The organism is Paraburkholderia bryophila (assembly GCF_003269035.1).
GTDB lineage: Bacteria > Pseudomonadota > Gammaproteobacteria > Burkholderiales > Burkholderiaceae > Paraburkholderia > Paraburkholderia bryophila.
In genome coordinates this window covers 1-57,671 of sequence record NZ_QLTK01000002.1, presented here as the reverse complement: position 1 = coordinate 57,671, position 57,671 = coordinate 1, and the positions used below count along the sequence as shown (strand labels likewise).

Below are 57,671 nucleotides of genomic sequence, written 5' to 3'. Positions count from 1 at the left end.
GCGGTGTCGCGCGCGAACACGATCCTGCTGGATCTGGATCGCGACGTGTGGGGCTACATTTCGGTCGGTTACTTCAAGCAACGCACGAAGGCCGGCGAAATCGGTTCGTCGACGATGCCGCATAAGGTCAACCCGATCGATTTCGAAAACTCGGAAGGCAACCTGGGCCTGGCAAACGCCACGCTGCGCCACCTCGCCGACAAGCTGCCGGTGTCGCGCTGGCAGCGCGACCTGACCGACTCGACGGTGCTGCGCAATATCGGCGTCGCGTTCGGTTACTCGCTGCTCGCCTACGACTCGCTGATCCGCGGTCTCGACAAGCTCGAAGTCAATGCGCAACGTCTGAACGAAGACCTCGACAATTGCTGGGAAGTGCTGGCGGAGCCGGTGCAAACGGTGATGCGCCGTTACGGCATCGAAAATCCGTACGAGCAGTTGAAGGAACTGACGCGCGGCAAGGGCATTACGCGCGAGGCGCTGCAAACCTTTGTCAGCGGTCTGGCGATTCCGCAAGACGCGAAAGATCGGTTGCTGGCAATGACGCCGGGTTCGTATATCGGTATGGCGGTGGAACTGGCGAAGCGGATTGCGTAAGGCAATCCAGCGGATCGATGACGCTTGCCGGGCTGACCGGTTAGCGCGCTAGATAGGAAAAGGGCTCGCTTGCGCGAGCCCTTTTCCATTACCGCCGTGGTGTCGCTGTCTGCTTCAGCAACATCGGCTGAAGCTCACGTCACCGTGGCCGATACGGTTCAATACACGTAGCGCACCCGCACCGTCGCCGGTTCCGCTTGAGGCGCGTAGCTCGCCTGTTGAGTCAACACGGTCGCGTCATAGGCGGCCTTTGCAGCCGCCTGACGCTGGGCATCCGCCTCGGCCTGTGCCTGACGAGCAGCCTGTGCCTCGTCTGCGGCCTTGCGTTCACGGGCGATCTGCGCGTCGAGTGCCGCACGCTCGGCCGCGCGACGCTGTGCATCCGCCTGCTGCTGCGCCAGTTGTTGCGCTTCCCATGCCTGGCGAGCGATTTCCATCTGCGCCTCACGCGCGGCCAAGCCGTCGGCCTGCGCTCGTTGTTCGGCCTCGCGAGCGGCCGTTTCCGCAGCCCTTTCCGGGACGAAGACCGGCATCTCGCTGCGCATCTTGTCCGCACGTGAAGCAACGTCGTTCACCAGTGCGATCTTGCGACTGTCATCCCAGCGCTCCGCGTCGGCGGGCGAGTAATGGCTGTAAGCGTTCGCTTTCTCCGCGGCGGCAAGCGCCTCCTGCTTTTTCAGCGCGAAGATCCGCGCTTCGTCGAGACCGCGGTATTGCACCGGCCGCAACTCGTCCGGTGTCGCAAACATTTCGGCACTGCGCACGACCGTTGAGACGCCGTCGGATCCGAACATGCCAGCGCCAGTCATCGCGAGGTCGGCGCCATACATCTGCACGGCGAGCCCGCCTCTACCCGACGCGATCACCCCCGCATTGTTCACGCCGAGACCATGCTCCGAACCCTCGAGCACGATCTTGTTCGCATACATGCCGCCCAGCTCCGATACGTCGAGCGCTACCGCCGGTTTCGCGCCCGCCGCGTTCGAGGTCAGCTTGCCCGTGAAGTTGCCGTCCGCGTCGCCGTCGAACTGCGTGCCGTTCTGCGAGTTGATGCTCCAGCCCTTGACCCCGGCGTTCACGATCGTCGCGCGCGACAGCAGGTTCAGCTGACCCGCGCCGACGTCGAGGCCCGCCCCGTTGATCTCGATCGTGGCCGGGGTCGCGCGGTTGGTATCGACCATCACGCCGAGCGGGCTCGCGGCCGTCGGGTTGAAGTTCGCGGCCGCCAGCGTCAGGACCGGCGCATTGATCGTCGTGGCGCCGTTTACCGAGATGCCGGCCGCGTTCGCGATCATCAGATGCGCGGGCGCACCGGCCACTTCCAATGCGCCGTTCAGCTGCGAAGCCTGCGCCGAGTTGACGTCGGCGACGATTACTTTCGCAGCGGTGCCGTTCAGGTTCGCGTTGGCGGCGAGTTGGCCGGCCAGTTGGCTCACGCCTGCCGCGGTCAGGTTGTTGAAGACGACGCCATTCCTGTCCACGTCGAAGTTGCTGAACGTGTTGCGCGAAATGCCCGCCGCGTTCGCGCCGGCGATATTGACGATCGGCGTGTTGCCCGGCGTGCTGACCTGAGTCGTTCCGCCTGTGGTGACGATGCCGCCGGCCAACGCGCTGCCGGCCGTACCAAGTGCTGCGAGCGCGGCGACGCTCATCATGTGGAGACGATGTTGCTTCATGGAAAATAACCTATGGTCAGAAAGAAGAACTCAACCGAAGGTTGAGGACAATCGGATCGGCATTCAGTCGTTTAGGAGCAGACAACGGACTGCCGACCGAAATTGAGGCGGCAACGCTTTTCCACGACGTCGACGCGCCGATCGCCGCGCCCACCACGTTGCCCCCAGAATTGGGTTCGCCCGCGACGGGCACGACCCGCCCCGCGTCGAGGCCGGCCATCATCGTCACGCGCGTGCCGAGTGCCGGCAGCGGCACGGTCCAGTTCACTTCATTGCGCAGATAAGCGCCGGTGTTGCCGTACAGGTATTGATCGCGAAACCCGCGCACCGACGTATCGCCGCCGACCAGCACGCGTTCGCTGCTATAGAGCGCTTTGGGCGCCAGCTGCGCGTAGGCCGACGACAACAGCGCCACGTTCTGCGAGGCTTGCAGATAGAAACTCGCGCTGGCCGACAGCTTCGTGAAACCGGACGACGGTCCACCGCCCTGGCTCATATCGCGAGTCGCGAACGGCAGCCCCTGGCTGATCGCCGGGCCTAACGTGAAGTAGCCCGAGCGTCCGACACGCGTCGCGAAGTTCAGGCCGGCCTGCGCGGTGCTAGTGCGCTCAGAACTGTTTTGAAGCTGGAATTCTTCGAGGTAGGTGTTGCCGGTGTAATTCGACAGCGACACGAACGCGTCCACTTTGCGCGACGCATTGCGCGCGAGCGTGCGAGTGATGGTGAAGCGGTTTTGCAGACTGCTGCCGTGGTAGCGCAGGGTCGCGCCGTACGCGTTCAACGGCACCGCATAACTGCCTGCCGCGGCCGCATAGCTGAAGGTCCAGGCGTTGAGCGGCAACGTCGCAAAGGCGTTGTACGTGCGGCGAAAGCGATTGCCGTGCAATGCCGGCGTGCTGGATAGCGACGCGCCGACCTGCTCCGCGAGGCCCAGCGCATTGTCGATCGTGACGCCGGCGCCGAGCATGTCACGGCCGGTGGACTTCTGGCCGCTGTTGTCCGCGCTCACGGCAAAATTCAGCAGACGCACCGGCCGGCCCGAGAGCACCACGTCCGAGTACCCAGGTTGCGGCGCGGCGCGTACCGCCGCCTTAACGCCGCCGGGCACCAGCCGGTCGATCTGATCGACGCCCTGCTCGATGTCGCGCAAATTCAGCGGCTCGCCCGGCATGCCGGCGAACGCCATCCGCGCTGCGCTGTCGGCGCGAGTCGTGCCATTGCCGTCGGCGAAATAGACGCGCGACAAGCGGCCTTCTACCGCTTCGATCAGCAGCACCCGGCTGTCGGTTTCACGCTTCGGCAACCACGCATGGCTCGTCACGTAACCCTGCTCGACGTACCAATCGTTGGCTTTGTCGAGGATGCGGGCGAGCGCGGCCTTGTCGAGGCAATGACCGGTCGCACCGGATGCAATCACCTGCTTCAGCGCCTCCGGTAGCAGCGCGGCGCCCGCGAACCCAACGCTGTCGACCTGCACGCACGTCTGCCCGGCGAGGGCGTCCTGAGTTTGTGCGGTGGAGGCGCGCGGCGCCACGGTGAATGCGTCCGGCTCGCGCGTGCTAAGACCATCGCGCTGTTCACGCGCCTGATCGAGCAGACGTTGCTGCTGCTGATCCAGGATCGCGTGGTTGGCGGGGTCGACCGGATCGAATGCCCACGCGGAGCTCGTTGCGCCGGCGAGCAACGCGCCGGCGCACGTCATCGACGCCAGCGTCGCACTACCACGCGTCGGGGCGCATGCCGGGACGCGCACGCGAAATTCTCTGCCGGAAAAGGCGAATGGTTCGGGGGAATTCTCTGCAGCCTGCACTTTTCATCCACAGATCAATACACCGCGCCGGAGGGCGCAAAATCAGCGGTGAAATGTAAGACTATTGAAGGCCAGCAGGATTGGGAAAAATCAGAAGCGCGCGCGCGTTTGTGGCCTGCGCGCTGTATCGGTCTGGACTGATACGAAGGGATGGCGGCACGCCTGGGGCGATCCGCCTCGCCTGTCGAGGCGAGGCGGTTGAACTACGAAACATCTAATCACGACACTACACGACACGACACGCTAGGCTCGTGTTAGCGCGTCTCCACCTGCTTCAACACTTCGTCGACGATCGCCTCCGGCGTCAACTCGATGCTCACCGTGATCGCCTCGTCCGCACCCGGCTCTTCGAGCGTGTCGAGTTGGCTTTGCAGCAGCGACGGATCGAAGAAGTGACCGGTGCGCGTGGTGAGCCGCTCTTCCAGCACTTCGCGCGACCCCTTCAGATACACGAAACACACGTCTTTATCGCCGTTGCGCAGCACGTCCCGATACGAACGCTTCAGCGACGAGCATGTGAACACCGCCGTCTCGCCCGCCGTCTGCTTTGCCACGATCGCAGCGCGAATCGTGTCCAGCCACGGCCAGCGATCTTCGTCGGTGAGCGGAATACCGTGGTGCATTTTTTCCTTGTTAGCGGCGCTGTGAAACGCGTCACCGTCGGTGAACGTGCACTGCAGGCGTTCCGCCAGCATTTCGCCAATTCTCGTCTTGCCGGCGCCCGACACGCCCATTGCGATCAGAATCATCAACAACTCCTTACACGACCGCCGCGAGTGCGAAGGTCAAACCCAACCCCATCAGCGAGATGATGGTCTCAAGGAGCGACCATGTCTTGAAGGTCTGCCCCACCGTCATACCGAAGTATTCCTTGATCAGCCAGAAGCCGCCGTCGTTCACGTGCGAGAAGATCAGCGAACCCGAACCGGTGGCCAGCACCAGCAATTCCGGCTGAACCTGCACGCCGCCCGCCGCCGCGATCGGCGCGACGATGCCGCACGCGGTGGTCATGGCGACCGTGGCCGAACCCGTTGCGAGACGGATCAGCGCGGCGACCAGCCAGCCGAACAGCAGCGGCGACATATGCACCGAGGTGGCCACGTTGACGATCTCTTTGGAAATGCCGCTGTCCATCAGCACGCGGCCGAAACCACCACCCGCGCCGACGATCAGCGTAATGCCCGCGATCGGCGCAAGACAGTCGCCGCAAAACTTCTGGATCTGCTCGCGCGTGAAGCCGCGGCTCGCACCGAAAGTCCAGAAGCTGACCAGCACGGCGATCAACAGCGCGACATCCGAATTGCCGACGAATCGCAGCAGATCGTTCGGCAGCGTTTTCGGCTCGCTGATCAGGTCGGCCCAACTGCCGATCAGCATCAGGATCACCGGCAACAGGACCGTGAACAGCGTGATGCCGAAGCTCGGCAGTTCGCGTTTCGGCGCCGCCGACTGCGCGCCCGCTTTCGCTTTGTCGCCCGAGCCGGCATCCGCCCCCGCCGCGCCGCCGAGGAACTGCGCGGCAAGCGCGTTATCTTTCGGCAGCTTGATATAGCGGCTGATCAGCAACGCGAACAGCGGACCTGCGACGATCGCCGTCGGAATGCCGACGATCAGCCCATAAGCGATCGTCTTGCCGATATCCGCGTGATACGCCTGCACCGCGAGCATGGCGGCCGGATGCGGCGGAATCAGACCGTGCACGACCGAAAGACCCGCGACCATCGGCAGGCCAACCAGCAGCAGCGATTTATTGGTGCGCCTCGCGACGTTGAACGCAATCGGAATCAGCAGCACGAAACCGACTTCGAAGAACACCGGCAAGCCGACGATGATCGCCACGACCATCATCGCCCAGTGAATATGCTTCTCGCCGAACCAGTCGATCAGCGTGGTGGCAATGCGCTCCGCGCCGCCGGATTCGGCCATCATCTTGCCGAGCATGGTGCCGAGCCCCACCACGATCGCGATGTGCCCGAGCGTGTTGCCGTTACCGGTTTCGAACGATTTGACGATGGTCGCCATCGGCATGCCGGAGGCGAGCCCCAGCAGCAGCGACACGATAATGAGGACGAGGAACGGATAAACCTTGTAGCGCGTGATCAGCAGGATCAGCAAGGCGATGGCGATCACGCCGAAGACCAGCAGCAGGCTGCCGTGGGTAGCTCCCATGAAGCTCCTCCTTTACGTTATTGATTCTGAGTGCAGGACAAGCGGCCGGCACCTCGTCTCACGGCGACCTGCGCGACGCCTGAAAACCGGGCTGACCGCGCGGACGCTGAATTTTACTGTCTGTTGCGGCAAAACGCCCGCCAATCGGGCGCGCATATCGAAAAGGAGCCTCGCCGCGACAGCCTGAGTGGCTGCATCGACGAGGCTCCTTTATATCGGCCTGAAGAGCGGATTAAAGCGCGAGCGCTCCGCTGCGCTTAATGCGCCGGCGCGGCCAACTGGCTGGCCGCGCGCGCGAGACGCGTGACTTCATCCCAGTTCTGCGCGGCCAGCGCGGCTTTCGGCGTGAGCCACGAACCGCCCACGCAGACCACGTTCGGCAGCGACAGGAAATGCGTCGCGGTTTCAGCCGTGATGCCGCCAGTCGGGCAGAACTTCAGCGTCGGGAACGGACCGTGAAAAGCCTGCAGCATCGGCACGCCGCCGGCTTGCTGCGCCGGGAAGAACTTGACGATCTCGTAACCCAATTCCAACGCCTGGATGATGTCGCTCGGCGTCATCACACCCGGCAGCAGCGGCAGACCGGCGTCCTGCGCGGCCTTGTGCATGTCTTTCGTCAGGCCCGGCGAGACACCGAACTGCGCGCCCGCTTTCTTCGCCTGCGCGCAATGCTCGGGCTTCGTGATCGTACCGACACCGACCACGATGTCGTCCGCGAGCTGGCTCGCGCGTTCGATCGCTTCGAGGCCAGCTGCGGTGCGCAGCGTGATCTCCAGCACTTTCACGCCGCCCGCATGCAGCGCGCGCGATACGTGTTCGCCCTGCTCGGCCGAGTCGAATGCGAGCACCGGAATCACCGGGCCGAGGCGCACGATATCGCTTACTGTTTTCGACGTCATAGTCAGACTCCTTGTTTCTGCAGCGGTTAGCTGGCTTGCGTGGTGCTTGTGTGGGTTTCGGCGTGCGCTTTCGCGTGGGCGGCTTGATGGGCCGGACGTTCGCCCACCATCGCGCCGAACACCGACGCGCCCTGCTCCGCCGGCGCGGCCGCCGCACGGAACACGCCGAACAGTTCACGGCCGAAGCCGACTTCGTTTTCCGCCTGATGCTGCGGCACGGCATTCGGACGCGCGGCCCATTCGGCTGCGTCGATCTCGATGTCGAGCACGCCGGCATCGGCGTCGATCACCAGCATATCGCCCGTGCGCACCTTGCCGATCGGCCCTTGCAGCAGCGCTTCCGGCGACAGATGAATCACCGCCGGCACCTTGCCCGACGCGCCCGACATGCGGCCGTCGGTGACCAGCGCGACATGGAAACCTTGATCCTGCAACACACCCAGCAGCGGCGTCAAACGATGCAGCTCGGGCATGCCGTTTGCGCGCGCGCCCTGGAAGCGCACCACGGCCACGAAGTCGCGCTTCAGTTCGCCCTTATCGAAGGCCTCCTGCACCGCTTCCTGCGAATCGAACACGATCGCCGGCGCCTTCACCTTGCGATGCTGCGCCGCCACCGCCGAAATCTTGATCACGCCGCGGCCGAGCTTGCCTTGCATCAGACGCAAGCCGCCGTCCGGCTGGAACGGCTCCTTGATGCCGCGCAGCACGGCCGTGTCTTCGCTCACCTGCGCGCCCGGCACCCATTCGAGCTTGCCGTCGAGCAGTTTCGGCTCTTCGGTGTAGTGCTTCAGGCCCTTGCCTGCGACGGTATTCACGTCTTCGTGCAGCAAGCCGCCTTCCAGCAGATTGCGCACGAGGAACGCCACGCCGCCTGCGGCGTGGAAGTGATTCACGTCCGCCTTGCCGTTCGGATAGATCTTGGCGAGCAACGGCACCGCTTGCGACAGCGTGTCGAAGTCGTCCCAGTCGATCACGATGCCCGCCGCGCGAGCAATCGCGACGAGGTGCAGCGTGTGATTGGTCGAACCGCCCGTGGCCAGCAACGCGACGATGCCGTTGACTATCGCCTTCTCGTCGACCACATGACCGATCGGCGTGTAATTGCCGCGCTCAACCGTCAGATCGAGCACGCGGCGCGCGGCTTGCGCGGTCAGCGCGTCGCGCAGTGGCGTATGCGGATGCACGAAGGCGGAACTCGGCAGATGCAGGCCCATCACTTCCATCAGCATCTGATTGCTGTTCGCGGTGCCGTAGAACGTGCAGGTGCCGTGGCTGTGATACGCGGCGGCCTCCGCTTCGAGCAGCGCGTCGCGGCCGCACTGGCCGGTGGCGAAGAGCTGGCGCGTCTTGGCTTTGTCGTCGTTCGAGAGGCCGCTGCCCATTGGGCCGGCCGGCACGAAAATGGTCGGCAGATGGCCGAATTGCAGTGCGCCGATCAGCAGACCCGGCACGATCTTGTCGCAGATGCCGAGGCACAACGCCGCGTCGAACATGTTGTGGGTGAGCGCGACCGCCGTGCTCATGGCGATCACTTCGCGCGAGAACAAGGACAGTTCCATACCCGCATTGCCTTGCGTGACGCCGTCGCACATCGCCGGCACGCCGCCCGCGAATTGCGCGACGCCGCCGTTTTCACGCGCGGCCTGCTTGATGATGTCCGGGTAGTTTTTGTACGGCGCGTGGGCCGACAGCATCTCGTTGTACGAGGACACGATGCCGATGTTCGGCTCGCGAATCTGCTTGATGACGAGCTTGTCGTTGCCTTCCAGACCCGCGAAGCCGTGAGCCAGATTGGCGCATGAGAGCGCGCCGCGCGCCGGGAACTTGCCCTGCGCCTGATGGATACGAGCCAGGTAGGCCTCGCGCGTGGGCTTGCTGCGCTCGATCACGCGTTGCGTGACCTTCAACAATTGTGAATGCGGGGAAACCATCGGAGCTCCTTCGTCGCTGGCTTTGAAGGGCGCGTACGCACCGTGCCAGGTAGGTATCGCAGGGGAAGTCGGATCAGTCGACCCACGTCATCTTAGTAGAAAAACTACACGATCGCAATGCGGCGTCGTGCTGCGTTGTCGCATCTTGCCGATATGCGGTGACCCATACTGGTGGCCGATATGCAGAGAATTGACCAAACATAGGGATTACACCTACGAGCCATTTTGTAGTTTTTGTACCTTTCCGGGCGATCAGCTATAGTCCACGCATTCTTCAGCATAGTGCGAGTTTCCCGATGATGCTGTCCCAGGTGGAAGAGATGCGCGACCAGTTGCGGCCGTCCGAGCGCAAGCTGGCCGATTACATCATCGAGGCGCCGCGCGAGGTACTCGATCTGTCGATGACCGAGGTGGCCGCGCGCGCGGGCGTGAGTCAGCCGACTATCGCGCGGTTTTGTCACGCGCTCGGTTTTTCGGGGTTTCGCGAGTTCAAGATCCGCCTGGCGCAGGGGATCGCCGCGGGTGTCCCCACGGTCTATCGCGATGTGCGGCCGGATGAAGGCGCACCCGGGCTGATTGCGAAAGTGTTCGACCGGACCATCGGGACACTGATCGAAGTGCGCAACAACCTGTCGCCGGATAGCGTTCACGCGGCGGTTGAACTGCTGGCCAACGCGGCGCGCATCGAGTTCTATGGTGCGGGCGGTTCAGGGATAGCGGCGCAGGATATTCAGCACAAGTTCTTCCGGCTCGGCATGCCGAGTGTCGCGTACTCCGATCCGCATACCTATTCGATGTCGGCGGCGCTGCTCGAACCCGGCGATGTCGTGGTGGCGGTGTCCAATACCGGCCGCACACGCGACATCATCGAGGCCGCGCGCTCGGCGCTGGCTCGTGGCGCGAAGGTGATCGCGATTACGCACGGGAATTCGCCGCTCGCGCGTGTGGCGACGATTTCGTTGTTCTCGAACGTGGTGGAAGAAACCGATGTGTTTTCGCCGATGACGTCACGCATGTCGCATCTGGCGATCGGCGACATTCTGGCGGTGGGCGTGGCGCTGAGTCGCGGTCCCGAGCTCGTGGAGCGACTGGGACAGGCGAAGGGCGTAATCGGGCGGCTGAGGATCGACGGCGAGGCTTAACGAACTTGACATGAAAAAGGCCTGCTCGATGACAGGCCTTTGAGGTCAAAACGATGTGTGCTGCGGTTTATTCGACGCGTACGCTGGCTTCGACACGGCGGTTCTGTGCGCGGCCTTCAGCCGTGGCATTCGATGCCACCGGATCAGCGCTACCCTTACCTTGCGTGTAGAACTGCTCGGCTTGCAGGCCGCCATCGCGCAGGTATTGTGCGACGGTGGTCGCGCGCGCTCGGGACAGCTCCAGGTTATGCGCTTCCGACGCAGTGCTGTCCGTATAACCCGTCACGATCACACGACGAAGTTGGATGCCCTGGTTCGCGCTAAGAAACCGGTCGAGGCTCGCCTTCGCGGTCGGGCTGAGCGTCGAGCTGTCGGTTGCGAAGTTGGCGTCGCCTTGCAGAACCATCTGGCGCTGCGGCGCGACCGGCTGGACGTCCTGTTTTACGACCGGCTGCGCGGCCGGCTGCGGGGCTGGCTGTTGCACGGCCGGCTTGCCGCACAGGAACGTCAATTCGCGCGGATCCGCCTTCGGCACGGTAGCGTCGACGCGGTCGATCGATTCAAGCAGCGTCACGCCATTTTCTTTACAGGTTTCTTCAGCAACACGGACACAGCTATTCGAGCTTTCCAGAAGTCCGTCGCAGCTAACACGATAAACGGGTACTTTCTGGTTCGGAACCGTAACCGCATGAAGCGTGTAGGTCGGGCCGGACTGCGTGGTACACGCAGCAAGAAGGGCCACAAATGCGCCCAACAACGGTGCGCGGAGATATTTAACAAGAGTCGTATTCATTTTCAGATATTCAGTTGAGGGAAGCCTCGCCCTGCGGCATGAATCGCCGGCAAAAAGCGCGCTCCCCGTTGAGTCAGATGAGGTTGGCAGGCGGACGGAACCGAAGTCCCGTCCCAGCCATTACCACTGGTACGATGCGCCCACGCCGACGGTGGTGCCCGCGGCGCTGATACCCGCGCCGAGCTTGGCCTTCAGGTTCTGCGTGATACGAACCGACGCACCGATTGCCGTAGCCTGGTAGCCCTTGTAGTTCGCGGTGCCGACACCGACTGCAATGGTCTTGCCCAGGTCGACATCCGGAATCATCGACAATGCGGTCGCTGCTGCCACACCGCTGTACGCACCTCGCGCCACCTGATTCACACTTGACTGCACGCCTTTGACCTGCTGGTCCGCGTAGTCTTTCGCCGTCATGCCGGCCGGCAGGTTGCCGATAGCCGCACCAATCGACTCGTTCATCTGGCCGACGTTGACCGCATCGGTCGTCGCCGTACCGGCTGCGACGTTGGTGATCTGGCGTTCGTTACCGGCAGAACCCACCGACACGGTGCTCGCACGATCCGCCACCGAGTTCGCACCCAAGGCCACCGAGTTAGCCGCGCTGGCGTTGGCGTTTGCACCCATCGCCGTAGCGTGCGTACCCGATGCGATCGCGCCTTCCGTGTCACGGTTGCCGTCGGCGGAGAACATCGGATTGTTCGCCGCTTGAGCAATGTTCGTGACGCTCGAGATCGCCTGGTTCATCTGGTTCACGTTGACCGCGTCGTTGCCGGCCGTGCCTTCCGCCAAGTTGTGGATCGTCGTGCCGCCAGCAACGCCATCACCCATCGTGATGCTGCTGTAGTTGGTCGTGCCGTCCGCATTCTTGTCGTACGTCACTGCGGTGTTCGTCGTACCGTCCGGATTGATGATGCCCGACGCCTTCAACTGCGCAACGTTCACCGCATCCGTGTCAGCCGTACCTGCCGCGACGTTGGTGATCTGGCGTTCGTTACCTGCCGAGCCCACCGACACCGAGTTCGCACGATCAGCCACCGAGTTGGAACCCAATGCAACCGAGTTCACTGCCCGCGACTGTGCGTTACCACCGATCGCCACCGACTCCATACCCAGCGCTTGCGAATCCGCCAGCGTCGAGTTGGCGTGGAAGTACGTGATACCGCCACCGTTGGTGATGTTGTTCAACGTGTTGTTGATCGTGTTGATGTCACCGGCATTCTGCGTGACACGGCCATCAATGTTGGTGATCGCGTCACCGACGTTGTTGACGGTCGTGCCGCCCACCGTGTACGACGGCGCCGAAATCGTGCCGTCCGGGTTGACCGTCGACCCACCACCCATTGCATCCGCTACGCTTTGCGACACACCGAACAGTTGCGCACCGTTGATCGCGTCGACGCTGGTCGCATTGACCGCACCCGCCGCGACGCCCGTCAGTTGACGCTCGCCTGCCGTACCGGTGAAATCGACCACCTTGCCGTCCGTGTCCTTGCCCACCGTCAGCTTTTCGCCGGCGGCGGCCTGCTGCACCATCCCGGACGTGCCGTTCATGATGTTGGTGATATCGCCTTCCACGTTCGTCACGCGACCGTCGATGTTGGTCACCCGGCCGTCGATCGTCGAGATCGCATCGCCTGCGTTGTGCACCTCGGTGGTCGTACCGTCGATGTTGGTGACGTTGTACGTCGGGCCCGTCACCGCACCGGTGGTAGGGTCAACCGATGCACCGCCGCCCAGACCGTCGATCGCGCCCTTGAGTTGAGCGAGATTGACCGCTGCAGTGTCGACCGTACCGGCAGCTACACCCGTCAGCATGCGGTCGCCCGCCGTGCCGGTGAAGTTCACTTCGGTGCCGTCGGTGTCCTTGCCAACCGTCAGCTTTTCGCCAGCGGCGGCTTGCTGCACCATACCGATCGAGCCATTGTTGATCTGGTTGGTGATGTTCGTGACATCGCCTTGAACGTTCGTTACACGATCATCGATGTTGGTGATCGCGTCACCCACGTTGGTGACCGTCGTACCACCGCTGCCGTCGGTGTGCTTGTTGATGATCCAGGTCGGGTTGATAACCTTGCCCGTGGTCGGATCAACGCTCGCACCGCCGCCAATCGTGTCGATCGCGCCCTTGAGTTGCGAGACGTTCACTGCTGCGTTGTCAACCGTGCCAGCCGACAAACCCGTCAGCATGCGGTCGCCCGCCTTGCCGGTGAAGTTCACTTCGGTGCCGTCGGTCTCCTTGCCCACAGTCAGCTTCTCGCCGGCGGCAGCCTGTTGCACCAGACCGATCGTGCCGTTGTTGATGTTGTTGGTGATGTTGGTAATCGCCGAGCTGTTGTCGGTGGTACGGCCGTCGAGGTTGGTGATTGCGTCACCCACGTTGTCCGCCGTCGTGTTGCCGCCATCCAGCTTGTACTCCGGCAGGGTGATCGTGCCGTCGGCGTTGGCCGTCGAGCCGCCGCCCAGTGCTGCAGCTTCGCTCGCCGCCGCAGCCGTCAGTTGGCCGAAGTTCACGGCATCGGTTGCTGCCGTGCCAGCTGCGACGTTCACAATCTTCTTGCCGGCAACGTTGGCTTCGCCGTTCGGACCGTCGAACAGCACAGCCTTCACCGAGTTGCCATTGCCGTCAATGATGCCGGCGTCCTTCAGCTGTTTGACGTTGACGGCGTCCATGTCGGCCTTGCCGGCGGCCACATTGGACAGCGTCGTGCCGCCATCGCCTGCCAGCGTGATTGCCGTCTTGGCTGCTGTGTCGTACTTGACTGCCATTGCATCCGTGCCAGCGGCAGTCGTCTGCACGGCGCTCAGCGCGTCGCCCACGTTGTTGTAGTCCGCGCCGCCGATGTTGTACTTCGGCTTCGTGATCTTGCCATTGGCATCCACGGTCGAACCGCCGCCGAATGCATCGGCCGCGCTCTGTGCCGTGCCAAAAAGCTGCGAGCCGTTGATGGCGTCAACGCTCGTGGCGTTCACTGCGCCCTTCGCGACGTTCGTCAGTTGACGTGCGCCAGCCGTGCCGAGGAAATCCACCACCGAGCCATCGGTGTCCTTGCCGACCGTCAGCTTCGCGCCCTTCGATGCCTGCTGCACCAGACCGACCGTGCCGTTGTTGATGTTGTTGCTGATGTTGGTCACGTCGCCGGCCACGCCGTCGATGCGGCCGTCGAGTGCGGCAACCGCGCCGTCCACACCCACTGCGTCCTTGCCGCCAACCTTATACTTCGGCTTGGTGATCGTGCCGTCGGCGTTCACCGTCGAGCCGCCGCCCAGTGCTGCAGCTTCGCTTGTCGAAGCTGCCGTCAACTGACCGAAGTTCACCGCGTCGGTTGCGGCCGTACCGGCTGCCACGTTGGCGATCTTGTTAGTCGCCGACGTGCCGTGCTTGGCTGTGAACGAGCCTGCCGCCGTATCCCACTGCAGCGAATCCTTCTGCAGGTTGTTGATGTTGTTGTTGATCGTGGTGATGTCACCGGTGTTCTTCGTGGTTGCACCGTCGATCTTCGACAACGCCGTGCCTAAGTCATTCGCCGTCTGGCCCTGCACCGTGTAGGTCGGCGCCTTGATCGTGCCGTCGGTGTTGACTGCCGAGCCGCCGCCCAGTGCGCTCGTCACGCCCTTGAGCTGGGATACGTTCACTGCGTCGGTATCTGCCGTGCCCTTGGCCATGTTCACGACCTGACGCTGGTACGTAGCTGAACCCAACGACACCGTGTTGTCCCGATCGGCCGTCGACGACGAACCCAACGCCACCGAATACTTGCCGCTGACGTTAGCAGCTTTGCCCATCGCCACGCCTTCGGTACCCGCGCTCTGCGCACTCTCACCAACCGCAATCGCATTGACGCCCGTCGCAGACGAATCTACTCCCGTCGAGTTGGCGTGGAAGTACTTTGTGCCCTTGTTCGTGATGTTGGTGATCTGGTCACCCAGGTTCGTCACGTCGCCGGCCACGCCGTCGATACGACCGTCCAGCGCGGTGACTGCGCCGTCGACGCCCACTGCGTCCTTGCCGCCGACCTTGTACTTCGGCTTCGTGATCGTGCCGTCGGCGTTCACCGTCGAGCCGCCGCCCAGTGCTGCCGCTTCGCTTGTCGACACAGACTTCAACTGCCCGAAGTTCACCGCCTGATCGTTGGCCGTCGCGGCCTTGACGTTACCGATCGTCACAGCCGCACCGCCCTTGTTCAGCGTCACTGCACCCTTGCTGCTGTGGTCATATTTCACGGCGAGCGGATCGGCACCGCTGGCCGCAGCCGCGCTCAGCGCGTCGCCGACATTGTTATAGGTGGTGCCGCCGATCGTGTAGGCCGGTGCTTTCACCGTACCATCGGCATTGACCGCGGAACCGCCGCCCAGTGCGCCCGTCACGCCCTTGAGTTGCGACACGTTCACTGCATCAGTGTCTGCCGTTCCCTTGGCCACTTGAATAATCTGGCGCTGCAATGAACTGCTGCCCATCGACACAGCATTGGCACGGTCGGACACGGAATTGGCGCCCAGTGCCACAGACTGGGAACCCGAAGCGACCGCGCCGCCACCCAGCGCCACGCCGTACTGGCCCGTGGACTTGGCATTGGTGCCAATCGCCGTGCTCCACGCCTGGGTGGACGTGTCCGCACCATTACCGATGGTTACCGATTTATCGCTGGACTTGGAGTCGCCACCGATGGCGATAGAGTTGTTGGAAGCCGCCACGTTCTGCGCGTTGTTGCCCAGCGCGATGCTGGCTGCGCCTACAGCCTTGGCTCCGCCGCCCACCGCAATCGATTCTCCGCCAGTGGCCTGCGAATCCGCTCCCGTCGAGTTGGTGTGGAAATACTTGACTCCACCACCGTTGGTGATGTTGTTCACCGTGTTGGTGACGTTGCTGACGTTCTGATTCGTCGCGTAAAGCTGCGACCCGTTCACGGCGTCCGTGCTGGTGGCGTTCAACGTGCCTGCTGCTACGTCGATGATCTTGTTCGTGGCCGACGTACCGTGCTTGGCGTCAAATGCACCTGCCGTGCCGTTCCACTGCAGCGAATCCTTCTGCAGGTTGTTGATGTTGTTGTTGATCGTGGTGATGTCACCGGTGTTCTTCGTGGTTGCACCGTCGATCTTCGACAATGCCGAACCTACGTCAGTCGCAGTCTGACCCTGCACCGTGTAGGTCGGCGCCTTGATCGTACCGTCGGCATTGACTGCCGAGCCGCCGCCCAGTGCGCCCGTCACGCCCTTGAGTTGCGACACGTTCACTGCATCAGTGTCTGCCGTTCCCTTGGCCACTTGAATAATCTGGCGCTGCAATGAACTGCTGCCCATCGACACAGCATTGGCACGGTCGGACACGGAATTGGCGCCCAATGCTACAGACTGGGAACCCGAAGCGACCGCGCCGCCACCCAGCGCCACGCCGTACTGGCCGGTGGACTTGGCATTGGTGCCAATCGCCGTGCTCCACGCCTGTGTGGACGTGTCCGCACCATTACCGATGGTTACCGATTTATCGCTGGACTTGGAGTCGCCACCGATGGCGATGGAGTTGCTGGAAGCCGCCACGTTCTGCGCGTTGTTGCCCAGCGCGATGCTGGCTGCGCCTACGGCCTTGGCTCCGCCGCCCACCGCAATCGATTCTCCGCCAGTGGCCTGCGAATCCGCTGCCGTCGAGTTGGTGTGGAAATACTTGCTGTTGCCGCTGGCTGCGGCCGCACTCAGCGCGTCGCCGACGTTGTTATAGGTGGTGCCGCCAATCGTGTAGGCCGGTGCTTTCACCGTGCCATCGGAATTGACCGTCGTACCACCGCCCAGTGCGCTCGTCACGCCCTTGAGCTGCGATACGTTCACTGCGTCGGTGTCCGCCGTGCCCTTGGCAAGATTAGTGATCTTGTTGCCGTTCATCTGCAATTGGTTGAGCGCGCTGATGCCGTTGGTGCCCTTGAGTTCCAAGGTTCCGTTGTCATAGCCGGTGATACGAGCGGTAGATGTATCGAGACCGTAACCTCCACCTCCATCCCCTTGATTGTGAAGGCTGAAAGCGTAGCCTTGAAAGGCAGTACCATTAACGGCGGGGCAACCGATCGTCGAACCGCCAGCATATCCGTAGCCCGCACCACCAGAAGCGTCGCCCGTTGGGCACAACTGTAGCGAGCCATTCGCGCTTGCATCGATTGCCGTGAGGCTCGCCATTGCCGCCAGACCACCAATCGTCAGCAAACGTTTCGTGGTTGATTTTTTCCCCCGTGCATTCGCCACTTCCGGCGCAGCCACATAAGTCCCGGTAGCTTCATTCCAAACGGTTTTGTACGACTTGTTCACGATTTCATCCTAGAAAGTGTGATAACTGGTTCTGTTTTGCGGGCGGCCACATGGGCGCTTCACGCATATCAGTTGGTCACCGAGGGAATGAAAAAGCGGTCATACAAACTCAAACTTCTGGACCACGTCACTCACCCTTCGGCTGGTGACTCAAATGTAGATTTAAGGGATACACGATTTAATGGGACAATTCTTAAAAACCAAAAAAATCCAAGAAGATTCTTCAAAAACAAAATAATCACCCTAATTAAATTAAGAAATTTCCCAAAAAACTTGCCGACAAACTTCGAAACACGGAAGAATCGATCGACCTTTGGGTTCGGAAAATCAAGAATTAAGAAAATGCTGATTGCTCGACACAAAACGGTACGGGGCAATCACTTTTGCTGGGCCGGGCGTGCTCAACGGCTTCATCCAGCAGGAACCGGCCAGACCTCAGCCTCGACTTAAAGTCCAATGCGCACCCTGAATTGGTAAATACCAATATCAAAAATAGGACTAGTCCCATTAAAAAAATAACCTCCCCGACCTTCACCGCCACAGCCCCCCCGAAAAGCCAACTAATTCTCACAACCTTCCTACGCAAAATTGAGGGATTAGGAATATTCCCGTTTATTAAAACATCGATTTTCAACAAAATTCATCACAGGCCTTCCAAAAAAATCTGCCTTACCGAAATATCAACCCAGCCGCCCCACCATTAATCAACGCAGTTCGGTGCACCAAGCTTCATAGACGATTAAATAGCGCCCTCCGCCAATCCGCGCGAAACCATTTTCGATGGCGCGCTTAGTCGACAACCGAATTCGAACACCGCATTACCTCCCACGGAGCCGTTATGAAACGCTTAGCCTTCCTGGCCATCCTCGGCCTATCAACCTGCGTGTTGGCCACCGGCCTTCACACTGAAGTTCAGGTCGAGTCAACGCTCACGTCGCTTGAACAGACATGGGTCAACGCCGCCATCCAGGGCGATCGCGCCACGCTCGACGAACTGCTCGACAACTCGTTCATCGAAACGATGCCGAACGGCGCACGGCGCAGCAAAGCCGACGTGCTGTTCGCACCCGCGCTGCCGCCCGGCGCAGCACAGTCGCTCGGCGATCTGAAAGTACGTGTATTGGGAAATGTCGCGATGGTGTCCGGCGTCAGTCACTACACGCCGGCATCGGGTTTGAAAACGATCGATTACGCGTTCACCGACCTGTACGTGCGACGTGGCGGCACCTGGCGTGTCGCGTCGTCACATACGACCCTTGGGTCGGTGCATAACGTCTAACAGTGTGAAGCGTTGCGCTCCCACTAATAGTTTAAAACGGCTTGATCACCACCAGCGCCACCGCTGCCAGCATGCCCAGCACGGGCAACTCGTTAAACATCCGATACCACTTATCCGAACGCTTATTCTCGCCGCGCTCAAAAGTCCGCAGCAAGACACCGCAGTAAGCGTGATAAATGATCAGCAGCACCACCACGCCGACCTTCGCGTGAATCCAGCCTTGGCCGCGGCCAATGCCGATCACCAGCCACAGCCAGATACCGCATGCCAAAGCCGGCACCGCGATGAACGTCATGAAGCGGAACAGTTTGCGCGCCATGATCAGCAGACGCGCCGTTGCGGCGGGCTCCGTTTCCATCGCCAGATTGACGAAGATGCGCGGCAAATAGAACAGGCCGGCAAACCATGAAGCAATCAGGACGATGTGAAACGTTTTGACCCAGAGCATCGGCGGTACCTGTGGCTGTGCGATTGTCGACTGCGTTGATTGGGGAACAGGCGCTGCTGCGTCGCACAGCCGCGCTTGTGTCATGCGGCCGCCGGAGCGGCGCAGCGCTTATTGACGGCCTTCGCCGTGCCCAAGCACGACATACTTCAGCGACGTCAGCCCTTCCAGGCCCACCGGTCCGCGCGCATGCAGCTTGTCGTTCGAGATACCGATTTCCGCGCCCAGTCCGAACTCGAAACCATCGGCGAAACGGGTCGATGCATTCACCATCACGCTCGCCGAATCGACTTCGCGCAGAAAACGCATCGCACGGTCGTGGTCTTCGGTGACGATTGCGTCGGTATGGTGCGAGCCGTATTCGTTGATGTGCTCGATCGCGGCATCCAGACCGTCGACCACCTTGATCGCCAGCACCGGCGCGAGATACTCGGTGCGCCAGTCTTCTTCGGTAGCGTCGACGAGCGGCGTCACGCCCGCGTCGGACAACACGGCGCGCGCCGCCGCGTCCACACGCAACTCGACTTCCTTCGCGCGATACAGCTTGCCCAGCGCCGGCAGCACCTCAGCCACGATACCGCGCGCGACCAGCAGCGTTTCCATCGTGTTGCACGTGCCGTAGCGATGCGTCTTCGCGTTATCGCAAACGGTCAGCGTTTTCGTCAGATCCGCGCGATCGTCCACGTACACGTGGCAGATGCCGTCGAGGTGCTTGATCATCGGCACGCGGCCTTCTTCGATCAAACGCGCGATCAGACTTTTGCCGCCGCGCGGCACGATCACGTCGACGTATTCGGTCATCGTGATCAACTTGCCGACGGCCGCGCGATCGGCCGTGGCCACCACCTGCACCGCGTCCTGCGGCAAGCCGGCCGCTTCCAGCCCTTCGCCGATCAACTTCGCGAGCGCCGTATTGCATTCGAGCGCTTCCGAACCGCCGCGCAGAATCGTCGCGTTGCCCGACTTCAGGCAAAGCGCGGCGGCGTCGATCGTCACGTTCGGCCGCGATTCGTAGATGATGCCGATCACGCCCAGCGGCACGCGCATCTGGCCGACCTGAATGCCGCTCGGCCGATACTTCATATTGCTGATCTCGCCAATCGGATCGGCCAGCCCGGCAACCTGCCGCAAGCCTTCGACCATCGTCTTCAGCGCTTTGTCCGACAGCGTAAGACGGTCGATGAACGCCGCGTCATGCCCTTTGTCGCGGGCCTTGGCGAGGTCGCGCGCGTTGGCTTCTTTCAGCAGGGCGGCATCGCGTTCGATGGCGTGAGCGACAGCCGCGAGCGCGGCATTCTTCGCCGCCGTCGACGCCCGCGCCATGGCACGCGAAGCGTGACGGGCGCGGCGGCCGAGGTCGGTCATGTACTGGTCGATATCCATGGAGATTCTCTTGGTGCCGCGCACGCTCAGGTGCGGCGGACGGACGGAATTAGCGAAACATCAAACGATTGTAAGGCGGGCGGAGGTGATTTGCTTGAGGCGGCGGTTTGAGCGAATCAGGACGCTCAGCCGCTCAAACTGGCCGGCGCGCGGGCGCTGCGGCTCCGCTCCTAGCCCGCAGCGGCGGCGCGACCGCCGTTTTCGGCGACGCAACGGTCATCGCCAGTTCGAACAGACCGTCCCACGGGTCGGGCGGCGGATCGTTGCGGTGATTTCCGCGCGTTGCGCCCGATAAACCCTTCACCTGCCGATCCAGTCTGGCCGCCAAGGCCAGCGCCTTTTCCAACGCGGCTTCCGTAACACGCGCCAGCGCCGGCCCGATCAGCCGCTCGCGCGGCCCCCACACACGGTTCTCACGCACCAGCATCGCAAGCGGTTTGCCCGCCTCGACGCCGCGTTTGATCCGTAGCAGCGTGCGCACTTCTTCGACGACCGCCCACAGCACCAGCACGGCCGCCTCGCCTTCGCCGCGCAGCCCGTCGAGCATGCGTGACAACCGGCCGACATCGCCTGCGAGCATCGCCTCGTTCAGCTTGAAAACGTCGTAGCGAGCGACGTTCAGCACCGCGTCCTGAACCTGGTCGAAACTCAACGACCCCGCCGGATACAGCAGCCCAAGCTTCTGAATTTCCTGATGCGCGGCCAGCAGATTGCCTTCCACCCGTTCGGCGACAAAGGCCAGCGCGCGCCGCCCTTCTTCGCCGGCCGCGACCCGCTGCCCTTGCGCCGCGAGCCGCTGGCCCACCCAGTTCGGCAACTGCGTGCGCTCCACGGGATCGATTTTCAACGCGACGCCCGCATCGGCCAGCGCCATGAACCACGCCGATTTCTGCGTAGCAGCGTCGAGACGCGGCAGCGTGACCATGGTCAGCACGTCGTTGCTCACAGCGGCGGCAAGCGCCTTCAACGCGTCCGCGCCTTCCTTACCGGGCTTGCCCGACGGAATCCGCAATTCGACCAGCTGACGGTCGCCGAACAGCGACATGGACTGGCTCGCGCCGAGCAGCGAACTCCAGTCGAAACCGCGCTCGACGGTGAACACAGAGCGATCGGTGAAGCCGGCCGCGCGCGCCGTCGCGCGAATGCGGTCGCACGCTTCCTGCGCGAGCAGATGCTCGTCGCCGTACACGACGTAGAGGCCGGCGAGCCCCTTGGCGAGATGCGCTTCGAGCGCGTCAAGTCGCAGTTGCATGCGCACCGTCCGGCAAAGTTGAACGAGGCATCACGCTCACAGCGGCGGCGGCGGCAACGGTGCGCGCGGCGACACCGCCGGCACTTCCTGACCCGGCGCCGGATGCAGCGAACGCACGATCGACAGACGGCGCGTGAGCTGGTCGATCGCGTCGTTTTCCATGTCGGCGAACAGGATGTCGGCTTCCGCCGCCTTGGCCTGCGAATACTGGTCGCTATAGGTCATCGCGCGGTTCAACGAGATCACGCTCGGCGGAATCAATACCGTGCCGTCCTTGCCGACCAGCGAGTAAGTCATCGAGAGATTCATCTGATACTCCTCGACCACGCCGAGCGAGTTCAGTGTCAGCGTGCTGACGCCGCGGCCTTCGCCGATCGTCAACGTCGCGTCGGCATTGGCGACCGAGGTGACCACCACCGTATCGCTGCCGCCTTGCACCATGCGCGTGAGGCGCGCGTTGGCCGCGGGCGAACCGCCGGCGACATAAAGGCGTTTGAACGCGTAGTCCTGCTGGCCGCGCAACTGGAAGCCGCAAGCGGACAACATCAGCACGCTGCAAGCCAGCGTCAATACCATTCTGCGAGTCACATTGGCTCCTGGTTCGCAGTAGATTCCGCAGCGGGAGACAGGCGCCGCCGTGCGCGACCGACCCTGTCCGCTGTCATGTTCCCGTCTTTCGTCAAACGACCACGTTCACGAGGCGGCCCGGCACCACGACGATCTTTTTCGGGGCCTTGCCTTCGCTGAACTTCGCGACCATTTCGTGAGCGGCCGCGAGCTGTTCGATCGCTTCACGCGTGGCGTCTTTCGCCACGGTGATCGCGCCGCGCACCTTGCCATTCACCTGCAACACGAGCTCGATCTCCGCCTGTTCCAGCGCCTGCTCGTCGACCTTCGGCCATGCCGCGTCGAGCAGCGAGCCGTGGACGTCGGCGAAACCGAGTTCCTGCCACAACTGGAACGTGAGGTGCGGCACCACCGGGTACAGCACGCGCAGCATCACGCTGTAGGTTTCGCGCAGTACCGCCGGCTGGGCGCCCTTCGCGCTGTCGAGCGCATTGAGCATCTTCATCGCGGCCGACACCACCGTGTTGTACTGCAGACGCTGGTAGTCGAAATCAGCCTGCTTCAGCACGCTATAGATCTCGCGGCGCAGCGTTTTATCCACGTCGCCGAGTTTGGCGGCGTCGACCGTACCGCCCGAGCGCAACGCGGCTTCGTTCGCCTGACTGAAGCTCCACACACGACGCAGGAAACGGCTCGCGCCTTCCACGCCCGAACCGGACCATTCGAGCGACTGCTCGGGATGAGCGGCGAACATCACGAACAGACGCGCGGTGTCCGCGCCATGCTGGTCGATCAGCAATTGCGGATCGACGCCGTTGTTCTTCGACTTCGACATTTTCTCGACGCCGCCGAGCACGACCGGCTGACCGTCCGCGTTCAGGATCGCGCCGACCGGGCGGCCCTTGTCGTCGAACGAGACCGTGACGTCGGCCGGGTTGTACCAGGTCTTCTTGCCCGCCTCGCTTTCCCGGTAATACGTTTCGTTGAGCACCATGCCCTGCGTGAGCAGGTTCTTGGCCGGTTCGCCGAACTTGACGAGGCCCAGGTCGCGCATCACCTTCGCCCAGAAACGCGAGTACAACAGGTGCAGAATCGCGTGTTCGATACCGCCGATGTACTGGTCCATCGGCGCCCAATAATCGGTGCGCTCGTCGACCATGGTCTTCGCATCCGGCGACGCGTAGCGGTAGAAATACCACGACGAATCGACGAAGGTGTCCATCGTGTCGGTTTCGCGTTTGGCCGCGCTGCCGCAAGCCGGGCAGGTGCAGTTCACGAATGCTTCGGATTTGGCGAGCGGATTGCCCGTGCCGTCCGGCACGAGATCTTCCGGCAGCACCACCGGCAGATCTTTTTCCGGCACCGGCACGTCGCCGCACTTCGGGCAGTGAATGATAGGAATCGGCGTGCCCCAGTAACGCTGGCGCGACACGCCCCAGTCACGCAGACGCCACGTGATCTGCTTATCGCCGAGGCCGAGTTCTTTCAGATCGGCCGCGATCTGGTCTACCGCCGCTTCGTAGGCGAGGCCGTCGTACTTGCCGCTGTTGATCAGCGTGCCGGTCTTCTCGCCGTACCATTCTGCCCAGGCGTCAGTCGAAAATTCCTTACCTTCGACGGCTACCACCTGCTTGATCGGCAGGCCGTATTTCTTCACGAATGCGAAGTCGCGTTCGTCGTGCGCCGGCACGCCCATTACCGCGCCTTCGCCGTAGCTCATCAGCACGTAATTGCCGATCCACACCTCGACCTGTTCCTGCGTCAGCGGATGCGTGACGTAGAAGCCGGTGCCCATGCCCTTCTTTTCCATGGTCGCGACGTCGGCTTCAGCCACACCGCCGCGCTTGCATTCTTCGATGAAGGGCAGCAATTCCGGCTTGTCTTTCGCGAGACGCGTGGCAAGCGGGTGCTCGGCGGCAATCGCGCAGAAGGTCACGCCCATGATCGTGTCGGCGCGCGTGGTGAACACGCGCAGCAGCTTCTCTTCACCGTCGATCTCGTACGGGAAGCCGAAGTTCACCCCGAAGCTCTTGCCGATCCAGTTCTGCTGCATGACCTTGACGCGCTCGGGCCAGCCGAGGCCGTCGAGGTCGTTCAGCAGTTCGTCCGCGTATTGCGTGATGCGCATGTAGTACATCGGGATTTCGCGCTTTTCGACCAGCGCGCCCGACCGCCAGCCGCGGCCGTCGATCACCTGCTCGTTAGCGAGCACGGTCTGGTCGATCGGGTCCCAGTTCACCGTGCCGGTTTTCTTGTACGCGATGCCCTTTTCGAGCATCTTCAGGAACAGCCACTGGTTCCATTTGTAGTAATCGGGGCTGCAGGTCGCGACTTCACGTGACCAGTCGATCGCGAGGCCCATGGACTGCATCTGCTTCTTCATGTAAGCGATGTTGTCGTAGGTCCACTTCGCGGGCGGCACGTTGTTGGCCATCGCCGCGTTTTCGGCCGGCATGCCGAACGCGTCCCAACCCATCGGCATCAGCACGTTGTAGCCGTTCATCCGCAGATAGCGGTACATCACGTCGTTGATCGTGTAGTTGCGCACGTGGCCCATGTGCAGCTTGCCCGACGGGTACGGCAGCATCGAGACGCAATAGAACTTGGGTTTGCCGGTGGTTTCCGAAGTCTTGTACGCGTCGATGGCGCGCCATTGCCCTTGCGCGGCGGATTCGACGTCGGAGGGAACGTATTTTTCGTGCATGGTGTGATGGGATCGCTGGGTTCGGTGCTTTCGCACCGGCCGCTTTGGTGCTCTGCTGGATGAAATGGCGTGATTCCCCTTCTGCGGGGGAAAGCGCTGATTATACCGTTCGCGGACGGGTACGCCGCGCGGTGTCAGGCGTGGCGATGCGTTCCCGCGTGCCCACCAGGTGCTGACTGCGCGCCAGGAACGCAACTAGTGCGCGGCGCCCTGCGGCATTCCGCCCGGCGGCGGCGGGTCCGTCACGAAGCCGATCCGCTCGAGTCCGGCTTGCTGCGCCGCGCCCATGACCTGCGCGATGACTTCGTAGCGCGTGGAGCGCTCCGCGCGTAGCTGGATTTCCGGCTGATCCGTCTGTTTTCCCGCCTGCGTGAACTGGGCGCGCATCTGCTCCAGCGTGATGGGCTTTGCGTTCCAGTAGAGCTTGCCGGCGGCGTCGATGGAAAGGGAAATGGTCTGCGGCGTCTGCCGTGCGGGCGCCGATGCGACTTTCGGCAGATCCAGCCGGATCGCGTGCGTGAACAAGGGCGCGGTGATGATGAAAATCACCAGCAGCACCAGCATCACGTCGATCAGCGGCGTCATGTTGATCTCGGCCATGGGCGCGGCCGTCTGCTTTTTCTCGAGTCCGCCGAATGCCATGTCGCCTCCTTCTGCCTGAGTGCCGCGTGACGCGCGCAGGTGGATCAGTGAGCCGAGGTCTGCTGAATCCGCGCCGGCACTTCGCGGGGCTCCGCCGGCGCGCACACGTAAGCGTGCAGGTCGTGCGCGAACCCGTCGAGTTCCTCGGACAATTGCCGCACCATCCGCCCCAGCACGTTGTACGCGAGCACGGCCGGAATCGCGACCACCAGGCCGAACGCGGTCATGATCAGCGCCTCGCCGACCGGACCGGCGACATTCTCGATCTGCGCCTGGCCGCTCGCCGCAATGCTGCCGAGCGCATGATAAATGCCCCACACGGTACCGAGCAGGCCGACGAACGGCGCCGTGCTACCGACCGAGGCCAGCAGCACCTGACCGAATTCGAGCCGCCGCTGCGACACGTTGAGCGCCTGCCGCAGCGCCCGCAGCACCCGTTCGCCGCGTTCGACGCGCGCCAGCAACGCACCGGGAATATCCACTTCGGCCGCGTGCAACGCCGCCTCGGCGAGCGGCGTGAAAACACGCTCGCGGTCCACGCGTTTTAACACCGCGACGCCGTCCGACAATGTGGGGGCTTGCCAGAACTGCGCGATCGCGCGGTTCGCCTGACGCCTGGCGCGCGTGAGAATCCAGCTTTTGACGATCAGAAAACACCAGCTCGCCATCGACATGGCCAGCAACACGTACGCGACGCCATGCGTGATCGCGTCGCTGGTTTGCAGGTAATGGATAATGCCGCTGCTGCCTGCCATCTGACCTCGCCGGGGGAAAGTGATTTCAGGGCCGCGACAGGGGCAGCGTTGCCCCTGCCGCCTGCTTGCGTGGCTTGCTTAACCGGCGTCGCGCAGGCCGAGCACGTCTTGCATGTCGAAAAAGCCGGTTGCGTGGCCTTCGAGGAAACGCACAGCACGAAGCGCGCCTTGCGCATACGACAGACGGCTCGCCGATTTATGCGTGATTTCGATCCGCTCGCCGATGCCCGCGAACAGCACCGTATGATCGCCGACGATGTCGCCGCCGCGAATCGCCGAAAAACCGATGGTGGACGGATCGCGCTCGCCGGTCACGCCTTCGCGGCTATAGACCGCGCAGTCGTCGAGATTGCGGCCGAGCGCATGGGCGATCGTTTCGCCCATGGTCAACGCCGTGCCGGACGGCGCGTCGACCTTGTGACGGTGATGCGCTTCGATAATCTCGATGTCGTAGCCGGTCGCGAAATGCTTCGCCGCGAATTCCAGCAACTTCAGCGTGACGTTCACGCCGACGCTCATGTTCGACGCGAACATGATGGCGACCTTCTCCGCGCCGGCGCGCAGTTGCGCCTTCTGCCCGGTGTCGAAGCCGGTCGTGCCGATCACCATTTTCACGTTGTGGCGCTGCGCGGCTTCGAGATGCACCAGCGTGCCTTCGGGGCGCGTGAAGTCGATCAGGTAGTCGGACTCGGCGAGCGTGCGTTCGATGTCGTCGGTGAGCAGTACGCCCGTCTGTTTGCCCAGAAACGCGCCGGCGTCCTGACCGAGTTGCGGGGAGCCCGCGCGGTCGAGCGCGCCGGACAGCGTGGCGTCGGCATCGTTGAGGACGGTTTCGATGAGCATGCGGCCCATACGGCCCGATGCGCCAGCAATGGCAATTTTCATGGCTTCGAGGGTTCGGAAAAAGCAAAAACCCCGGCAAATGCGGGGGGAAGCGGCAGCGGACAGCACGCCCGGGCGCCGCGCATCACTGAAAAATGCAGAGAACCGGACCGGCGCCGCGCACCACGCGATGGTGTGTGCGCGATGGCCGATCTTGTGCCCGTCTTAAGACACGGACAGCCGGATTAGCCGCCCGTTCCCGAAGTCGACGGAGAGGAAGTCAGCGGCGCGTTGTACGTCGGGCCGCCGTTGCTGCTTTGCGGACCCGTCGGACCGACCGGATTGCTGTTGTCCGTATTCGGATTCTGCGGCGGCGGCGGACGGTGGAACTGGAACTGCGGCTGACCCGCAGCCGTCGGCCCCGTTGACGGAATGCCACCACCGCTGGCGGTCGGCGCGCTTGGCACGGACGGCCGCAAGCCGCCGCCCGACGACACCGCGTTGGTCGCGCGATTGGCGGCTTGCGCTGCTTCCGCATTGGCGTCAGTAGACGGCACGGCTGCTGCGGCAGCGCCGTCGACAGCCGACGAGGCCGGTGCGGCAGCGGCAGCAGCCGGCGCGCTCGCGCCGCTAGCCGGGCTGAGCAACGCTGCAGCCTTCTTCTTGCCGAGCTTGTCGCCGTCGATTTCAGCCAGCAACTCGAGGTTCGACGGCAGATCGTCGCCGCCGCTCCAGCTCGCGACACGGTCACCCGAGAAAATCACCACGAAATCGCGCTGCTGCACGACGTTGGTCGAGCCGCGCTTGAAATAGAACACGTAGTCCCAGCGGTCGGCGTGGAACATGTCGGTCAACAGCGGCGTACCGAGCAACTGCTTTACCTGCGCGCGCGACATGCCGGCCTGCATTTGTGCAGCCGCTTCTTTCGAAACAAAGTTGCCCTGCACGACCGTGATACGGTACGGCGTGATGCTTTGGGCAACGCGCTGTGTCAGGCTGTCGTAAGTGGAACATCCGGCAAGAACCGCGACAGTCGCAACAGCGATCAAGGTACCCCGCATGCGGCTCCCCCGGTAGATCAATTGAGATTTTGAAATCATTTCACTCACCGTGCGGGCCCGTGGACGAGCCGCGCGAGTTTCATTCCATCGAAGATGACCAGAACGGCAAAAACACATTACTATGAGAGCCCAGCATTGTACTCTAGGGATCCCTTGTCATGACCAATCCAACCGATCTCAAGAATATCGGGCTCAAGGCGACCCTTCCGCGCCTCAAAATCCTTGAGATTTTCCAGCACAGCCCGGTGCGTCATCTGACCGCCGAAGATGTGTACCGCAACCTGCTGCATGAAGAACTCGATATCGGCCTGGCAACCGTGTATCGCGTGCTGACGCAATTCGAGCAGGCCGGCCTGCTGTCGCGCAGCAACTTCGAATCGGGTAAGGCGGTGTTCGAATTGAACGAAGGGTCGCACCACGACCACCTCGTTTGCCTCGATTGCGGGCTCGTCGAAGAATTTTTCGACTCCGAGATCGAAAGCCGTCAGCAATCCATTGCGAAGGAACGCGGCTTCAAGCTGCAGGAACACGCGCTGGCGCTGTACGGCGCGTGCACCAAGGAAAATTGCCCACATCGCAAGCATTGACGCGCCTTCGGGCGGTGTAAGCGAGAGTCGGCCGCGTCGGGGTGCGCGTGCCGGCAGGTAGGAAAAAAAGACCCGGCCGATGCGAATCGGCCGGGTCTTTCTGTTTCTGTGGCGCAGTGGGACGCGCGCGTGTGGCCTTATTCGACCAGCTCCGCGCTCGCTTCGAACTCAAGTCGCCATGGCTCGGCTAATGACAACTCATCGCAATTAGGCTGCTCGCCGCCGCGATCGACCACCACGAAATCGCTCACCCGGTCCAACGCCAGCAACGGGTGATGCCAGACGCCTTTCGCATAGTTCACGCCCTGCCACGCGTCGGTCCAGAATGCGCGCATCCGCGCCGGGTCGAACTCGCCCGCCGGCGCGACCACCACCAGATAACGACCCGCCGTCAACGGAATGAAAGCCTGACTGCCGAGCGGATGCCGCTCCATCATCGTGATCGCCACCGGTAGCGCGCGGGGCTGCGCGCGAAACAGGTTGATCAGCGGGCGGCCGCCCTGCTCCGTTACGTCGACGCTGGCGAGGTCGTGAAAACGCTCGGTGGTGCCGCCGTTGATCGCGAAGTGGCGCGCGCCGTCCAGTTCGATCACGTCGCCGAACGGTGCGAAGCCCGCTCGCGTCAGGCGCTCCATTTGCAATGTTTTCATCGACGGGCTCCGTTACGCGATGTCGCCCCACAAGCGCAGGCGCGACACGCCGCCGTCCGGAAAGATGTTGAAACGCACATGCGTGACCGGGCCCAGCGACGCGATGCCGTCCGCGAAGGTGTGCACGTGATCCATCTGCAGCTTCTGTTCGCCGAGCAGCATCGGCCAGAACATGGCCTGCGTGATCAGCGAGTCGTCGGTACCGCCCGTCACCGTGGCCGCCTGCAGGGAGAAGCGGTCCGGGTAATTGCCCTTGAAGTGCGCGGTATCGACTTCGATCTTGCGGATCACGCCCGGCCGCGCCAGCGCGACGATCGCCCAGTCGTTGCCCGGCTCGCGACGGCGGCGGGTTTCCCAGCCGTCGCCCATGTTCCCGCCGCGGCCCGGCATCAGCATTTGCGAGGCCGGCCCGAAATGCTGGTTGTTGGCCGCGACCAGATACGCACCGTTCTCGACGGCCGCGAGATCCAGCAACGTGCCGCTGGCGACCCGCTCCCAGTCGCGTTTCGGCTGACCGTACACGCGCAGGCGTGCGAGGCCGCCGTCCGGATACAGATTCACCCGCAGATGCGTGAACGCGCGCGCGTCGTTCACTTCGACGTAATGGTGCTGGTTGCCTTGCAGCGTGGTGGCCGGCACGAGCGGTTGCCAGTCGGCATTGTCGGGCGGCATGTCGCCGTCCGCGTAGCAGGCTTCAATCGACGCCGCGGGCGGAAAGTTGCCGGTGAAGTGACTCGTGTCCAGATCGACGCCATGCACGACGCCCGGTCGCGCCAGGCGGATCACGCAGTAGTCGTGACCGGTGGTGCGCTTGCGGCGGGTTTCCCAGCCGTCCATCCACTTGCCGTGGTCGTCGTATTTGCCGGGGATAAACACCGCCGGTTGCGGTTCCAGCATGCGTTCCTTGGGCGCGAAGAATTCGTCGCTGGCGTGCAGCGCTTTCGCACCGAGTCGCGGGTCGGCAAGATTCATGTAGCGACGGGTGAAAGCGGGGGCGTTGGGGTCGAGGATCGGATTGGCCATAGTCTCGGTCAGGCAACGAAAAAGTGAAGGAGTGTCGGCGGATGGTCGTCATCCGTCGAGGCTGGAAGCGCGCGGCGTCGGCGCGCGGATTTCAATTCGGAGGCGAGCAGGAAATCAGACTGCCGGGGCGTGTTCGCCCGCCACGGATCCGTCGCTCGAATCTTCGCCGGCCGGCACGTAGCGCAACCCCGCATCGCGGTTCAGCACACGGTGCGCGCGCACCCGGTCGATATCGTTTTCCCACACGGCGACCACCACCGTCGCCACGCAGTTGCCGATCAGGTTGGTCAAGGCGCGGGCGATGCCGACGAACCAGTCGACCGGCAGAATCAGCACAAGGCCGAGCACGGGGATCGCCGGAATCGCGGACAGCGTCGCGGCCAGAATCACGATCGCCGAGCCGGGAATGCCGTGCGCGCCCTTCGACGTCACCAGCGACACCAGCACCACGACGATCAGGTCATGCACGGACAGCGGCGTGTTGGTGGCCTGCGCAATGAAGATCACCGCGAGCGTGAGATAGATGGAGAAGCCGTCGAGATTGAACGAGTAGCCGGTCGGAATCACCAGGCCGACGGTCGAATCCTTCACGCCCATCCATTCGAGCTTGCGCATGATCTGCGGCAGCACGGCGTCGGACGAAGCCGTGCCGAGCACGATCGACAGTTCTTCGCGCAGATAGCGAATCAGCTTGAAGACGCTGAAGCCGGCCAGCCGCATCACCACGCCCAGCACCACCACCACGAATACGAAGCAGCTCGCGTAGAACACCAGCACCAGCATGCCGAGCTGCTTGAGCGATTCGACGCCGTAGGTGCCGGTCGTAAAAGCGATCGCGCCGAGCACACCGAGCGGCGCGAGCTTGATGATGAAACCCATCACGCGGAAAAACACTTGCGACAACTCGTCGATCAGGCTGCTGACGCGCTGCGCCTTATTGCCGAGCAGCGACAGCGCCGAGCCGAACAGCACGGAAAACACCAGAATTTGCAGGATGTCGCCGGTGGCAAACGCGTTGATCGCCGTGTCGGGGATGATCTTCAGCAGAAAGCCCGCGGTGTCCTTGAGGCTCTTGGCGTTCTCGGTGTACGTGGCGAGCGACGCGGGATCGAGCGAATGCAGATTGATGTTCATGCCGACACCGGGACGCGTGGCATACGCGAGCACCGCCCCGATCACGAGCGCGATCGTCGTCATGACCTCGAAGTAGACCACCGCCTTCAAACCGACGCGCCCGACTTTGCGCAGATCGCCGGCATGCGCCATGCCGCTCACCACGACGCAGAACACGATCGGGCCGATCACCATCTTGATCAGCTTGAGAAAACCGTCGCCGAGCGGACGCAGCGACTGGGCGAAATGCGGATACACGGCGCCGATCACAATGCCGGCCACTAGCGCAATGACGACCCGGCCAAACAGCGAATTGAAGAACTTCAACACGGCTTTCTCCTGGTTGAGATGCTGATCTGTTCAGACTGGTCCGACCAGTACTGTTATGGCAGATAGTAGGAAGCCGATATACTGACGTCAAGGTTTCAAAGAACAGTGTTTACCCGTTGTTTTTTCAGCTCTTTCGGGTCGTATCGCGAATGCGGAAAGATGTGCCGTCTAAGCGCTCGGCACGCGTAATACAATGCTGGTCTGACCACGCTTTCAAGTGAGTTACGATGAAAAACGCCCCGCACACCGTCACCGACGCCGCCATCGCGACCATTCGCGAGCGGATCGAAGCGGGCGTCTATCCGGTGGGCAGTTTGCTGCCGGCGCAGCGTCAGCTTTCGGAGGAGTTGCAGATTAGTCGCGCGTCGTTGCGCGAAGCGCTGTCCACGCTCGAAGCGCTCGGTCTGCTGATGATCCGGCCCGGCAAGGGCGTCTACGTGGAAAATGCGCAGGCCACGGCCGCGCAGTCGTGGCGGTTCGCGGAGCAATCGTCATTGCCAGATACCTACCAGATGCGCTACGCGCTCGAAGGTTTTATCGCGCGCATGGCGGCGCTTGCCGTCAGCGAGGCCGACCTCGTCTGGTTCGAGGACAACATCACGGCCATGCAAACAGCGCTTGCGTGCGACGAACTGGACGAAGCCGCTCGCCTCGACTACGACTTCCACATGCGGATCGTGAATATTGCCGGCAACGCGGCGATCGAATCGATTCTGAGCAGCAGCGCGGACATCATGAAGGAAAGCCAACGCATGCCGTTCTACCGGCGCGAACTGGTGCTGTCCACGTACATCGAACATCGCGTGATTCTGGAGGCGCTGAAGGCGCGCGATTCCATCGCGGCGGGCCAGGCGATCGAGACGCATATTTCGAACGCGGCGCAGCGCGCCGGCGTGTATTTCCCGACGCCGCAGGCACGGACGTAGCAGTTGCGTCAGACGTGCCGGCGCGCGGACGCGCAGACGCAGGCGTAAAAAAAGCCGCTCCGGAGAGCGGCTTTTTTTGTCTCTAACGCCTCCGCCCCGCCGACTCGAAGCCGGCAGCGCGATGCGTCATCAACCTTACTTCGCGTTGGCCAACGCCACAGCCGTGTCCAGCATACGGTTCGAGAAGCCCCACTCGTTGTCGTACCAGCTCGACACCTTCACCAGACGGCCCGACACCTTGGTCAGCGTGGAATCGAACGTCGACGAAGCCGGGTTGTGGTTGAAGTCGATCGAAACCAGCGGTGCCGTGTTGTAGCCGAGGATGCCCTTGAGCGAGCCTTCCGATGCTTCCTTCATGATCGCGTTGACTTCCTCGACCGTCGTGTCGCGTGCGGCGATGAACGACAGGTCGACGATCGACACGTTGATCGTCGGGACGCGAATCGCGTAACCGTCCAGCTTGCCGTTCAGCTCCGGCATCACCAGGCCGACCGCCGACGCAGCGCCGGTCTTGGCCGGGATCTGGCTGTGCGTGGCCGAGCGCGCGCGGCGCAGGTCTTCGTGATACACGTCCGTCAGAACCTGGTCGTTCGTGTACGCGTGGATCGTGGTCATCAAACCGTTCACCAGACCGATCTTGTCATTCAGCGGCTTGACGAGCGGCGCCAGGCAGTTGGTCGTGCACGATGCGTTCGAAATCACCGTGTCCGATGCCTTCAGCACATGGTGGTTCACGCCATAGACGATGGTTGCGTCGACGTCTTTACCGCCCGGCGCCGAGATGATCACCTTCTTTGCGCCACCCTTGATGTGCGCGCTCGCCTTTTCCTTGGTCGTGAAAAAGCCCGTGCATTCCAGCACGATGTCGACGTTCAGCTCGCCCCACGGCAATTCTGCCGGGTTGCGGTTCGCCAGCACGCGGATCTTGTCGCCGTTCACAACCAGGTAGTCGCCGTCCACCGACACTTCGCCCGGGAACTTGCCATGCGCGGTGTCGTATTGGGTCAGATGAGCGTTGGTCTTGGCATCGCCGAGATCGTTGATGGCGACGATTTCGATATCGTGCTTCTTGCCGTTTTCATAGAAGGCGCGCAGCGTGTTGCGGCCGATCCGGCCGTAGCCGTTGATTGCGACGCGAATCGTCATGGTCTATCTCCTGATGGCTGAAAAAAATTCGTCTCTGTTCGTCTGCGCTTCATAGTCTGGCCGCAACGCGTACGGCCAGACTTGCCGAAGATCAGCCGAGTGCCGCTTTGGCCGTCGCTACCACGTTCTCGACGGTAAAGCCGAAATGCTTGAACAGCACGCCTGCCGGGGCCGATTCGCCGAACGTGTCGATGCCGACCACGCCGCCTTCCAGACCCACGTACTTGCGCCAGAAATCCGTGACGCCCGCTTCGATCGCGACGCGGCGCACGCCTTGCGGCAACACGCGTTCGCGGTACTCGGCGTCCTGCTTGTCGAACACGGTGGTCGACGGCATGGACACGACGCGCGCGCCGATGCCTTCGCGCGCCAGCGGCTCGACCGCGTTCAGCGCCAGTTCGACTTCCGAACCGGTGGCGATCAGGATGATCTTGCGCGCGGGGATTTCGTCATTCCAGTCGCGCAGCACGTAGCCGCCCTTCTCGATATTGGCGATCTGCGCGTCCGTGCGCTCCGAGAACAGCAGGTTCTGACGGCTGAAGATCAGGCACGACGGGCCGTGATGTTCGACCGCATGGGTCCAGGCCACCGCCGTTTCGACCGTGTCGGCCGGGCGCCACACTTGCAGATGCGGAATCAGACGAAGGCTCGCGACGTGTTCGATCGACTGGTGGGTCGGGCCGTCTTCGCCCAGACCGATCGAGTCGTGCGTGAACACGAAGATCGACGGCGCTTTCATCAGCGCGGCGACGCGCAGCGCGTTGCGGCTGTAGTCGGAGAACGTCAGGAACGTGCCGCCGAATGCCTTGAAGCCGCCATGCAACGCGACGCCGTTGATCGCGGCGCTCATGCCGAATTCGCGCACGCCATAGTTCACGTAGTTGCCCGCAGCGCGGCCTTCCGCGTTGACGCGCACCGGCTTGGCGGCCTTCCAGTTGGTCAGGTTCGAACCGGTCAGGTCGGCGGAGCCGCCCAACAGTTCCGGCAGGACCGCCGACAAGCCTTCGATAGCCTGTTGCGACGCCTTGCGCGTCGCGATGGTTTCCGCGCGTTCATTCGCGCCTGCAACGATCGCCTTGGCCTGTTCCGCCCAATCGGCCGGCAATTGCTTGGCCATACGGCGCGTGAATTCGGCGGCTTCCTGCGGATACTTGGCCTGGTAGGCCGCGAACGCCTTGTCCCACTCGGATTCGATGCGCGCGCCCGCTTCCTTCGCGTCCCACGCTGCGTAAACTTCCTGCGGAATCACGAACGGCTCCCACTTCCAGCCGATCGCTTCACGCGTGGCCGCGATTTCCTTGTCGCCGAGCGGCGCGCCGTGCGAATCGTGGCTACCGGCCTTGGTCGGCGCGCCTTCGCCGATCACGGTCTTGCAGCAGATCAGCGTCGGCTTGTCGGACAGCTTGGCCTTGGCGATGGCGGCGTCGACCGCGTCGACGTCATGGCCGACCACGTTCGGGATCACGTTCCAGCCGTACGCTTCAAAGCGCTTCGGCGTGTCGTCGTGGAACCAGTGCACCACTTCGCCGTCGATCGAGATGCCGTTGTCGTCGTAGAACGCGATCAGCTTGTTCAGCTTCAGCACGCCTGCCAGCGAACAGGCTTCGTGCGAGATGCCTTCCATCAGGCAACCGTCGCCGACGAACACGTAGGTATGGTGGTCGACGATCTTCGCGTCGGGTTTATTGAATTCGGTAGCCAGCAGCGACTCGGCGAGCGCCATGCCGACCGCATTTGCCAGCCCCTGGCCGAGCGGGCCGGTGGTCGTTTCGACGCCCGGCGTGATGCCGTATTCCGGGTGCCCCGGCGTCTTCGAATGCATCTGGCGGAAGTTCTTCAGCTCGTCGATCGGCAGATCGTAGCCGGTCAGATGCAGCAGCGAGTACAGCAGCATCGAGCCGTGGCCGTTCGACAGCACGAAGCGGTCGCGGTCCGACCACTGCGGGTTCGTCGGGTTGTGACGCAGATGACGCGACCACAAGGCCACGCCGATTTCGGCCATGCCCATCGGCATGCCGGGGTGACCGGAATTCGCTTTTTGAACGGCGTCCATGGACAACGCGCGGATTGCGTTGGCCATCAGGGAGGTGGGTGCGGGAGACGGGGTCGTCATGTCGAGTCCGGAGACAGAGTCAGAAAGCGGTGTGCGCTTGAGTCCCGGATGCTCGGCGGCCAGTTCGCTTCGGCGCACGGTGCGGCGCCAGGAGACGCGAAACGGGCAGAGCAAACGGACAAGGCTGAAAGCGTGACATTCTAGCAGAACGTTGCGCGGCTCCCGAGCGGAAACCCGCATGGCCCGAGGCCGCGCGTGGGCGCCGGGGGGGCCGCGGGGCGAACCGGATCGCCCCGATTCGACCCGGTTCGCCGTTTACAATTGGACACCCCGAACCCACCGCGCTCCCGACGGAGCCCCTTCGCCGTGAGCGCTCCGCTGCTGTTCCACCCCAGTCCCGACGCCGTCTACGGATTTCCGCACGCGCGGCGGATCGCCCGCGTCGACTCGCCTTATCAGCGGATCGAGGTGTGGGAGACGCCCCAGCTCGGCCGGCTCTTCACGCTGGACGGCCGTCCGATGACGTCCGTCGGCGACGAATTCATCTATCACGAATGCATGGTGCATCCGGCCGCGCTGACGCATCCGGCGCCAAAGGCGGCGCTGGTTCTGGGCGGCGGCGACGGCGGCGCCGCCCGGCAATTGCTGAAACACCCGGGCATCGAACGCATTGTGGTGGCGGAACTGGACGCCGAGGTCGTGCGCCTGACCCGCGAGCATTTGCCCGACGTACACGGCGGTGCGTTCGACGACCCGCGCGTCGAGCTGGTGATCGGCGACGCCGCCCGTTACGTCGCGGCGGCAGCAACGACAAAGGCGGCAGTACGGTTCGATCTGGTGATATTCGACCTGACGCCGCCGGACTCACCCGCGGCGAGCTTGTACACGCAGGCCTTCTACCACCAGCTCAAAGGGACGATGGCCCCGACCGCCGCGCTTTCCATCCACCTCGGCTCACCCTACTTTCATGCGCAGCGCGTTGCCGGCCTGCTCGACGGCTTGCGCGCGGCATTCGCCATGGTCCGCACGATGAGCGCCTTCATCCCGCTGTACGGCTCGCTGTGGATGATGGCCATTGCCAGCGACACACTCGACCCCACCGCACTCGACGCCGACGCGCTCGCCGCACGTTTCGCCGCGCGACGGCTCGAACTCGCCTCGCTGAGGCAATACGAGCCGGCCCTGCACGCGGGACTGTTCTCGGCATCGCGCTCAGTGCGCGATAAACTAAGTCAATTCTTAACGTCATCGAACTGAAGCGCGGGCACAATGCACGGTTCGCCCGGACCGCGCGATCGACACACCGATTGCGCCGTCGTCCAGCAGACCAGGCCGCCTGCGTCCCGCCAACCCCTCTGATCCGGAGAATTCCATGACCGCCTCCCGCCCAGCCGGTGTGCCCTGGTTGACGCCCTATCTGACCGTACGCGACGCAGGCGCCGCGAGCGCGTTCTTCTCGGCGGCATTCGGCTTCGAAGTGCGCGACAGCGTGCAGGACGACGGCGTCGTCATGCATGTCGAGATGACTTATCAAGGTCAGTTGATCGTGATGTTCGCGCCTGAAGGCGCCTTTGGTTCCGCGGCGAAAACCCCAAAAAGCGCGGGCGCGATCGCGCCGCAATCGTTCTATGTCTATGTCGACGACGTCGACGCGGTTTACACGCGGGCGCTGGCCGCCGGCGCCAAATCGTTGAGCGAGCCACAGGACCAGTTCTGGGGCGACCGCTTCGCCCAGGTTGAAGACCTGGACGGCTACCGTTGGGCGCTCGCTCGCCACCTTTCCTGAACCAATGAGTATTTTTCTGATGCCTCGCTTCTTCGTCGATACGGCGCTCAACTCCGGCGACATCCTGCCGCTTCCGGACGACGTCGTACGTCACGTCCTCGTACTACGCCTGCAACCCGGCGATTCGATCGTGCTGTTCAACGGCGAAGGCGGCGAATACAGCGCCGAACTCGTCGAGGTCGAGCGCCGTTCGGCGAAGGTCGTGCTGCGCGAATTCCGCGCCATCGAAATCGAAGCGCCGTATCACCTCACGCTCGCGCAAGGCATTGCCGGCGGAGACAAGATGGACTGGCTGATCGAAAAAGCGGTCGAGCTCGGCGCGTCGTGCTTCATGCCGTTGACTACCACGCGTAGCGTCGTGCGCCTGTCCGGCGAGCGCGCGCAGCGGCGGCATGCGCATTGGCAAGGGATCGTGCGCGCGTCGTGCGAACAGTGCGGCCGCAATCGTCTGCCGGAAGTCATGCCGGTGCGCGAAATCGCGACCTGGCTCGGCGCGCTGCCGCGTACGCCGGACGCAGACGAATTGCGAATTTTGCTGTCGCCGCGCGCGAGCATCAGCTTTACGGCCTTGCCCGCGACGCCGCCGCTCGGACGCGTCACGGTGCTGGTCGGCCCGGAAGGCGGTTTTTCCGCCGCCGAGGAAGCCGCCGCGACCGACCACGGCTTTACCGCGGTTGGGCTCGGCCCACGCGTACTGCGCACTGAGACGGCCGGGATCGCCGTGCTTTCCGCGCTAGCCGCGCGCTGGGGCGGGTGGTAAGACCGCTGCGGCCCACTCAAAGCCACGCACCAAAAGCAAAGGCCCGCCAATCGGCGGGCCTTTTTCATTTTTCAGCCTCACGCAGCGATTGCCCTGCGCGGCCAAACCTTACGCGAACGAGTAGAACACCCGGAACGCCACCTTGCGCTCGGCCCAGAACTCGGCCGCTTCGCGGAACACGTCCAGCAGCGTTTCGCGCCCCTCCTTGTCGAACTTCTGAGCAACCGGCAACTGTTCGAGCACGATCACGAAGCCGGGTTGCGTGCCGGCCTTATGAACCAGGTCGGTCAGGCAATCGTAGAGCGCGTCGTAATTTTTGCCGAAATGTTTCGGAAACAGGAACGATGTCGCGATAGTCTCAAGCACTTCCTGCTTGGACTGTGCATTCGCGCAGTACGCATACAGGAAATGCTGGCCCAGTTGCTCGGCCTCGTCAGCTAGATCCTGCACGCGAAACGCGCGGATCGACTGTACGATGTTCGGTCGTACGGTCTTGAAAAGACTCATGGGCTCCTCGTTCGATGAAACCACAGTGCCTGTTTCGCTCTGGTTCTCGCGGCCCTGATCGCCGGCGCGCATCTGCATGACGCGTTGGAACAAATTGCCGTCGCCGGCCGCGAAAAGATCCGTCGCGACTCCGGAGTCGTGCGCGTAGACGTTGTCGCTCATGCCGTTCATCCCGATGTCATTCAACAATACGATTAAAACTGGTGTAGTGGTCGTCCGAGTAAAAACAATTGTCGGTTCGCTGTAGCGGACCACCGCAGACGATGCGACGTGCCCCGCGATTACGCGCTCGAGGCGTGGGTACGGTGTATTCGTGGTAATAGCCGCGCCGGTGGGGCGGCAGCAACCGTTCGCGATTGCCGATTACGATGCCGTCCTTCTCATACGGGTAAGGCCCGCCGGCGGCAATCAAGTTCAATGTATTGACCGCTTCGCGCGGCAACTGCGCCAGCGCGACGACGCCCTGCACCTGTGCGCTTGCATCGGCGGGCACCGTGTAGTCGCGCGCTAACGCGCCAGGCACGGAACCGGATAACACGCACAGCGTTAAAGCACCGATCAGCACGCCTTTCATGCGCAGCCACTTGCGTGCCATGTATCAGGGTTCCCGCTGTTAAATCACGAGTTTGACGACCATGAAAGTCGTAAGGGTATCGCTAATAGCCCTTGGAATCAACGCTCGCCAGGCTGGCGTTCGCTATCAGGCCGGCGGAAACGCCCACCGGAGTGGCTTTGACGACTTTTGACAGAATTGTTAGCTTAGTCAAGCTAAGCTTTAGCTCGATTTAGCAATCGCGCGCCGGTTGCATGAGATTCAGCATGCGGCCGGCCTGGGCGCTTTGCCGTCTGGCGCGCGCCCGGAGGGCTAAATTCGTAGGAAGCTGGATCGTGCGGTTTGCCATTTCAGGGTGACTATTCCCCAGTTCACCCGAGGCGTGCCCATTGCGGGCACGCTTTTTTTTCGCTTTTTTCCGCTTTTTTCGTGTGGCGCGGATCCGCTACGCCACACGAGGTCCGATCGGACAGACTCGATGCCGGCCCGATCAGCGCGCCGCGATCACGTCCGCGACCAGCAGGGCCGTCATGTTGACGATCCGGCGCACCGTAGCCGAGGCCGTCAGCACATGAACCGGCTGAGCCGCGCCCAGCAGCATCGGACCGATCGCGATGTTGTTGCCCGCAGCGGTCTTCAGCAGGTTGTACGAGATGTTCGCCGCGTCGATGTTCGGCAGCACCAGCAGGTTCGCGTCGCCTTCCAGCGTCGAATCGGGCAGCACTTCGCGGCGCAGGTTCGCGTCGAGCGCCACGTCGCCGTGCATTTCGCCGTCCACCTGCAGTTCCGGTGCGCGCTCGCGCAGGATCGCCAGCGTGTCGCGCATCTTCTGCGCGGTCGGCGCATTGCTCGAACCGAAGTTCGAATGCGACAGCAGCGCGACCTTCGGCTCGATACCGAAACGGCGCACTTCTTCAGCTGCCATGATCGTGATCTCGGCCAGTTGCTCCGGCGTCGGGTCCACGTTCACATGGGTGTCGACCAGGAAAATCTGGCGATTCGGCAGCACCAGACCGTTCATCGCGCCGTAGACCTTGCGGCCTTCCTTCTTGCCGATCACCTGATCGATAAAGTGCAGGTGACGGTGCGTCGTGCTGACCGTGCCGCAGATCATGCCGTCCGCTTCGCCCTTCTTCACCAGCATCGCGCCGATCAGCGTGGTGCGGCGGCGCATTTCGAGCTTGGCCATCTGCTCGGTGATGCCCTTGCGGGACATCATCTTGAAGTATTCCTGCCAGAAGTCGCGATAACGCTCGTCATGGTCGGTGTTCACGACCGTGTAATCCTGACCCGCGATCAGACGCAGACCGTAGCGCGCAATGCGCTGCTCGATCACTGCCGGACGGCCGATCAGAATCGGCTTGGCCAGCTTTTCGTCGACGATGATCTGCATGGCGCGCAGCACGCGCTCTTCTTCGCCTTCGGCGAACACGATGCGCTTCTTCTCCGGCTCGACGCCACGCGCCACCTGGAAAATCGGCTTCATGGTCGTGCCGCTGTGATACACGAACTGCTGCAGATGCTGTTCGTACGCGTCCATGTCTTCGATCGGACGCTCGGCGACGCCGGAATCCATCGCGGCCTTGGCCACGGCCGGCGCGACCTTGACAATCAGGCGCGGATCGAACGGCTTCGGAATCAGGTATTCCGGACCGAACGACAGATCCTGAATGCCGTAAGCGGTCGCGACAATATCGCTCTGCTCCTGGCGCGCGAGTTCGGCGATCGCGTTGACCGCCGCAATTTCCATTTCCCGCGTGACCGTCGTCGCGCCCGCGTCCAGCGCGCCGCGGAACAGGAACGGGAACACCAGCACGTTGTTCACCTGGTTCGGGTAATCCGTGCGGCCCGTGCACAGCACCGCGTCCGGACGCACTTCGAGTGCGAGTTCCGGCAGGATTTCCGGCGTCGGATTGGCGAGCGCCAGAATCAGCGGTTTGTCCGCCATCTGCTTGACCATGTCCTGCTTCAGCACACCACCAGCCGACAGCCCCAGGAAAATGTCCGCGCCGCCGATCGCTTCGGCGAGCGTACGGGCGTCGGTTTCACGCGCGAAACGCTCCTTGTCCGGATCCATCAGTTCGACGCGGCCCTTGTAGACCACGCCGGCCAGATCGGTGACGGTGATGTTTTCGAGCGGCAGACCGATATCGACCAGCAGATCCAGACAGGCCAGCGCCGCGGCGCCCGCGCCCGACGACACCAGCTTGACCGACTTGATATCTTTGCCGACCACCTTCAGCCCATTGGTGATGGCGGCCGCCACGACGATCGCCGTGCCGTGCTGGTCGTCGTGGAACACCGGAATCTTCATGCGCTTGCGGCATTCGCGTTCGACGATGAAGCAGTCCGGCGCCTTGATGTCTTCCAGGTTGATGCCGCCGAAGGTCGGCTCGAGCGCGGCAATCACCTCGACCAGCTTGCGCGGATCGGACTCGTTCAACTCGATATCGAACACGTCGATGCCGGCGAACTTTTTGAACAGCACCGCCTTGCCTTCCATGACCGGCTTCGACGCGAGCGGTCCGATGTTGCCCAGACCCAGCACCGCGGTGCCGTTCGTGACGACGCCGACCAGGTTGCTGCGCGCGGTGAAACGCGCGGCGTTCAGCGGGTTCTCGACGATTTCCTCGCACGCGAACGCGACACCCGGCGAATACGCCAGCGCGAGGTCGCGCTGGTTGATCATCTGCTTGGTCGGGGCGATCGCGATCTTCCCCGGAGTGGGAAACTCGTGGTAATCGAGGGCGGCTTCGCGGAGTTTGCTATTGACGGGAGTCGACATAAGGCGGGCTTCGAAGTGCGGATTAGAATAGATGTTCGACGGCATTGTAGCCCCAATTGCCGGCTCAATTCCTTCAAAACGGGTACAACTGCCGCGACCGAAACAGTGCGAAAGGTCGATGCAATGCGCATCGGTGGAAATGCGGCGTCGATGTGCCGTACAGCCTACTCGCCTGGGCGTTGCCGGCGCATTAGGGATTGAACCCGGATCGAACCAGCGTCGCTTCGTACAATGCGCGCCGTTGGCCGACGTTCGCGGCGCTTATTTGCCCGGCCACGCTCGCCTAACGCTCGCCTAACGCTCACTTACCGCTTAATTACCGTTCATCCACCGCCGCCCATGCTCTCCGAGTTTTCGCTGATCGATCGTTTCTTCGCGCGCCGTGCCGCTGCTCAACCGTCCGACGCGCAGAGCGGCGCGCTCGGCATCGGCGACGACTGCGCGCTGCTCGCGCCGCGCCCAGGCGAAATGCTGGCGATATCGACAGATATGCTGGTGGAAGGCCGCCACTTCTTCGCCGACGTCGATCCGCAAGCGCTCGGTCACAAAGCGCTCGCGGTGAATCTGTCGGATCTCGCGGCGATGGGCGCGCGGCCGCAAGCCTTCACGCTGGCGTTCTCGCTGCCGAAAGCCGACGAAGCCTGGCTCGCGGCCTTCAGCGCAGGCCTCTTCGCGCTGGCCGAACGCTACGATTGCGCGCTGATCGGCGGCGATACGACCGGCGGCCCATTGAACCTCTGCATCACCGTGTTCGGCAGCGTGCCGCCGCAAGCGGCGCTGCGCCGCGACGCCGCGCAAGCCGGCGACGACATCTGGATTTCCGGCGCCCTCGGCGACGCGCGCGCCGGGCTGGGCGTGCAGCGCGGCGAGTGGCAAACCGATGCCGAGGACGCTGCGACGTTTCGTCGCGCCCTCGAACGCCCGGAACCGCGCGTCGCGCTCGGCCTCGCGCTACGGGGCATCGCACATGCCGCGCTCGATCTGTCGGATGGCCTCGCCGGCGATCTGCTGCACATCCTTGAGCGCTCCAACCTGCAGGCCACCGTCGATGTCGACGCGGTGCCGCGCTCGGCCGCGCTGCGCCGTCTGTCGCCGGCAATCCAGCAGCGCTGCACGCTGGCCGGCGGCGACGATTACGAACTGTGCTTCACCGCACCGGTCGCCGCGCGCGGCGCGGTGCAAAACGCCGGACGCGAGGCCGCCGTGCCGGTCACGCGCGTCGGTACAATAAGCGCTCTCCAAACGGCGGCCGACCGCCCGGCGATCGGTTGGCGCGACGCCGCCGGCGCGCCGCTCACTCTGACGTTGCAAGGCTTCGACCACTTTCATGCAGACTGATCGCCCGCTCGGCCCCGCCGACGAACTCATCGACGGCCAGCCGCCGCACCAGCAGAAAGAGCCCAGCGCGCCCAGTCCGCGGCCGCGGCCGCGTCGCGCGAGTGCGCGGTTCATGCTGTCGCATCCGCTGCACATGCTGTCGCTGGGGTTCGGCAGCGGCTTGTCGCCCGTCGCACCGGGCACCTTCGGCACGCTGTTCGCGTGGGCGTCGTTCATCGTGCTGAGCCGCTATCTGACCGTGACCGAGTGGGGTCTGCTGATCGCGTTCGGGTTTGTCGGCGGCATCGCGCTGTGCGGCTTTACCGCGAAGAAGCTGGGCATCGACGATCCGTCGCCGGTCGTGTGGGACGAGATCGTCGCGTTCTGGCTGGTGCTGCTGATGGTCACGCCCGCCACGCTGACCGACCAGTTGTGGGCGTTCATCGTGTTCCGTTTCTTCGACATGGTGAAACCGCCGCCTATCGGTTATTTCGACCGCCGTCTGAAAGGTGGCTTTGGCATCATGTTCGATGACCTGGTTGCCGCATTTTTCACGCTGCTCGTCATTGCGCTCTGGCGCATGTCGGTCTGATCCTCGCCGGCGGCCGCCACCGTGCCGCCGGACCTCGCCCGCCGGCCCCCGTTTTCCGGATTGACGCCATGCCTACCGATTCCGTGGTTCACCAGCTCGCGATTCGCGTGAGCAACCGCCTGCGCGACGAACGCCTGATGCTCGTCACCGCCGAATCCTGTACGGGCGGCATGGTGGCGACCGCGATCACCGACATTTCCGGCAGCAGCGGCTGGTTCGAACGCGGCTTCGTCACGTATTCGAATCAGGCGAAGAGCGAGATGATCGGCGTGCCGGCCGACATGATCGAGAAGCACGGCGCGGTCAGCGAGCAGGTCGCGCGCGCCATGGCCGAGGGCGCGCTGCGCAACAGCCGCGCGCAGGTGTCGCTGTCGATCACCGGCGTCGCCGGTCCGGGCGGCGGCACCGAGACCAAGCCGGTCGGCATGGTCTCGTTCGGCTGGAGCAACCGGCTGCATACGTCGGTGGAAACGAAGGTCTTCAAGGGCGATCGCGAGCAGATTCGCGTGCAGGCCGCCACGCATGCGCTGCGCGGCGTGCTGGCGTTGCTCGATGAACGCGAGCATTGATTTGATTGTTCGCTGAAGCGTAGCGCCAGGAAGCCAGGGAAACCATGTCCGAAGCAAGATCCGAAGCAAGCGCCAAGGCACACGCCGCCACGGCCAAAGACGAACTGATTCGCCGCCTCGATCTGAAGCCGCATCCCGAGGGCGGATTTTTCAGCGAAACATACCGGTCGGCCGGGCGTGTGATGCGCGACGGTGAGCCGGCGCAGACGCGCTCGGCGTCGACCGCGATCTATTACCTGTTATGCGACGGCGCGCATTCGGCGTGGCATCGCATCCAGTCCGACGAAATCTGGCATTTCTACGCCGGCGAGCCGCTGCACGTTCACGTGCTCGATGAAAACGGCGCGCTGATCACCCACAAGCTGGGCAATGCGTTGACGCATCCGGATGCCGTGTTTCAGGCCGTGGTGCCGGCAGGCTTGTGGTTCGCGGCGGAATGCGCCGATCCGTCGACGTTCGCGCTGGTGGGCTGCACCGTCGCGCCGGGATTCGAATTCAGCGAGTTCGAACTGGCGGAGGTCGACGTGTTGAAGGCGCGGCATCCGCAGCATGCGGACTTCATCGAAAAGCTCGGGCCGGCGGTTTAGCCGGCCTTGCTCGCGCGGCGCGCGCAGACGGCGCGCCGGCGAAATACAGCGAAATGCGGCGGAACAGTCTCAGCAGAAACGCGCCGCCTTCAGAAACCGCGCCACATTGCTCACCGACAACCTGATCTCACCGAAACGCGTTGATCCGATCCCGCGTTTCCATCGCCGCTTTCGCGGCGGCGTCGGCGAAATCGTCGCCCTTACCCGCGTAAATAATCGCGCGCGACGAGTTGATCAGCATGCCCGTGCCGTTCGCGGTGCGGCCGGCGTTGACGGTCGCCTGCACGTCGCCGCCTTGCGCGCCGATGCCCGGAATCAGCAGCGGCATCTCGCCGACAATCCCCCGCACCACTTCGATTTCCTTCGGGAACGTCGCGCCGACCACCAGCGCGAGCTGGCCGCTCGCATTCCATTTCTCGGCCGCCAGTTGCGCGACGACCTGATACAGCGGACGGCCGCCGGTTTCCAGAAACTGCAGATCGGAGCCGCCCGGGTTCGACGTGCGGCACAGCACGATCACGCCCTTGCCTTCGTGCTCCAGATACGGCTGGATCGAATCGAAACCCATATACGGATTGACCGTCACCGCGTCGGCTCGATAACGCTCGAAGGCTTCGCGCGCGTATTGTTCGGCGGTGCTGCCGATGTCGCCGCGCTTCGCGTCCAGAATCACCGGCAGGCCCGGATGATTCGCGTGAATATGCGCGATCAGTTGCTCGAGCTGGTCTTCCGCGCGATGCGCGGCGAAGTAGGCGATCTGCGGTTTGAACGACGACGCGTACGGCGCGGTGGCGTCGACGATCGTGCGGCAGAACTCGAAAATCGCCTCGGGACGGCCCGCGAGCGCGCCCGGGAATTTGCTGGGCTCGGGATCGAGGCCGACGCACAGCAGCGAATTGGTGCGCTGCCAGGCGTCGTTGAGTGTCGGGATGAAATGGGACATGGAGGTCTCGCGGCGAGCAGGTGAACGGAAGTGGCGCGTATTTTACCTGTCCGGCGCGAGCGGCCGCCCCGTTCGTTACTGCCGCCGCTTCGTCCCACGCGCTCCCGGCATCGAACGCAATCCCGTGCGCTCGACGGTGAAGCGGAACGTCCGCGTCAGCCGCTCGCCGCGCTTGAGCAAGGTCATGCCGTTTTCGCACGCGCCGCCGGCCAGGTTCATCGCGTTGATCGGATGATCCACCGGCTCGAAGCAGAAGAAGTCTTCGCCGGTCGGCGTGTACAGCACGTAATAGTCGGTGTCGGCCGAAATAGTCAGCGACAGCCGACGCTTCGGCCACACCACGGCCGCCTGCCCGCTCCAACCGGTAAAGGCATGATTGACGACGGTATCCGGCAGCGGATACGCCACCCCGAATTGCCACGCGGGCGGCGCCGGCACATGGCGCACCGGCAGCCAGTCGTCACCGGAGAGCCACAAGCCGCCGGCCGCCGCCGACAACTCGGTATCCGCGTCGCGCACAAAGAAGGGATGCACGCCGAGCCCGAACGGCAGCGCCTCGCGGCCTGTGTTTTCGATTTCGAGCGTGACGGCGAGCGTCGGGCCGTCGAGCGTATAGGTTTGCGCCGCGCGGAACGCGTACGGTTTGCCGTCGTGGCGATCGAGTGTCAGGCGCACGCTTTCGCGCGCCGACTCGGCCACCTGCCACGCCGACAACCAACCGTCGCCGTGAATCGGCAACGGTTCGTCGGCGCGATTGCGCGGCACGTCCACACGCCGTCCCGCCACATCGAAACGACCGCCGCCGATGCGGTTCGAATACGGCAACAGCGGATAACAGGCCAACTGGTTCGGTTGCGTATCGGCCGCGACGTGGCGGCAGCGCCGGAAAATCGGCGTCAGCGCGCCGTCGTTGCGCCAGTCGAAACGGGTGATGCCGCCGCCGAGCGTCGGCGCGACGTCGAGGCGCAAATGCGCATTGGCGAGCGTGATGCACGCGAGTTCGCCGCCGCTGGTTTCGCCAACCGCCACCGCCGAGGTGCTCGGCCCCGGCAGCACCGGATTAGCCGCCGCGGCAAGTCGTGAGCGCCGGCTCTGGGAGGTCGGCGGGGCGGCGGAAACAAGATTCGCAACAGTCATAGCTGACTCCATCGAGAGGCGTTGGACATGGCCGTCATCGCTGACGGATGCTGTTGGGCGATTTTCTTGAACCGGTCGCCTCTGGGTCCTGCAATGCAGGCTAATAATTTGCGGGCACTGGGATCGCGGCATTTACTGCTGAATCGATTTCGTGGTCACTGCGTCATGCGTGATACGAGATGCACGAGCGGCCATCGACGCTGCCGCCCGGTGCCGCCGCCGTGAAAAAGCGGCTGCGTCATTCTGCGCTATGCGCACGCACCTTGGAACACAGGTTCCGGCAAACCCGCCCTTTCCACACGCGCGACGAACACGCCGCCCGCGCCTGAGTCATTCACGAGCGCCGCAGCGTCGAGATCGATGCGCGCACTGGTGATATACAGCGTGTCGAGCTGCGCGCGCCCGTCGGTCGTTCCCTGACACGCGCCGCCCAACGCGACGCAACTAGGCTGTGCGGTCGGCACGTCGACACGCTCCGTTTCCACGCCATCGGGGCCGTAACGCACCACGCGCCGGCCGCCCCACTGCGCGTTCCACAACCCGCCGTCACGGTCGACGGTCGAACCGTCGGGTTCGCCGGTGGCGTCGCACAGCGTAGTAAATAAACGGTCGTTGGCAACGCTGCCGTCGGCGCGATAGTCGCACGCGCGAATCTCACGCGTCGGCGAATCGCAGTAGTACATCGTCGCGCCGTCGGGACTGAACGCGATGCTGTTCGAAATCGCTGGCGCCGGCAACGGCAACCGCTCCAGCGACAGATCGTGATTCAGCCGATAGAACCCGCCTACCGCCTGCAACGGCGAGCCTTCGTCTTTCGTGCCGAATACGAAGCGCCCCTGGCGGTCGCAGCGACCGTCGTTCACGCGCGTGTTCATACCGGGTTCGACGTCGACGATACGACGTGTCTTGCCCGTCGTCAGATCGAAGAACGCCAGATGGGTGGCCAGACCCAGCAGCAGGTGCCGCGGGTCCGCGCACAGCGCGAACGTGGCGAGCCGCTCCGGCATGCGCCATTGCGTCGTGTCGCCGTCGCTCGGATCGTAGCGCCACAGGCGGGCGCCTTCGATATCCGTCCAGTAAAAGCGGCCGGTGCTCGCGCACCACGTCGCACCTTCGCCGAGCGTGCACTGAGTGTCGAGCAGCAATGCGGCCGGCTGCGTGCGCGGACTGGTCGTCACGCCCAGCCTCCGTCCACGATCAGGTCCTGCGCGGTGATCATCTTGCTGTCGTCGGCGGCGAGGAACAGCGCCATGCGCGCGAGATCGGCCGGCTCCAGTTCCGCGTCGATGCACTGCCCTTCCTTGATCGACCGACGACCCGCGTCGTCGAGCCACAGGCGCTTCTGCTTCTCCGTCATGACCCAGCCCGGCACCAGTGTATTCACGCGGATGTTGAAATGCCCAAGGTCGCGTGCGAGCCCGCGCGTCAAACCCTGCACCGCCGACTTCGACATCACGTAGACCGGATAGCCACCGTTCTTCAACATCCAGCTGATCGAGCCGAGATTGATGATCGAACCGCTGTTGGCGGCCTTCATGTCTTCCATCACCGCTTGCGCCGCGAAAAACTGGTGACGGATGTTCACCGCGATGCCCGCGTCGAAAAACTCGCGCGTGACCTCGCCGATCTGGTGGCGTTTGTCGTTCGCCGCGTTGTTCACCAGCACCTGGATCGGACCCAGCGCGGCCTTGACGTCGGCGATCGCTTTTTGCAGCGCGTCGACGTCGGTCAGATCGCAGGGCAGGAACAGCGGTTTGTGTGTCGAATCGCCGAGTTCTTCGGCGAGCGCCTCGCCGGCGCTCGCGTCGATATCGAAAAACGCGACGCGGGAACCCTGCGCCGCGAAATGCTCGACGAACGATGCGCCGATACCGGTCGCGCCGCCCGTGATCAACACCGTACGGTCGACGAGACTCGGATAGCGCGCGAACGCGGTGCTCGCGAGACGGGCATTTGCATTGGCCGGAGACGACATCGTTCGATTCCTTTCAGAACTAGGTAGGTTAATCCCGCGAGCCGCGGTTCTTCAACTGGTCGAGCAGCACCGCCGCCAGCAGGATCGCGCCACGCACGAGGTACTGATAGAACGCGTCGATGTTCATCAGGTTCATGACGTTTTCGACCGTGCCCATGATCAGCACGCCGATCACCACGCCGGAAATCGTCGCGCGTCCGCCGAGCAGCGACACGCCGCCCAGCACGCACGCCGAAATCACGTTCAGCTCGAACCCTTCCGCGGCATTCGGCTGACCCGACGTGATACGCGACGCCAGAATCACCCCCGCCAACGCCGTCACCGCGCCCTGGATCAGGAAGATGTAGACGCGCGTGCGTTCCACGTTGATACCGGCCAGACGCGACGCTTCCGGATTGCCGCCGATCGCCAGCGTATTGCGGCCGTACACGGTCTGGTTGAGCATCACGCCGAACACGATGAAGCACAGCAGCGTGACCCAGATCGGCAACGACACGCCGAAAAAGCTCAAACCACCCAGCGCGATGAACGTATCCGACGACACGCCGACCGCCTGACCGTGCGACACGATGAAACCGAAACCGCGCACGATTTCCATCGTCGCGAGCGTGGTGATCAGCGCGTTGATGCGCAGATACGCGATCACCGCACCGTTGACGAAACCAATCACCGCGCCCGCCGCCACCGCCGCGATGATCGCGATGAAGGTGTTGCCGGTCGCATTGAGCACCATCGCGCACAGCACGCCGGCGAACGCGACCGTCGATCCCACCGACAGATCGAAATCGCGCGACGCGAGACAGAACATCATCGTGCAGGCGACCATGCCGATCTGCGAGATCGACAGCGCGAGACCGAGCATGTTGTCGATCGAGAAGAAATGGTCGACCGTCAGCGACATCGTGGCGAACATCACCACGAAGATCACGATCAGGCTGTATTCGGTGACGTGTTGCCACCACTTCGTCTTGTCGGTGGTCTGTGGAATCAGCGCATCGGCCGCGCCTTTGGCGGTCTGTTGCGCGAGGTTTTCTCTAGCTTGCATGTTGAAGACTCCTCCCGTTCCCCACGGGTTGCCGGACTTTCGTCCAAATAATGGTCAGGCTGCCTGCTGAGCGGCGGTCTGGGTTCCGGGTAGTGCGGTCGAGCTTTGCGGCAACGCCAGGCTCAACACGGTTTGTTCCGTTGCATCCTTGCGCGACAGTTCGCCGGAAATCCGGCCCTGACGCATCACGATGATCCGGTCGGACACGCCGAGCACTTCCGGCAACTCCGACGAAATCATCACGATCGCGCAACCGCGTTCGGCCAACTGGTAAATCACGTTATAGATTTCGTGCTTCGCGCCGACGTCGATGCCGCGCGTGGGTTCGTCGAGAATCACCACCTTCAGATCCGGCTCGGCGAGCCAGCGCGACAGAATCGCCTTCTGCTGGTTGCCGCCCGACAGAAAACGGATTTTCTGCCGGCGGCTCGGCGTCTTGATCTTCAGCAGCTTGATGAAACGGTCCGCGGTTTGCGCTTCTTTCTTGCGGTCGAGGAACATGCCCGCACGCAGATAGTGGCGGCGGCAACTGATGTTGATGTTCTCCGACACGGTCGCCATCGCGACGATGCCCTCTTCCTTGCGGTCTTCCGGGCACAGCACGATGCCGTGGCGGATCGCTTCACCGGCGCTGCGCACTTTGATCGGCTTGCCGTCGAGCATGAGCTCACCGGCCTTGCGATGATCCGCGCCGTACACCAGGTGCATCAGTTCGCTGCGGCCCGCGCCCACCAGACCGAAGAAGCCGACGATCTCGCCACGCCGCACCTCGAAGCTGGCCGGCTGCGCGAGCGCATGGCCTTCGATCGCTTGCGCCGCGAAGCGCACTTCGCCGAGCGGGCGCGCCGAGTAGTTATAGATATCGCTGATCTCACGCCCCACCATTTCGCTGACGATGGTGTCGCGCGACACGCCCTCGAGCGTGGGATGCGAGGCGATCTTGCGACCGTCGCGGAAAATCGTGCAGGCGTCGCACAGCTCGTAGATCTCGTCCATGCGGTGCGAGATGTAGATCATCGCGCGGTTGTCGGCGCGCAGGTCGCGCACCAGCTTGAACAGCACTTCGGTCTCGCGATGCGACAGCGAACTGGTCGGTTCGTCGAGCGCGATCACGCGCGCGTTGCGCAGCAGCGCCTTGCAGATTTCGACCATCTGGCGTTGCGCGATCGAGAGCTTGCGCAGCTTCGCGTTCGGATCGAGCGCCACGCCCATCGCTTCGAGCCGTTCGCGCACGAAGCGTTTGGCTTCGCGCTTGTTGACCCAGCCGAGCGAGTTCGGCAGTTGGCCGAGCAGCAGGTTTTCCGCGACCGTCAGATCGGGCACGTATTGCAGTTCCTGGTGAATCACCGCGATCCCCGCCGCGATCGACGACGCGGCGCTCGTGAAGCGCACCTCGTTACCGTCGATCATGACGCGGCCCGAGTCGGGCTGATATTCACCGCCGAGTATCTTCAGCAGAGTCGATTTCCCTGCGCCGTTTTCGCCCATCAGGCCGTGCACCTGGCCGACGTTGACGTCGAAGGACACACCGTCGAGCGCACGCACGCCTGGAAAGACTTTGCCGATATTGTCAAAACGTAGCGTCGCTGACACTTCCGCCTCCTCTGTTTGTCTCAACTACTCATGTTGCTCATCTTGCTCACCGTGTACTGCTGCTGCCGGCGCGCCCAATCCCTGGAAGAAACGACGCACCGGCAGTTCACTTCATCGCACTGCGCTTTGCCGCGATTTTGCTGCGACTTTTCTAAAGCCTTACTTCGATGCGAGGCCCATCTTCTCGCGCACGTCGGCGACGTTGTCACGCGTGGCCAGCATGCCGGTCGTCAGCGTCAACATCGGCGGTTCCTTGCCTTGCGTGATCCAGTCGTACATCAGCGTCGAGGTTTCTTCGCCGTGGCGCTTCGGGCTGATGATGACCGTGCCGTAGAAACCGGTCGGCGTTGCCTTCTTGAACTCGTTCAATGCCGAGTCCGAGCCGCCGATGCCGATGCCGATCATGTTGTCCGCCTTGAAGCCGCGGCTTTCCGCTGCGCGCACGGCGCCGAGCACGCCTTCGTCGTTCAGCGCGTAGGCCACCCAGTGCTTGTATTGCGGGTTCTTGGTCAGCGCGATGTTGGCGGCGTTGAAAGCGTTTTCCGTATCGGTCTTCGCTTGCGGCGCCATCACGATGTTCGCCTTCGGGAAGCCGGCTGCGACCAGTGCGTCGGTCGCGCCGCTGGTGCGGTCATGCGCGGTCGGCAGCTGTTCGTAGGTCACGTCGATCGCGCCGACGTCCTTCATGTCCCAGCCGCGCTTCTTGATTTCCGCCGCCAGGCCGTCGCCGACCTGCTTGCCGATGTTGTACGCCGAGATGCCCATGTGCGGCACCGAAGCGATCGGCTTGCCCGCGCCGTCGACCAGACGGTCGTCGACCGTCATCATCTTCAGGCCGTCGGCCTTCGCCTTCGCGACGATGCCCGGTCCGAGCTTGACGTCGGGCGTGCAGATCACGAAGCCTTGCGCTTTCTGGGCCGACAGGTTGTCGATGGCGCTCATCACCTTCTCGCCCGACGGCGCGCCGATCTTCACCAGCGTGAAGCCCTTCTCCTTGGCGGCGATTTCGGCGAACTTCCATTCGTCCTGGAACCACGGTTCTTCCGGTTGCTTCACGAGGAAGCCGATCTTCACCGGATCCGCCGCCTGCGCCACCGGTGCGTTGAAGAGCACACCCGTCGCCGCTGCTGCCAGCGTGAGGAAAATTCTACGTTTCATGATGCGTGTCTCCTGACTAATTAATTGATAACGAGAAGGTTATTGGCCGCGTCTTCTTGTACCGGGTGTGACACACGCGGCCAGCGCGTCGTCCGGTGAACTCATTGCGCCCCAGCGCAATTTGGGTACAGCGAAACTTCTGCACAGATGCTGCAAAAATCAGTCGTGATACAGCGCCGAGCGCCCGCCATCGACGGTGATGCAGGTGGCGTTGATGAACGGCGCCTCGTCCGACGCGAGAAACACCGCCGTCATCGCCACTTCTTCCGGACGGCCGATCCGTTTCATCGGCTGCAGATCGAGCGTGGCCTGTTGCGCCGCCGCCGGATCGGCTTGTTCGTTCCACCAGTCATGCGTCAATTGCGTTTCGATGTAACCCGGCGCGATCGCGTTGACCCGCACGTTGCGCGGCGCGTATTCGATGCCGAGCGCGCGCGTCAGGCCGATCACGCCGTGCTTCGCGACCGGGTACGGAAAGCAGCCCGGGATGATCTTGAACGAATGCGTCGACGCGATATTGACGATGCTGCCGGCGCCGCGTTCGACCATGCCCGGCAGCACCGCGCGGCAACCGTTCCAGACGCCGTCGAGGTCGACCGCGAAGCAGCGGCGCCAGTCGTCGTCGGTCAGGGTCAGCGGGTCGCGGAACATGTTGATGCCGGCGTTGTTCACCAGCACGTCCAGCGGTTGGCCGAAGGTTCGTTCGGCCTCGCTCGCTGCGTGCTGAACCGAGGCCGACTGCGTCACGTCGGTCTGTACCGCCAGCACGCGCGCGCCGCCCTTTCCGGTCTGCGAACGGATACGTTCCGCCGTCTGCTGCGCGCTGTCGAGATCCAGCTCCGCCAGCACGACCGCCGCGCCCTCGCGCGCGAAGGCGAGCGCGATCGCCGCGCCGATGCCGCGCCCGGCGCCGGTGATCAAGGCCGCTTTGCCGGCAAGCCGTGTCATTTCTTCGCTCCGGCACGGGCAATCCGCAACCCGTTGATGTACGCCTTCGCATGCGAGCTCGTCACGGCCGCGCTCTGGCCCGGTTTGTAGAGCGCCGAGCCGAGGCCGAAACCGTTCGCGCCGGCGCTGAGAAACGGGCCCATGTTGTCCGGCGTGATACCGCCGACGGGCACCAGCGGCACCTGCGCCGCGATGACCGCGCGCCAGGCTTTCACGACCTGGCAGCCGAGCTGTTCGGCAGGGAACATCTTGAGCACGTCCGCGCCGTTCTTCAGCGCGATGAAGGCTTCGTTCGGCGTCGCGACGCCCGGCGAACAGGCCATGCCTTGCGCTTTCGCGGCGATCACGACGTCCGGGTCGCTATGCGGCATGACGATCAGCTCGCCGCCCGCCGACTTCACCTCGCTGACGAAGCCCGGATGCAGCACGGTGCCCGCGCCGACGATCGCATCGGCGGGCAGCACCTTGCGGATCGCCGCGATGCTGTCGAACGGCTGCGGCGAATTCAACGGCACTTCGACGATGCGAAAGCCCGCCTCATAGAGCGCCTGAGCATGGTCGGCGGCGTCGGCGGGCGTCACGCCGCGCATGATCGCGATCAGCGGACACAATTCGAAGGCCGCGATCAGACCCGCGTGCGGCATGTACGGTCCGGGCAGATTGATATGAGGTTGCATGTCGATTCCTTGTTTCGTGAGCGGCGGCCTGGCCGCCTAGCCGGCGCGCGCCGCGTGGGCGGCCGGATTGACGAGTCCCGCCTGCGAGGCGACGCGCCACAGGCCACGCTCGGTGGCGTGCTTGACCAGTTCCGCCTGGGTGCAGCCGAATTGCGCCAGCGCAAGGCGATAACGCTCGCACAGCGCTTCATTGCCGATCAGACGCAGGCTTTGCCCCGCGACCGAATTCTGTTGCTGCATCAGCACGGCTTCGAGTCCGGCCAGTTCGTGGCCGATCAGCAAGCCCGACAGATAGTCGGGTTGCTGTTCGCGCGACAGTTGGCCGGTGAGACCGAGCGTGCGGCTGCTGAAAATCGTGGCGAGCACGCCTGCCTGACCTTTGTCGCGGGCGATTTTCACGCCATGCAGAAAGGCGGCGGTGTCGGGATGGTCCGGCGTCAGCATCGTGCGGCCGAGGATCGTGTGCTCGCGCAGCGCCGCGAAGACTTCGCCGGTCATGAAAGTGTGAAAACGTTCGATGCGGTCGGCCTGGACAACCGCCCATTTGGCGTGGGTGCCCGGGAGACCGATGAGGGCGCGTTTGGGGGTGACGGCGGTGGTTGCGTTGGACGCGTTCGTGGCGGTTTCCGCGTTCGCTTCCTCGCTGAGCGCTCCGAAAATCTGCGTCTCTTCGCCGCGCATCACATTGGGCAACTCACCGCGTTGCAGCACGCCCGGCACGATATGCAGCGTCACGCCACATGCCGCCTTCACGCGGACGAGCCCGGCCACCAGCGCGTCGGCACTCGCCGGCGCTTCGACGTACGGCGCTTCGACCCAACCCTGCGCACTGCCGACCATGCCGGCCGCGATCACCGGCACGCCGGGCGCCTGCTTGAGCCACGCGCCGCAGGCGTCGTCGAAGGCCGCGTCGAAACCGCCCTGCTCGGCGGGTCGCGGCAGATTCATGATGCCGGCCGTCGATGCGCGCGTGGCCAGCACTTGACCGCTCGCGTCGAATAGATACGCGCGCAGAGAGGTCGTGCCCCAGTCGAGCGCGATCAGTGCGGCCTGGCTGAGATTGGCGGCGTTGGCAGTCGCGACGGCGTTCGTGCTCGCATTCGCGACGGAGTTTGCGTTCGCGGAAGCCGCTGCGCTTGCGTTCTTGGCGACGACATCCGCCCCGCCTGCCGCCTGTGCGGCGACGGGATGGTTAGCCGGTGTGGAGGAACCCGCTTGCTTCATCGTTTGATCCTGCGGGTTGCCGGTTGCGGGGCGCGCCAGCCGAGTTCTTCCGAGATCGCGCGCGCTTCGCGCTGCACGACGGGGATCAGTTCATCCATACGTTCCAGCGACATGTACGGAATCGTGCTCGCCACTGACAGAGCAGCGACGACCGCGCCCGACGCATCGCGCACGGGGGCCGCGACGCAGCGGATCGACGCCTCGTTTTCCTCGAGGTCGAACGTGTAGCCGCCAGCCGCGTAGCTGGTCATGCGCTGCATGAAGGTCTGCGCGTCGGGACGGTTATCCGGCTTGAAGCTGACGCCGGCGAGCGCGCGCCGCGATGCATCGAAGAGCGACTGCCAGACGTCGGGCGTCAGGTCGAGCATCATCGCCTTGCCGATTCCCGTCGACGCCAGCGGCATGCGGTGACCGACGCGCGAGCGCATTTCGAGGCCGCGGGTGCCGGGGATTTTGTCGATGTACAGCACGTCGTCCCCATCGCGCACGCCGAGGTGGATCGTGTCGAGCGTTTGTTCCGCGAGCGATTCGAGATGCTGACGCGCGACCGCCGTGAGCGGCATCTGTTCGAGCGCGATGGTACCGAGTTCGATCAGCTTCGGACCGAGCAGATAGCCGCCTTGCACCTGCCGCAGGTAGCGCGCCTGGACCAGGCTGCTGACCAGTCGATGCGTGGTGCTGCGGGTCGTGCCGAGCGCGGCGCCGAAGGTGCGCAGATCGCGCACCCCGGCGGCGGCCGCTTCGAGAATCGCGAGGCCGCGCAGCAATGTTTGGGTGCCGGCTTGTTGCGGGGTGATGTCCAGCAGCGTGCTGGGGAGCGCGATTTCGTCGGCGCTGGGGCGCTGAGCGGGGGGGCTCGCTTTGGCGTTTGTTTTTGCGTTTGCGTTGCTGGTTGCGCGCGGCGGTTTGGCCGCGATCGGCTCATGCTCGGCGGCCTGCGTTTCGTGGTCGGCTGGCGATGCCAGATCGGCTTCGGACGCAATCGCGGCGTGGGTTGGCATCGCTTTGTTCATGGCGATTCGCTTTTCGATGATTTTTTGCGCTTATAGCGCGGGGCCGGAGAGGTGGCCTGATTTGCCCGCTTTGCTCGCGTTGCCCGGTTTTCCACTGGCGTGGTGGGGCTGCCTTTGCTTGGGTGGCATGGTTGGGTTTGTCTCCGGTTTTTTTTGGTGCTGTCGCTTGGGCGGGGACTTTTTTTGTCGCCGCTGTGCGTGTTGGGTTGGATTCTAGGGCGGTTTTTGGAAAGCTCCAATATGTGAGTGTTGGATTCATATAATGGGATTTTTTTGTTGCCGTGGGCTGGGGTTGGTTGTGGTTTTGCTGGTTTTGGCCTTTCCTTGTTTTGTTGGTGGTCTGCTAGCGTTGCCCCTGTGCGGGGCAATGCTCTCAACTTAAGCCCCAAAGAGCTTGTAAACGCGGCATTGCCCCTGTAAACTTCGTCGCATAGCTCACTGATAAATCAACGATATGAA

Annotated in this window: 48 protein-coding genes (1 of these 48 running past the window's edge); 12 read left to right on the top strand and 36 right to left on the bottom strand. The window is 63.4% G+C overall.

What is annotated here, in order from left to right; genetic code table 11:
* Positions 1-594 carry the final stretch of an adenylosuccinate lyase gene (gene purB, locus BX591_RS03770; protein ID WP_111929415.1) on the top strand. It extends 795 nt beyond the left edge of the window, so 594 of the gene's 1,389 nt are visible here — the last part of the coding sequence; its start codon lies off the left edge, out of view; its stop codon occupies positions 592-594.
* Between the two features lie 158 nt (positions 595-752).
* On the opposite strand, the gene BX591_RS03765 is transcribed toward purB, so the two are convergent.
* From BX591_RS03765 to edd, 6 genes are all read right to left on the bottom strand, one after another.
* Positions 753-2,270 carry a filamentous hemagglutinin N-terminal domain-containing protein gene (locus BX591_RS03765; RefSeq protein WP_111929414.1) on the bottom strand — a complete coding sequence of 506 codons (1,518 nt, stop codon included), beginning with the start codon at positions 2,268-2,270 and terminating at the stop codon, positions 753-755.
* A 16-nt stretch (positions 2,271-2,286) separates the two neighbouring features.
* Positions 2,287-3,972 carry a ShlB/FhaC/HecB family hemolysin secretion/activation protein gene (locus BX591_RS03760; protein WP_111929413.1) on the bottom strand — a complete coding sequence of 562 codons (1,686 nt, stop codon included), beginning with the start codon at positions 3,970-3,972 and terminating at the stop codon, positions 2,287-2,289.
* A 362-nt stretch (positions 3,973-4,334) separates the two neighbouring features.
* Positions 4,335-4,829, bottom strand: coding sequence for a gluconokinase (locus BX591_RS03755; protein WP_111929412.1), 495 nt, complete (start codon positions 4,827-4,829; stop codon positions 4,335-4,337).
* 10 nt (positions 4,830-4,839) lie between these two features.
* The gene (locus BX591_RS03750; RefSeq protein ID WP_111929411.1) at positions 4,840-6,249 is read right to left on the bottom strand and encodes a GntT/GntP/DsdX family permease; all 1,410 of its coding nucleotides are present in this window, start codon (positions 6,247-6,249) and stop codon (positions 4,840-4,842) included.
* 257 nt (positions 6,250-6,506) lie between these two features.
* A complete protein-coding gene (gene eda / locus BX591_RS03745) occupies positions 6,507-7,148 on the bottom strand; it encodes a bifunctional 4-hydroxy-2-oxoglutarate aldolase/2-dehydro-3-deoxy-phosphogluconate aldolase (protein WP_111929410.1) in 642 nt (213 codons plus the stop codon).
* 26 nt (positions 7,149-7,174) lie between these two features.
* On the bottom strand, positions 7,175-9,079 hold the full coding sequence (gene edd / locus BX591_RS03740) for a phosphogluconate dehydratase (RefSeq protein ID WP_111929409.1): 1,905 nt from the start codon (positions 9,077-9,079) through the stop codon (positions 7,175-7,177).
* Between the two features lie 296 nt (positions 9,080-9,375).
* Here edd and BX591_RS03735 point away from each other — a divergent pair, with 296 nt between their 5' ends.
* Positions 9,376-10,221, top strand: coding sequence for a MurR/RpiR family transcriptional regulator (locus tag BX591_RS03735; protein ID WP_111929408.1), 846 nt, complete (start codon positions 9,376-9,378; stop codon positions 10,219-10,221).
* A 67-nt stretch (positions 10,222-10,288) separates the two neighbouring features.
* Here BX591_RS03735 and BX591_RS03730 read toward each other — a convergent pair whose 3' ends face one another.
* Positions 10,289-11,014, bottom strand: a complete 726-nt coding sequence (locus BX591_RS03730; RefSeq protein WP_111929407.1) for an OmpA family protein — start codon at positions 11,012-11,014, stop codon at positions 10,289-10,291.
* 120 nt (positions 11,015-11,134) lie between these two features.
* Positions 11,135-16,936 (bottom strand): YadA-like family protein, encoded by a 5,802-nt coding sequence (locus BX591_RS03725; protein WP_244146851.1) that lies wholly within the window; start codon positions 16,934-16,936, stop codon positions 11,135-11,137.
* A gap of 1,207 nt (positions 16,937-18,143) precedes the next feature.
* Here BX591_RS03725 and BX591_RS03720 point away from each other — a divergent pair.
* On the top strand, positions 18,144-18,584 hold the full coding sequence (locus BX591_RS03720; protein WP_111929405.1) for a nuclear transport factor 2 family protein: 441 nt from the start codon (positions 18,144-18,146) through the stop codon (positions 18,582-18,584).
* 31 nt (positions 18,585-18,615) lie between these two features.
* Here the strand turns inward: BX591_RS03720 and BX591_RS03715 are convergent, their stop codons facing one another.
* From BX591_RS03715 to BX591_RS03675, 9 genes are all read right to left on the bottom strand, one after another.
* Positions 18,616-19,032 carry a CopD family protein gene (locus tag BX591_RS03715; protein WP_035548595.1) on the bottom strand — a complete coding sequence of 139 codons (417 nt, stop codon included), beginning with the start codon at positions 19,030-19,032 and terminating at the stop codon, positions 18,616-18,618.
* A gap of 108 nt (positions 19,033-19,140) precedes the next feature.
* On the bottom strand, positions 19,141-20,412 hold the full coding sequence (locus BX591_RS03710) for a glutamate-5-semialdehyde dehydrogenase (RefSeq protein WP_111929404.1): 1,272 nt from the start codon (positions 20,410-20,412) through the stop codon (positions 19,141-19,143).
* A 133-nt stretch (positions 20,413-20,545) separates the two neighbouring features.
* Positions 20,546-21,664 (bottom strand): DNA polymerase III subunit delta, encoded by a 1,119-nt coding sequence (gene holA / locus BX591_RS03705; RefSeq protein WP_111929403.1) that lies wholly within the window; start codon positions 21,662-21,664, stop codon positions 20,546-20,548.
* A gap of 36 nt (positions 21,665-21,700) precedes the next feature.
* On the bottom strand, positions 21,701-22,252 hold the full coding sequence (locus BX591_RS03700; protein WP_111929402.1) for an LPS-assembly lipoprotein LptE: 552 nt from the start codon (positions 22,250-22,252) through the stop codon (positions 21,701-21,703).
* Between the two features lie 91 nt (positions 22,253-22,343).
* On the bottom strand, positions 22,344-24,935 hold the full coding sequence (gene leuS / locus BX591_RS03695) for a leucine--tRNA ligase (protein WP_111929401.1): 2,592 nt from the start codon (positions 24,933-24,935) through the stop codon (positions 22,344-22,346).
* A 195-nt stretch (positions 24,936-25,130) separates the two neighbouring features.
* The gene (locus tag BX591_RS03690) at positions 25,131-25,577 is read right to left on the bottom strand and encodes an ExbD/TolR family protein (RefSeq protein ID WP_111929400.1); all 447 of its coding nucleotides are present in this window, start codon (positions 25,575-25,577) and stop codon (positions 25,131-25,133) included.
* A gap of 44 nt (positions 25,578-25,621) precedes the next feature.
* Positions 25,622-26,332, bottom strand: coding sequence for a MotA/TolQ/ExbB proton channel family protein (locus tag BX591_RS03685; RefSeq protein ID WP_111929399.1), 711 nt, complete (start codon positions 26,330-26,332; stop codon positions 25,622-25,624).
* A gap of 78 nt (positions 26,333-26,410) precedes the next feature.
* Positions 26,411-27,217: a 4-hydroxy-tetrahydrodipicolinate reductase gene (gene dapB, locus BX591_RS03680; protein WP_111929398.1), complete on the bottom strand. Its 807-nt coding sequence runs from the start codon at positions 27,215-27,217 to the stop codon at positions 26,411-26,413.
* A 182-nt stretch (positions 27,218-27,399) separates the two neighbouring features.
* Positions 27,400-28,215 carry an outer membrane protein assembly factor BamE gene (locus BX591_RS03675; protein ID WP_111929397.1) on the bottom strand — a complete coding sequence of 272 codons (816 nt, stop codon included), beginning with the start codon at positions 28,213-28,215 and terminating at the stop codon, positions 27,400-27,402.
* 158 nt (positions 28,216-28,373) lie between these two features.
* On the opposite strand from BX591_RS03675, the gene fur reads away from it, so the two are divergent.
* Positions 28,374-28,802, top strand: a complete 429-nt coding sequence (gene fur, locus BX591_RS03670) for a ferric iron uptake transcriptional regulator (RefSeq protein ID WP_012434340.1) — start codon at positions 28,374-28,376, stop codon at positions 28,800-28,802.
* A gap of 137 nt (positions 28,803-28,939) precedes the next feature.
* On the opposite strand, the gene BX591_RS03665 is transcribed toward fur, so the two are convergent.
* The 3 genes from BX591_RS03665 to BX591_RS03655 all read right to left on the bottom strand — a co-directional run bounded on the left by BX591_RS03665 (position 28,940) and on the right by BX591_RS03655 (position 31,918).
* Positions 28,940-29,452 (bottom strand): ureidoglycolate lyase, encoded by a 513-nt coding sequence (locus tag BX591_RS03665; protein ID WP_111929396.1) that lies wholly within the window; start codon positions 29,450-29,452, stop codon positions 28,940-28,942.
* Between the two features lie 12 nt (positions 29,453-29,464).
* A complete protein-coding gene (gene alc, locus BX591_RS03660; protein ID WP_111929395.1) occupies positions 29,465-30,475 on the bottom strand; it encodes an allantoicase in 1,011 nt (336 codons plus the stop codon).
* A 114-nt stretch (positions 30,476-30,589) separates the two neighbouring features.
* Positions 30,590-31,918: a C4-dicarboxylate transporter DctA gene (locus tag BX591_RS03655; protein ID WP_111929394.1), complete on the bottom strand. Its 1,329-nt coding sequence runs from the start codon at positions 31,916-31,918 to the stop codon at positions 30,590-30,592.
* 227 nt (positions 31,919-32,145) lie between these two features.
* On the opposite strand from BX591_RS03655, the gene BX591_RS03650 reads away from it, so the two are divergent.
* Complete coding sequence (locus BX591_RS03650; protein WP_111929393.1) at positions 32,146-32,844, top strand: FadR/GntR family transcriptional regulator; 699 nt, start codon at positions 32,146-32,148, stop codon at positions 32,842-32,844.
* 135 nt (positions 32,845-32,979) lie between these two features.
* On the opposite strand, the gene gap is transcribed toward BX591_RS03650, so the two are convergent.
* Both gap and tkt read right to left on the bottom strand, forming a co-directional pair.
* Complete coding sequence (gap, locus tag BX591_RS03645; RefSeq protein WP_074282197.1) at positions 32,980-33,990, bottom strand: type I glyceraldehyde-3-phosphate dehydrogenase; 1,011 nt, start codon at positions 33,988-33,990, stop codon at positions 32,980-32,982.
* Between the two features lie 91 nt (positions 33,991-34,081).
* Positions 34,082-36,103: a transketolase gene (gene tkt, locus BX591_RS03640; protein WP_111929392.1), complete on the bottom strand. Its 2,022-nt coding sequence runs from the start codon at positions 36,101-36,103 to the stop codon at positions 34,082-34,084.
* Positions 36,104-36,409: 306 nt separating this feature from the next.
* On the opposite strand from tkt, the gene speE reads away from it, so the two are divergent.
* From speE to BX591_RS03625, 3 genes are all read left to right on the top strand, one after another.
* A complete protein-coding gene (gene speE, locus BX591_RS03635; RefSeq protein ID WP_111929391.1) occupies positions 36,410-37,300 on the top strand; it encodes a polyamine aminopropyltransferase in 891 nt (296 codons plus the stop codon).
* Between the two features lie 115 nt (positions 37,301-37,415).
* Positions 37,416-37,829 carry a VOC family protein gene (locus BX591_RS03630; protein WP_111929390.1) on the top strand — a complete coding sequence of 138 codons (414 nt, stop codon included), beginning with the start codon at positions 37,416-37,418 and terminating at the stop codon, positions 37,827-37,829.
* A 19-nt stretch (positions 37,830-37,848) separates the two neighbouring features.
* Positions 37,849-38,589 carry a 16S rRNA (uracil(1498)-N(3))-methyltransferase gene (locus BX591_RS03625; RefSeq protein ID WP_111929887.1) on the top strand — a complete coding sequence of 247 codons (741 nt, stop codon included), beginning with the start codon at positions 37,849-37,851 and terminating at the stop codon, positions 38,587-38,589.
* Positions 38,590-38,697: 108 nt separating this feature from the next.
* Here BX591_RS03625 and BX591_RS03620 read toward each other — a convergent pair whose 3' ends face one another.
* The 3 genes from BX591_RS03620 to BX591_RS03610 form a co-directional block, all read right to left on the bottom strand.
* On the bottom strand, positions 38,698-39,258 hold the full coding sequence (locus tag BX591_RS03620; RefSeq protein ID WP_035549518.1) for a barstar family protein: 561 nt from the start codon (positions 39,256-39,258) through the stop codon (positions 38,698-38,700).
* A gap of 16 nt (positions 39,259-39,274) precedes the next feature.
* Positions 39,275-39,691: a ribonuclease gene (locus BX591_RS03615; protein WP_111929389.1), complete on the bottom strand. Its 417-nt coding sequence runs from the start codon at positions 39,689-39,691 to the stop codon at positions 39,275-39,277.
* Between the two features lie 448 nt (positions 39,692-40,139).
* Positions 40,140-42,479: an NADP-dependent malic enzyme gene (locus tag BX591_RS03610; protein WP_111929388.1), complete on the bottom strand. Its 2,340-nt coding sequence runs from the start codon at positions 42,477-42,479 to the stop codon at positions 40,140-40,142.
* 294 nt (positions 42,480-42,773) lie between these two features.
* Here BX591_RS03610 and thiL point away from each other — a divergent pair, with 294 nt between their 5' ends.
* The 4 genes from thiL (at position 42,774) to BX591_RS03590 (ending at position 45,499) form a co-directional block, all read left to right on the top strand.
* On the top strand, positions 42,774-43,772 hold the full coding sequence (gene thiL / locus BX591_RS03605; RefSeq protein ID WP_111929387.1) for a thiamine-phosphate kinase: 999 nt from the start codon (positions 42,774-42,776) through the stop codon (positions 43,770-43,772).
* A complete protein-coding gene (locus tag BX591_RS03600) occupies positions 43,762-44,343 on the top strand; it encodes a phosphatidylglycerophosphatase A family protein (protein WP_176343021.1) in 582 nt (193 codons plus the stop codon). The genes thiL and BX591_RS03600 overlap by 11 nt, the downstream gene beginning before the upstream one ends.
* A 68-nt stretch (positions 44,344-44,411) precedes the next feature.
* On the top strand, positions 44,412-44,912 hold the full coding sequence (locus BX591_RS03595; protein WP_111929386.1) for a CinA family protein: 501 nt from the start codon (positions 44,412-44,414) through the stop codon (positions 44,910-44,912).
* Between the two features lie 44 nt (positions 44,913-44,956).
* Entirely contained in the window at positions 44,957-45,499 is a 543-nt protein-coding gene (locus BX591_RS03590) for a cupin domain-containing protein (RefSeq protein ID WP_111929385.1), read from the top strand.
* A 127-nt stretch (positions 45,500-45,626) separates the two neighbouring features.
* On the opposite strand, the gene pyrF is transcribed toward BX591_RS03590, so the two are convergent.
* The 11 genes from pyrF to BX591_RS03535 form a co-directional block, all read right to left on the bottom strand.
* Entirely contained in the window at positions 45,627-46,442 is an 816-nt protein-coding gene (pyrF, locus tag BX591_RS03585; protein WP_111929384.1) for an orotidine-5'-phosphate decarboxylase, read from the bottom strand.
* Positions 46,443-46,517: 75 nt separating this feature from the next.
* Complete coding sequence (locus BX591_RS03580; RefSeq protein ID WP_111929383.1) at positions 46,518-47,579, bottom strand: aldose 1-epimerase; 1,062 nt, start codon at positions 47,577-47,579, stop codon at positions 46,518-46,520.
* A 248-nt stretch (positions 47,580-47,827) separates the two neighbouring features.
* Positions 47,828-48,757, bottom strand: a complete 930-nt coding sequence (locus BX591_RS03575) for an SMP-30/gluconolactonase/LRE family protein (protein ID WP_111929382.1) — start codon at positions 48,755-48,757, stop codon at positions 47,828-47,830.
* Positions 48,754-49,554, bottom strand: a complete 801-nt coding sequence (locus BX591_RS03570) for an SDR family NAD(P)-dependent oxidoreductase (RefSeq protein WP_111929381.1) — start codon at positions 49,552-49,554, stop codon at positions 48,754-48,756. Before BX591_RS03570 ends, BX591_RS03575 begins: the two co-directional genes overlap by 4 nt.
* A 28-nt stretch (positions 49,555-49,582) precedes the next feature.
* A complete protein-coding gene (araH, locus tag BX591_RS03565) occupies positions 49,583-50,599 on the bottom strand; it encodes an L-arabinose ABC transporter permease AraH (protein WP_111929380.1) in 1,017 nt (338 codons plus the stop codon).
* 54 nt (positions 50,600-50,653) lie between these two features.
* Entirely contained in the window at positions 50,654-52,192 is a 1,539-nt protein-coding gene (gene araG, locus BX591_RS03560) for an L-arabinose ABC transporter ATP-binding protein AraG (RefSeq protein WP_111929379.1), read from the bottom strand.
* A gap of 159 nt (positions 52,193-52,351) precedes the next feature.
* Positions 52,352-53,350, bottom strand: coding sequence for an arabinose ABC transporter substrate-binding protein (locus BX591_RS03555; RefSeq protein ID WP_105509466.1), 999 nt, complete (start codon positions 53,348-53,350; stop codon positions 52,352-52,354).
* A 159-nt stretch (positions 53,351-53,509) separates the two neighbouring features.
* Positions 53,510-54,298: an SDR family oxidoreductase gene (locus tag BX591_RS03550; protein WP_111929378.1), complete on the bottom strand. Its 789-nt coding sequence runs from the start codon at positions 54,296-54,298 to the stop codon at positions 53,510-53,512.
* Positions 54,295-54,975: a 2-dehydro-3-deoxy-6-phosphogalactonate aldolase gene (locus BX591_RS03545; protein WP_111929377.1), complete on the bottom strand. Its 681-nt coding sequence runs from the start codon at positions 54,973-54,975 to the stop codon at positions 54,295-54,297. The genes BX591_RS03550 and BX591_RS03545 overlap by 4 nt, the downstream gene beginning before the upstream one ends.
* Before the next feature lie 36 nt (positions 54,976-55,011).
* Positions 55,012-56,199, bottom strand: a complete 1,188-nt coding sequence (locus BX591_RS03540) for a 2-dehydro-3-deoxygalactonokinase (RefSeq protein ID WP_111929376.1) — start codon at positions 56,197-56,199, stop codon at positions 55,012-55,014.
* Positions 56,196-57,212, bottom strand: coding sequence for an IclR family transcriptional regulator (locus tag BX591_RS03535; protein WP_111929375.1), 1,017 nt, complete (start codon positions 57,210-57,212; stop codon positions 56,196-56,198). The genes BX591_RS03540 and BX591_RS03535 overlap by 4 nt, the downstream gene beginning before the upstream one ends.
* Between the last annotated feature and the right edge of the window lie 459 nt (positions 57,213-57,671).

Excerpts from the sequence above, each read along its gene's own strand:
- BX591_RS03765 (WP_111929414.1), bottom strand. The coding sequence starts at position 2,270 with ATGAAGCAACATCGTCTCCACATGATGAGCGTCGCCGCGCTCGCAGCA.
- BX591_RS03730 (WP_111929407.1), bottom strand. The coding sequence starts at position 11,014 with ATGAATACGACTCTTGTTAAATATCTCCGCGCACCGTTGTTGGGCGCA.
- fur (WP_012434340.1), top strand. The coding sequence starts at position 28,374 with ATGACCAATCCAACCGATCTCAAGAATATCGGGCTCAAGGCGACCCTT.
- BX591_RS03715 (WP_035548595.1), bottom strand. The coding sequence starts at position 19,032 with ATGCTCTGGGTCAAAACGTTTCACATCGTCCTGATTGCTTCATGGTTT.
- holA (WP_111929403.1), bottom strand. The coding sequence starts at position 21,664 with ATGCAACTGCGACTTGACGCGCTCGAAGCGCATCTCGCCAAGGGGCTC.
- BX591_RS03625 (WP_111929887.1), top strand. The coding sequence starts at position 37,849 with ATGCCTCGCTTCTTCGTCGATACGGCGCTCAACTCCGGCGACATCCTG.
- BX591_RS03610 (WP_111929388.1), bottom strand. The coding sequence starts at position 42,479 with ATGCCGTCGAACATCTATTCTAATCCGCACTTCGAAGCCCGCCTTATG.
- BX591_RS03755 (WP_111929412.1), bottom strand. The coding sequence starts at position 4,829 with ATGATTCTGATCGCAATGGGCGTGTCGGGCGCCGGCAAGACGAGAATT.
- thiL (WP_111929387.1), top strand. The coding sequence starts at position 42,774 with ATGCTCTCCGAGTTTTCGCTGATCGATCGTTTCTTCGCGCGCCGTGCC.
- BX591_RS03570 (WP_111929381.1), bottom strand. The coding sequence starts at position 49,554 with ATGTCGTCTCCGGCCAATGCAAATGCCCGTCTCGCGAGCACCGCGTTC.
- BX591_RS03535 (WP_111929375.1), bottom strand. The coding sequence starts at position 57,212 with ATGAACAAAGCGATGCCAACCCACGCCGCGATTGCGTCCGAAGCCGAT.
- BX591_RS03710 (WP_111929404.1), bottom strand. The coding sequence starts at position 20,412 with ATGGATATCGACCAGTACATGACCGACCTCGGCCGCCGCGCCCGTCAC.
- BX591_RS03720 (WP_111929405.1), top strand. The coding sequence starts at position 18,144 with ATGAAACGCTTAGCCTTCCTGGCCATCCTCGGCCTATCAACCTGCGTG.
- BX591_RS03735 (WP_111929408.1), top strand. The coding sequence starts at position 9,376 with ATGATGCTGTCCCAGGTGGAAGAGATGCGCGACCAGTTGCGGCCGTCC.
- araH (WP_111929380.1), bottom strand. The coding sequence starts at position 50,599 with ATGCAAGCTAGAGAAAACCTCGCGCAACAGACCGCCAAAGGCGCGGCC.
- BX591_RS03615 (WP_111929389.1), bottom strand. The coding sequence starts at position 39,691 with ATGGCACGCAAGTGGCTGCGCATGAAAGGCGTGCTGATCGGTGCTTTA.
- BX591_RS03555 (WP_105509466.1), bottom strand. The coding sequence starts at position 53,350 with ATGAAACGTAGAATTTTCCTCACGCTGGCAGCAGCGGCGACGGGTGTG.
- BX591_RS03550 (WP_111929378.1), bottom strand. The coding sequence starts at position 54,298 with ATGACACGGCTTGCCGGCAAAGCGGCCTTGATCACCGGCGCCGGGCGC.
- BX591_RS03690 (WP_111929400.1), bottom strand. The coding sequence starts at position 25,577 with ATGGCATTCGGCGGACTCGAGAAAAAGCAGACGGCCGCGCCCATGGCC.
- BX591_RS03685 (WP_111929399.1), bottom strand. The coding sequence starts at position 26,332 with ATGGCAGGCAGCAGCGGCATTATCCATTACCTGCAAACCAGCGACGCG.
- BX591_RS03650 (WP_111929393.1), top strand. The coding sequence starts at position 32,146 with ATGAAAAACGCCCCGCACACCGTCACCGACGCCGCCATCGCGACCATT.
- BX591_RS03630 (WP_111929390.1), top strand. The coding sequence starts at position 37,416 with ATGACCGCCTCCCGCCCAGCCGGTGTGCCCTGGTTGACGCCCTATCTG.
- BX591_RS03760 (WP_111929413.1), bottom strand. The coding sequence starts at position 3,972 with ATGACGTGCGCCGGCGCGTTGCTCGCCGGCGCAACGAGCTCCGCGTGG.
- BX591_RS03665 (WP_111929396.1), bottom strand. The coding sequence starts at position 29,452 with ATGAAAACATTGCAAATGGAGCGCCTGACGCGAGCGGGCTTCGCACCG.
- BX591_RS03620 (WP_035549518.1), bottom strand. The coding sequence starts at position 39,258 with ATGAGCGACAACGTCTACGCGCACGACTCCGGAGTCGCGACGGATCTT.
- BX591_RS03595 (WP_111929386.1), top strand. The coding sequence starts at position 44,412 with ATGCCTACCGATTCCGTGGTTCACCAGCTCGCGATTCGCGTGAGCAAC.
- BX591_RS03540 (WP_111929376.1), bottom strand. The coding sequence starts at position 56,199 with ATGAAGCAAGCGGGTTCCTCCACACCGGCTAACCATCCCGTCGCCGCA.
- pyrF (WP_111929384.1), bottom strand. The coding sequence starts at position 46,442 with ATGTCCCATTTCATCCCGACACTCAACGACGCCTGGCAGCGCACCAAT.
- tkt (WP_111929392.1), bottom strand. The coding sequence starts at position 36,103 with ATGACGACCCCGTCTCCCGCACCCACCTCCCTGATGGCCAACGCAATC.
- BX591_RS03580 (WP_111929383.1), bottom strand. The coding sequence starts at position 47,579 with ATGACTGTTGCGAATCTTGTTTCCGCCGCCCCGCCGACCTCCCAGAGC.
- BX591_RS03545 (WP_111929377.1), bottom strand. The coding sequence starts at position 54,975 with ATGCAACCTCATATCAATCTGCCCGGACCGTACATGCCGCACGCGGGT.
- BX591_RS03675 (WP_111929397.1), bottom strand. The coding sequence starts at position 28,215 with ATGCGGGGTACCTTGATCGCTGTTGCGACTGTCGCGGTTCTTGCCGGA.
- alc (WP_111929395.1), bottom strand. The coding sequence starts at position 30,475 with ATGGCCAATCCGATCCTCGACCCCAACGCCCCCGCTTTCACCCGTCGC.
- leuS (WP_111929401.1), bottom strand. The coding sequence starts at position 24,935 with ATGCACGAAAAATACGTTCCCTCCGACGTCGAATCCGCCGCGCAAGGG.
- BX591_RS03750 (WP_111929411.1), bottom strand. The coding sequence starts at position 6,249 with ATGGGAGCTACCCACGGCAGCCTGCTGCTGGTCTTCGGCGTGATCGCC.
- eda (WP_111929410.1), bottom strand. The coding sequence starts at position 7,148 with ATGACGTCGAAAACAGTAAGCGATATCGTGCGCCTCGGCCCGGTGATT.
- BX591_RS03600 (WP_176343021.1), top strand. The coding sequence starts at position 43,762 with ATGCAGACTGATCGCCCGCTCGGCCCCGCCGACGAACTCATCGACGGC.
- BX591_RS03590 (WP_111929385.1), top strand. The coding sequence starts at position 44,957 with ATGTCCGAAGCAAGATCCGAAGCAAGCGCCAAGGCACACGCCGCCACG.
- dapB (WP_111929398.1), bottom strand. The coding sequence starts at position 27,217 with ATGAAAATTGCCATTGCTGGCGCATCGGGCCGTATGGGCCGCATGCTC.
- edd (WP_111929409.1), bottom strand. The coding sequence starts at position 9,079 with ATGGTTTCCCCGCATTCACAATTGTTGAAGGTCACGCAACGCGTGATC.
- gap (WP_074282197.1), bottom strand. The coding sequence starts at position 33,990 with ATGACGATTCGCGTCGCAATCAACGGCTACGGCCGGATCGGCCGCAAC.